The following is a 57,671-nucleotide window of genomic DNA, read 5'->3' on the forward strand; positions in this document are numbered from 1 at the left end:
TTATACATAAAAGCTACTCTTGCTTCAATTTCTATAGTTGCATCAGGATGGTTTTTGCTTATTTTTTTAAAAGCATTTAAGACTTCTTCACCGTCAAATTCTGCCTCTGCGTTATATAAACTAAACCAAAATCGACAATAAGAAGGAAGGGGCTTACTTTGATATAAGCTTAAATCTTCTACTTTTATTATTTCTTTTTCTCCGTTTACATATTCTGATTCTCTATCAAAACTTTCTTTATCTGTTTTGTAAAAATGTAAATTAAAACGGTACTTGTATTTTGTTCTGTAATCTTCCCACAACTTTACTGGAACTCCATTCCTTTTGATGTACTCTTGAGTTTCTTTAGAAACAGATGCATCATAGTAATAATCATAAAACTCTTGCTGTGTATGTTCACGAGGATTTCTATAGAATTCATTAACGCTTACAAAGGTTTCTACAGCCTGATAGTTTACAATTTCAGTCCTTTTATTTTGGCCTGTTAACCAGAGAATAACAGTTCCTCCGGGTGCTAGACCAATTGTTATTTTTTTATAAGTTATATGGGACCATGCCCCATTTAAGTCTTTATTCATATAACCTTCTTTAAACAATTGCTGTATTTTATCCTGAGTGGTTTTATTTATCGCAGTTTCAATTTTCCAAAACTTTTTTTCAGCATAACTTATCCAAGTTAAAGATAACTGTGTTGGCATTTCATTACCTCCAGAGAGTGCATCTCCATCATAACACCATCCATCTTGATTTAAACCTGTATTAATAAACGCAGCCATCATTTTTTTATCATTTCCTAAATAGCCTTTATGTATTTCTATAGGATAATTAAAAGGAGCGGTTACAGTTGCAGCCCAATTAAATTTTTCTTCTGTCTTCATGTTTCCTTTATTTGAATTATTACAGGATAAGAGCATTGTTATCCCTAAAGTAAATAGTTTATGTATTATTTTCATATTTTAAATTATCCGTTTACGACTCTTTTTCGTTGATTCCCTTCAAAATTAGGTTTATTAGGTTGTACTAATGTATTGGTAAAGCCTTCACCATAAATGGCATTCCAGTGCAGGTAATCATGACGTAATTTTTTTAGATCAGTGTTTAGTTTATCCTCTTCTTTTTTTCTTTCTTCTTCTTCTTCTTCTTTAATCGTCACAATTGGATCATCAGAATTGTTTGTATTTGTTCGCAGAGACACAGTTTCATAAATTAAAGGCTGACCATCATGAAAAGCATATTGTTCTAATCGAGCTTTTATTTTTTCTAAAAAAGAAATACTCGAGAATTTCGTATTCTTAAAATCATAAGCATCTGTTATTCCTTTTAAATAGATTGGTACTTCTTTATCTAAACAAAACTTAGCCATCAAGTGCAGTGGAATATAACTGTACTGATTGCTTATCGCTTCTCTGTTAGAGGATAGTACACGCGCAACACCATTTATAATAGTTCGCTGTGCATTATCCCAATGAATGGTTAATTCCTTTTTCTTAAACCAGCCTTCAGAAATAAGTCGTTCTTGTTCTTTTTCTAAATCGGGTCCCCAAGTTAAAGGACTTACCATTATTCTTCCGTTTACTTCACTTCTTCCTTCGACATAACTACCTCCTACATCACAATGTACTCCAGGTAAATAAAGTTCTATACCGCGATCTGTTTTTCCACCTCCTTTTTTTCCGGTAATGCACGAAATATCGACTAGATTAAAATTGGCACGATGTTCATCTGCTGCTACCATGTGTACAGTATATTTGGCTTTGCTTATAGAATTAAGACCTAAATCTTTCACATCATTCCATTGTACTAAACCGTGATGTGGTACTGTATCGTATAATCCGGCAAATCGTATAATTAGCTTATCAAAAGTAATTTTTTCTTCTGTTAGCATATAGCCTAATCTTCCATTAGTGGGAAGTTTTTCGCGGCTGTATTTTTCATTAACGTCATAACCATTGGCATCAGTACAATGAGCTATTCCTTCATTGTCGTATGAGGTTGATGCTATATAAGATTGTCTTGTTATTTCATGTACAAAACAACGGGCAGAGGCAGCACCACGGCTAAAACCAAAAACATCAACGGTAATAGTGCCCAATTCTTTTTGATTTGTTGCTTTTATTTTTTCTGACATCAATTCTATTGCTCTTTTTACCCGGTCTAGTATTCCTGCTTTTCCTTGTCCAAATCCAGTACCTTCTACTATATCGTCTGTTATATAATTTTCAAGAGGTAAAATTCCAGTTTCAGCATTTTTATCATTCTCATCATCCTTACCATCATTTAAGGTATTGGTACCCATTCCCTCTGTATAAATTTTGAATATAGGGTGTAATTTATTTTTATTGCTGTTTAAATAATTTTTATAAATAATAGCAGGATTGCTTAAATCATTTTCATAACTACTTTCGTCTGAGTATTTATAACGACTTTCTTTTACTTTTCCTACTTGTTTCTGACTCGATGCGTTAACTTTTAAATGTTCTTCCGGATCTTCAATGTAGTCTCGCTGTTGTTCATACGAAACTTTTGAGTGTCTTTTATTAATCTGATCATCTTCCCAGCTTTGTCTTGCAATACTGTTATACATATTATTTAATGTCCCATCAATAAAAACCCCAAAAGTAAAATCAATTTTCTTTTGTTCTTCCGGTGCATCTCCTTTTTCGGCTTCGCTCAACATCAAGGGGTTATTTCCTGATAATTCTCCCTGCATCAAAATTCCGTTTTTAGAAACTTTAAGTACAGAATCTAAATCAATTTTCTGATTCTCTATTTTATTATGATATACAATAGGATTAATAGATAATTTGCTTCCGCTATCAAAACTTCCTGCTCCCTGAAACTGCCAGGCTTGCTCTATAAATACAGGAAAAACACACTTTTGTACATTAGAGTTTGATATTTGTTCTTCTCCTTTGTCCGTAATTATGGCGTCTGTAACAGTTCCGGATGGTGGTTTTGTACTTTCATCATATTTATGCACACTTACAGGACGTGTAAACCTGGTTAATGGTTTTGGTTCAAGTTTTTGTACAGGATCACCGTCTGCATCGCTTGGTGTAGGCGTTAAATCTGCATTGGCAAGTTTTGTATCTCTTAATTGTATTTGAATATTTTCTCCATATAAAGCTTGTGTGTATATGTGCAGATATACGGTAGAGTCAAATGCGATTTCTTCGGTTATTAGTTTTCCTGTATAATCACGCCATTCGGCTGCAATAACTTTGGGTGTGCCTGTAGCACGAACAAACATGCCGTGAGGTGGTTTGCCTATTGGAGAATTTTCGTCAGTAAATATTTCGAGCCATGTCAGTCCGCCTCCTTCTAATAATTTAGGGAAGGTTATTTGTTTTTCATTTATAGTCGAAATTCCTAAAGAAAAAGAGTTATTGTGATTTAATTTAGCCGGATCTATACCTTTGTTTACTAACTGCCAAGCCCATTGTATTTTAGCACGCTCTGCAGTAACATTTTTCTCGTAAGCATCTTCGGCTTCGTTGTACTCATCAAATTTTCGCTTATAATCGTTTTTACTGCCCAGGGTCATATTATCATAAACTTCTTTCCTTACCGGAGTAAAAGACTTAGGTTTAGAATACATAGAATCCATATAGTTTTCTATATTGGCGATGGTAACCGTAAATGTTGCTGATTTAGAAAGTGTCAGACAATTTTTTGCGTTATCCCATTTTTGACCTTCAGGCAATGGCAATTTTGGTACAATATGTAAATCTTTACTCATTTGCAGTATTATTAATCATTAAAACAGCATCATCTAACTCGCTAAAATTTACTCCCGGAAGCAACTCATACAGTACTTCAGGCGAACTGCTTTTTGTGTTTTTCTCCGTTAGTTCTGCTTTTTGCCCGTGATCCTTAATTGTTATGCAATCTTTTCCTCCAATTGGGCAAGTGGCTTTACTGTCTTCGAGTAAAGGATTTCCTTTATTAGAGTAGGTTACTTTTTCATAAAAACCACTCCATTCCTGAATAACAATCTGGCATGGCAAAAAACTACTTCCGGAAGGCTGCATTTTGCAATTTCCAAACGTATTTTTTTGCATTGTCTGCCCAATTTCTTTGCTTGTTGCAACAAGTTTTTCTTTGCCTTCGCTGTCATTGGCATAATGCTTAGAATGTGTTTTTACTAATAACACATCGGTTTGTGGTTTTTCACTAAACTGACATTGACAGGTTGCTCCATGCACTACAAAATGTTTTTCGGCCATTGCTATACTTTTTTAAGGAGGGATTTATTTTTTTTTTTTGAAAACTGATTTTACTTTGTCTGCAAAACTCATTTTTTTATGCATAATGGGTTCTTCAGGAATATAGAACTGATTTTTTTCTTTTACAGATCCAAGTATTCTTTCTATTTTAGGATTTAATTCCTGTCGTTTTATTATCATCGCAGCGACATCAATAATATCTTCTTCATCTTTAGTTTGGTAAGATTGAAATATTCTTTTACTTTCTTTAAGTGCAGCGTCGTTCCAGGGTTTAAACGAACTATTTTCCGGGAAATGGTATATTTCTACCTGAATTTTTCGTTGTGTGTTTTCGTTAATTTTAGTTTCAAAAGTTCCTGTTACCGAAAAAATGCTGCGATCTTCTTTATATAATTTGTAATCAACATTCATCTTAGAATCTACTGTTTCAAATGTTTCTTCGCTTAAGTATTTCTTGGGAAAATTATAACCTTGCATTATTTCCTCTAAAGTTCTCTCATCAATGGCAAAACCAGCAGCGTTTATATTTATTTTATCATCATTATCATAATGATCTTTTATGGTGTGAACGGCTCCATATTCAATAAATTGATTTCCAAATACTGGAGATTCCCAAATAGATTTAAATCTTAATTTTGAAGTATATTCAGCATATAAGGGTTTAAAATACAAATGGAAAAACCAGTTTTGACAAATAGATTGCTTTAACAAATCGTCGTTTAATAAAACAGTTTCGATTTTATCAATAATTTTTGCAGTTGCTTCGCCTTTATAATATTTTATGATATTTTGTTTGACAGAAAGCCAGCGTTTTTTTGAAGAATTGCTGGTAAATACTTCTTCAATTTCTCCATTGTTTTTGATTTTTACACGAAGCGGGAAAATAGTTTGAGATGCTTTTTCAGCAATTTGCTCTATTTTTGAATTGGGAGTTTTATTGTTGATGTAAAATTGTTTTCTGTTGATTTCAAAAATGCAATTGCGACCCGAATTATCCGTTAAAAAATTGACTTCAACTTCATAATGAATTTGGTTTTTCAGGATATCATTTTCAAAAATTTCATAGCAAAAACCATACATCCTTTTTTGATTGGATGAACCAAAACTTAAACTAAAATTTTTATCAAAAGCAATCTTTTCCAAATCCATAGTTTTCATTTAAAATTCCATCTTCATTTTACTAATTCTACTTATTTAAGAAAATTACTAAAAAACCAAAAATAAAATTATTCTCAAGTACTCAAATATAGAAAAAATTCTTACAAAAACAAGAGTTATGAAAAACAAATAATAAGTCTAATAATCAGACGGTTGAATAAAAAAATGTAGTTAAACGTAAAAAATCCCGTTATTTTCATAACGGGATTTTTTAGTTTTTAAATTTTTGAAGATAGAATTACGATTCTTTCTCATTATCAATTTCGGCTTCTTCAGATTCCGAAACATAATTTAATTCTTCTTCTATTTTTTTGCGGTCTTTTTTATTCTGTTTTATCAAAATATAAACTAATAGTATAACACCAATAACTACCGCTGCGATTATAAACCAATTGATTGCCATAATTTTAATATTTAAGTTTATATAAGATTTTCAAAAATCTGTTCTCGTGTGCTTTTCTTTTATTTGGATAAAAAGTCACCAAACCACAAACCGGATTGTTTAATGGTTCTTTTCTGTGTTTCAAAATCAACGTGAATTAATCCGAATCTGGCGTTGTAACCTTCTGCCCATTCAAAATTATCAGTCAGACTCCAGACAAAATAGCCGTCAACATTATAACCGTCGTGTCTGGCTTTCAGTATTTGTTCTAAATGATCCTGTATATAATGTGTACGTTTTATATCGAATACTTTTCCGTTTGTAACGGTATCAGGAAAAGCAGCTCCGTTTTCGGTAATTATGATCTTCTTTATTCCTTTATAAGCATTAAACTTTTTAAGAATATGATACAGGGCAGGAGGGTAGACTTCCCAACCCATTTCGGTCGATATTACATTTCGTTTTTCAGCACTAATTAATTCTGCACCAATATAAGGAGTCAATAAAGATGCTTTTACAACTTCTCTCGTATAACATTGTAATCCGATAAAATCGAAATCAAAAGCCAAGTTATTGAGATCATCACCTAAAATATAATTATTCAGTTTTTTAAGAACCGGTAAATCAGCTTGTGGATAACCAAGTCCTAAAATAGGCTCTATAAAAGTTCTGTTTAGCAAAGTATCAACTCTGTTGGCAGCCTGAACATCAGCAGGTTTTTCTGAGAAAGATTCAATATGCGTACACGAAAAAGTAGTACCAATATTGGCATCTGTAACTTTATTTCTTAAAATTTTAGCTCCGGCAACCGTAGCCAACGTTACATGATGTATGGCTTTGATATAATTGGTAATTCCTTTTTTTCCAGGAGCATGAATTCCCAGGAAATAACCGGCTCCAGTAAAAACAGAAGGTTCATTAATCACCATCCAGTTTTTTACGCGATCACCAAAATGTTGCGCACAAACTTCGGTATAATCAGAAAACCAGGAAACAGACTCTCTATTCGTCCATCCGCCTTTTAATTCTAAGGCATGCGGTAAATCCCAATGATAAAGTGTAACCCACGGTTCTATATTACATTCAAGTAAAAAGTTGATTACCTTATTATAATAGTCAATTCCGGCCTGATTTACAGGATGAATTCCTGTTGGCATAATTCTGGACCAACTGATAGAAAATCTAAAATTAGGAATGTTTAATTGACGTATTAATGCAATATCATCTTTATAGGTATTGTAAAAATCGCAGGCATCTATGGCGTGGTGGCCATTTTTTATTTTGCCTTTTTGAGATGTAAAAACATCCCAGATAGAAGCGCCTTTGCCTTCGGCATTATGAGCGCCTTCAATTTGAAAAGCAGCAGTAGAAACTCCCCATAGGAAATCCTCTCCAAATTGCTCTCTATTTAGTAGTGAATGGTCAATTTTATTCATTTAAATGCTGCTTTCCTTTATTTGCCGAGTTTATTAATGAAGGAAAGAAGATTGCATAGCTCTTAGAAAAAGCCATTCTTTAAATGAGGTCAGGAATGTCAGGTTGAAGAATTTCATGGTATTTAGTTTTTATCAAATTAATAAAAAAGATATAAACTAATCGTAATGTAAAGGTTATGAAATAGTTAACGATTTATTTGGCTACAAATGAATATTTTAAATCTACGTTGTGTAAATAAGAAAAGTTTACTGGAGATTATTTATGGTATAATGAATGTATTTTTCAAGTTGATTTTAACATATAAATAAAAAACACACCAAAATAATAGATTAAAACTCGTTAATTAACATATTTGAAAGAAAAAAATTATTTTTTTTTGTTTTTTAACAAGTAAAATTGAATTTTATTTGTTTATTTACCTTCGATTTAAAATTCGGCGCCAAATTTAAATTCATTCTTTACTAAACGCTGTACTATAAGCGAAAATGTTACAGCTAAAGTCGAAAATTCTATCTCGACGTAAAAAAAAGTTAGATCAAATTAATAATAATTAAAAAATGAAAAGAATTTATTTTCTAGCTATGATATGCATAGCATTTGTTTCTTGTAATAATGATGATCAATCTACTGAATCTAATTCACTAGTAAAAGAAGAAGTAAAAGTGCTTGAATTTACATCTGAAGAAAAAATGGAGGAAAAAATAGATGAGATTACTGCGATGAAATCTGGAAACGAGAAAATTGCGATGGATAATTTCAATAAATCGGAAGCCTTAAAAGGATTTAATGTAAATATTAAAAAGACTAATGAATCAGATATTAAAAAACAAAATGAAGCAATCCTTAGTAGTTTAAAGGTTTATCATGGTCTAATACTATCCAGTATTTATGAATTAAGAAGACAATTAAACTTTACTAGTATTCAAAGTATAGCTGATGAAATAAATTCATTATCTGTAATTGATTTTGATAAATCTAAATCCTTAAAAGAAACGTATCAAAATTTGCTTAAAAAAGACCCTATAACTGGATTAGTTACTACTATTTTTGATGGAAGAACTTCAAATGTCTTAAATGTGAATGGTAAAGTTTTAATTAATGGTCAAAAATTAGACTATGCTCAATACTCTTCTATACCGAATGAAACAGGGAGATATATTGGTGATGAAGCTACAATTGGCGGAGAAGCGGTGAATCAAAACGGTTATGCAGCTTTCTACCATGCGGGAAGAGAAATACATAGAAACGATCTTGGAGTTAAATTCTTTAGATATTATACACAGTTAACTACTGTAGCTGTATTACAAGTATCACCTTATGTAGTGGCTACTCCTAGTACTTTCATTGTTGATCCAGTTTCAGCTGCCGGGTTTGCATTAAGTAATACGAATACAATTGGTGATTATGCTTTTACTCAACCCTTTATCTCAGGAAGCGGTGATTCATTTGTTAGGGATAGTGGAGGAAAGAAAAATAATGCATATGTACCTGTTGGCGGTAGACTTAAGGCTACTTTTACTTCTACTATAGGTGGAGTGTATAAAGAAATAAGCTGTGATTTTTCATATACAGAGCAATAATATTAGGTCAAACTACTTCGTAAAAAGTTATTTACGAAGTAGTTTGATTTTTATTCAAATTATACTAACAATTAAAATAATTAAAAAAATATTAATTTTTGGTCTTATTACATATTGAATTATTTTATACACATGAACAAACTAATAATAATACAAGCTTTTTATTATTTAAATATTATCGATGCTAATATTGATGTTGCTTTATCGCAAATTAATACAAATGACAAATTGCCATTAAATACGTTATTGAAAATTCGCCAAATATTTCAAATCAAAAATTCGCCATAACTTTTATTTATAGTTTTTAATATAAAATCCCGAATTATATTATTAAAAACAAATAAGTAATTGTAATATAAAGTCTATAAGGTGGTTAAGTATTATTTTTAATATCAAAAAAATAAAAAATACTAAAAAAAGGCCTCTATTTCAAATTAGTAAATACTGTTGATAATGCAATGTTTCAGGTTAAAATTATCTTAAAATAAAAATTATGTAAGAAAATCGAAAAATTGTAGAACATTCTTCAAGTTGTTTCCTGTTAATTTTGCTTGTATAATTAAATAAAAACAATTTAAACAGAAATCAAACCATGAAAAATTTAAACAAAATATTATTCGTATTAGCATTAGGCTTAGGTATGTTCGCAACTTCTTGTAGTAGTGATGACAATGAAGGAGAAACAATTGTTCCTATTGAAGGAAAATATAACCTTAGTAAACAAGGTATTATTGTAGACGGTAAAGAACAATTGGGTGATGCTCCGGCAAACCAACCAGGTTGTAATGGAGATTACTTAGATTTAAGAATAAGCAACGCTGCAGTTATTGGTGATTATCAAGGAACTAATTGTTCTTTAACAGAAACTACAGGAACTTATGCAAGATCTCATAATGACTTGACTATTTCTATTGGTGGTGTAAGTACAACATCTGATATCATGAATTTAACGAACAAAGAATTAAAATTAAAAGATAAAGCTACTGGTATTATCACTGTTTATACAAGATAATTAGATCAAAAGTAAATCTTTAATTCTTTGTGGATTAAAAGACAAAAACGGAAATAACTTTTAAGTTATTTCCGTTTTTTTTATGGATTTTATTTTTTTAGCCTTATTCAATTGGAAGGTAAATATCAAAAGTGGCACCTTTATCTTTTTCTCCTTTTGCGGTAATAATACCGTTATGGTTTTCTACAATTTTTTTAACAATGGCAAGTCCAATTCCTGTTCCGTTGTATTGTTCTCTTCCGTGCAAACGCTGAAATACTTCGAATATCTTAGTATTATATTGTTGATCAAAACCAATACCGTTGTCTGAAAGACTAATGTGGCAATATTTTTTTTCTGGAGATACTAATTCATTATCTATATTTTCACCTTTCTCTATTACGCTTTTAATTTTTATAACAGGCGAAACATCAGGTTTGGTGAATTTTAGCGAATTACTCACCAAGTTATATATCAATTGCCTGAATTGAAACGGAATAATATCTATTTCGCAGGTTTTAATGCTTTCTACTACCGCATTTTTTTGTTCGATTTCTTCTTTCAGATCTTCTTTTACTTCATCAATAATTTCAGAAAGATCTATTTTTTCAAATACTCTTTCGGCAGTACTGGTTCTGGAATAAGAAAGTAAATCATTGATTAAGGTTTGCATTCTTTGCGCCGCATTTTGCATTCTTTGAAATTTATCTTTTCCAATTTCAGATAAATTTTCAGATTCTCTTTCTATAATCTGTGTGGCAAAAGTCTGGATTTTCCGTAAAGGTTCCTGTAAATCATGGCTCGAAATATAAGCAAACGACTGAAGTTCCTTATTCATTTTTTCCAGATCAATGTTGTTTTGTTCTAATTCTTTTGTTCGCTCGGCAACTTGTTTTTCGAGTTCATGCGTAAAAGATTTTTCAGTTTGAATATCTGTAAAAGCACCAACCCATTTTATGATTTTATTGTCTTTGTCATAAACTGGCTCTCCAATAACTGAATGCCATCTGTAGAAACCATTTTTACTTCTAATACGAACATCGGTTTTGTACATTTTTCCGGTGACTAAACTATTACTCCATACTTTTATGTTTTCGTCATAATCATCAGGATGAATAATAGCTCTCCATTCTGCTTCACCAATTGGATGAACACCTGTAAAATCGAACCATTTTCCGGAGGCAAATAAAGCATTTCCTTTTTCATCAGTTTCCCAAATTAGTTGAGGAATACTTTCTGTCAGGGAACGGAATTTTTTCTCGCTTTCTTCTATTTTTTTTCTGGCTTCAACTTTTTCAGTAACATCAATAATTGTCATTTTTATTCCTGAAATAGTATTATCTGTCTCACGCATAGGAGCGTATTCAAAATCGATATAAAACTTATCCTGACCATTCTTGGTATTTATATAGAAAAATGATTCAGATTCAGAATGTACTTCTCCGGTTGCATAAACCTGATTTAGAAGTTTTGCATATTTTTGTTTGTTGAGTTCGGGAAATACCTCAAATAATTTTTTGCCCTGAACATTACTTTCTTCTTTTTGCCATATATTTTTCAAAAGTGCCACATTAGCCATTTCAATTTCCATATCAACGCCTCTTAGTATGGCTTTTGGTACCGGAGATTGCATAACAAGGTCTCTGAATCTTTTTTCGCTTTCTTCTAATATGTGCTGATGATTTTTTTCGGTTGTAATATCTCGAACGGTTCCTAATAATCTTTCAGGTTCGTTTTCGGGATTGTAAAAAACTTTTCCTTTTGCTTCGACCCAATGAATAGAAAGATCATCGCGAATTATTCTGGCTTCATAATGAATATATCCATCAATAATGGCATCTTTAAACGCTTTTTCGCGAATATGCAAATCATCAGGATGAACATGAGTAAGTAATTCCTGGTGCGTTAAATATCTGTCGTCTGTATATCCGGTAACAATTTCGAAATACCTTCTTGAATATTGTAAATCTTTTGTTTTTAGGGTTAATTCCCACGTACCAAGTCCGCTGGCTTCAACAATAATATTAAGTCTTTCCTCGTTTAATTCGATTTTTTTTCTGGCTTCTACTTTTTCAGTTACTTCGGTCACCGTAACAAGGATTCCTGAAATTTCTCCATTTTCCTCCTTTAGAGGATGGTAAAGAAAATCAAAATAGAATATTTCCAGCTTTCCACTTCTATTTAACGGAATTGGAACTTCATATCCATGATAAGGAATTCCTGTTTTTAAAACGTTGTCTAAAAGGGCACTAACCGATTCTTTGACCTCAGGTAAGGAATCAAATAAAGGTCTGTTGATAAAAGTACTTTCTTCTCTGCCTACTAATTTAAGATAAGCTTCATTAGCCATTTCTGCAACATGTTGTGGGCCACGCAAAATGGTAATTCCAACAGGCGCTTGTTTTACAGTATTACGAAAACGCTTATCAGCTTCTTCTATTTTTTTCTTTGCCAGATTTAAATCCGTTATATCTACTCCGGTATTCATTACTCCATAGATACTACCATTTACATCGTATAAAGGCGTTAAACTATAATTAAAATAATAAGTACCTAATTTTCCGTTTACGGTTAAATCTAATGGTGTATTTCGGGTATGAAAAGATTTTCCGGTTTCCAGAACAGTATTTATTTGCTCAAAAACCAATTGATTATCAAGTTCTGGTACAACATCTTTGAAAGATTTTCCTATTACATCATGACCTTTTCCCCAAACATTAATAATAGAATCATTGGCAAGTTCTACGATCATTTCTTTGCCAACATATACAGCAATAGGAAAAGGTGCATTTTCTACCAAAGCACGAACTTTATGTTCACTTTCTTCTATTTTAGAACGAGAAATTACTTGTTCAGTAACTTCAATTGCTATTGCGACAATGCCGGAAATACTACCGTCAGTTTCTCTAAGCGCTTCATAAACAAAATTAATATAAGTTTCTTCTACCTGTCCGTTTCTAATAAATCTGACAGGTTCTTCGTTACCAATAAATTTTTCACCGGTATTGTAAACATTATCAAGTAATGTCTCCAGATATTGATTTCTTGTTTCGGGAAGTGCATCAAAAATAGGTCTGTTATTTACATTTTCACCAGTCGTGCCCCACAATTGAAGCATTTGCTCATTGGCAATTTCTACAATATGATTTTCACCTCTAAAAACACACATGGCGATAGGCGCCTGCATAATATTGTTTAAAAATCGGGCATTGCTTTCTTTTAAGGCTTGAGCAGTTTTTTTGTTTTCGGTAGTTTCAATTACCGTAACCAAAATTCCGCCAACATCTCCGTTTTCTATTTTTATAGGACTGTATGAAAAATCAAAAAAACATTCTTCTACAAATCCATTTCGGTGTAATGGTACCATAAAATCAGGAAAACTAACCGCTTTTCCTTTCATAACGTCTGCAAACATAGGACCTATTGTGTCCCAAATTTCAGAAAATGTTTCTCTGGAACTAATTCCCAGAGCTTGCGGATGTTTGCTCAACCCAAGAATTGGGCGAAAGCCATCATTATAAATTTGAGTAAAATCATTACCCCAGGCAATATACATTCCAAATGGGTTATTCAGTATCATAGATACGATCGTACAAAGACTTTGTGGCCAGTTATCAGGATTGCCTAAAGATGTTTTGCTCCAATCTTTAGCGCGAATAAACTCGCCCATTTCTCCACCGTCAGCTAGAAAATAATGTTCATTATTTGTACTGCCCATTCAAATATATTTTTAGGGTTGAAGGATAAAATGTTCTTTGGCAGGTTGTTTAAAATTATTTCCTGCAGTTACTGCAAGGGCATTTTCAATCACCTTTTTTAATTTAGAAAAATCACCCGGTTTTCTGATATAATATATTGCACCTTTTTCATACATCTGATCAACAATAGTCATATCAAGAGAAGTAGAAAAAATGATAACAGGAAGATCTCTTAAATCAGCTGCTTGTTTAATTTCAGTCAAACACTCAACACCATTTTTTCGAGGCATATTCAAATCCAGAAAAAGAATATCAGGAAGATTATCAGATACATTATTTCTTAGAAAATCCATAAGTTCTACGCCATCATTAACCGTTGCAAGAGAGACAGGAAGTAGTAAATCATCAAGGGCTTCCCTAAAAAAAGCGCAATCATCTTCATCATCATCTGCAAGTAAAAGGTTGTATTTGTGGGTATTCATCTTATTGTAATAAATTTTAAAGAAAAAAATGAGCTATTTTAAATTTTAACTCAATTGTAAAGGACTTTTCGTACTGCTAATATAAAACTAATTTTATTAGTATTATTCAAGTGTATTTTAATAAGCCGGAATCTTCTGTTTCTTTACGGTTTTACGTATTAATTTGTATGAAAAATTATGCTAATAAACCTTCTTGTTTATTCTCTAAAGCTATTATTTATTCATTGCAATATAATCAGACGGCGACATAGTGAAATGCTTTTGAAAGTTTCTGCCAAAGCTAGTTTGCGATTTATAACCCACCATTTCGGCAATTTCATACATTTTATAGTTTTCATTCAAAAGCAATTCCGCAGCTCTTTTTAAGCGCACAAGATTGATTAATTCGTTCGGACTTAAATTCGAAATATCCTTAATTTTTCGGTATAAAGTAGATCGGCTCATATTCATGATTTCAGCCAGCGATTCTACACTTAAATCCTGGTCTGTAATATTTTTCAGGATTTCTTCATCGAGTTTTTTCAGGAATTTTTCGTCCGTTTTATTGTGCGCAATGCTTTTAATATGCGAAAGAGGAGAACTCGCATAATAATTCATAATCTGTTTTCGGTTTTCGATCAGATTATTCGCTGCAACCTTTAAGTAATCCATCGAAAATGGTTTTGCAATATATGCATCAGCACCAACTTCAAGACCGTCAATTTGAGATTTAAGCGAATTTTTTGCCGTTAATAAAATCACGGGAATATGACTTGTTTCGAGATTCGTTTTAATTCTTTTGCACAAAGTAATACCATCCATAACCGGCATCTGAACATCACTTATAATCAATTGAATATTTTCGTTATGAATAATTTTTAATGCATTTTCTCCATTATCAGCCTTCAGAACTGTATACGATGAACCTAATTCTGTTACAATAAAATTTAAAAGATCTTCATTGTCTTCAACCACCAAAACCTGCGTTTTTTCATGTTTAATTTCAATTTCAACCTTCTCTGTTTCTTTTGAGTTTTCTTCCTTTTCAGAATCAGTATAAAACATAAATTCTTCTTCCTGATGCAAAGGCACAACAAGTTCGAAAATGTTTAATTGAGAATCCGCAATCAACTGCAAACTTCCGTTATGCAATTGTGCCAGTGAATTTGCCAGCGAAAGCCCAATTCCTGTTCCGGATGTTGTATCCATATTATCAACCCTGAAAAAAGGCTCAAAAATTTTATCTTTCAATTGAAACGGAATCAGTTCGCCATCGTTTTTGACTATTAATGTCAATTTTTTTTCATCTCTGAAAAGCGTTATCGAAACCTTGTTTTTAGAATATTTTATGGCATTGCTAATTAAATTACTCAGGATTTTTTTGAAAGCCTCTTTATCAACAAAAGCAAAAATTTCTTTTTCGCCTAATTCCAGTTCAAATTCAATTCCTCTTTCTTCAATCAATTGACTGAATCTCAAGTATAAATTTCGAACCATCGAGGAAATATTAGCTTCAACAAAAGTCAGTTTTAGTCCGCCGATTTCTGATTTTCTAAAATCTAATAATTCATTCACCAATTTTAATAATCGGGAAGTATTTTTTTTCATTATAGAAAGATTCTGCGGCACTTCTGCAGATTGATGTTCCATCACCAAAAGTTTCTCCAAAGGTCCTTTTATAAGCGTTAGAGGTGTTCTTATTTCGTGTGCGACATTGGTAAAAAAGTCAATTTTAGCCTGATAAATTTCCTTTTCTTTTTCATCATTCAGATGTTTTATTTTTCGGTTATTTTTAACCTGTGTCAGGTTTTGCGAATAACGTATGATGTAATAAAACGAACCGCAAATCAATAAAAAATAGAAAAAATAAGCATAAGAACTTGCCCAGAATGGAGGTAATATGACAATTTTTAATTCAACCTCTTTACTCCAGACACCAAAACTATTTAACGATTTCACCTTAAAAACATAATCGCCAGGAGCCAGTTCTGTAAAAAAAACTTTGTTGTTGCGACCCAGATAAACCCAATCGTTATTTACAGTTTCGAGTTTATACCAATATTCTGTAAGTTCCGGCGCCGTATAATTTAAAGATGCAAACTCCAGATTAAACGACGATTGGTTGTTGTCGAGTTCCAGTTCATCAATATGCGAAATAGACTGTTTTATAGGCGAATCATTTTCGCTGGCACCAATATCTTTATTATTAATTTGAAGATTGGTAATAAAAATAGAAGGCGTGTATTTATTCTTAGTAAAATTCTTTGGATTAAAACTGATCATTCCGTTGAGGTTTCCAAAATACATATCGCCATTTGCATCCTTAAAAGCTGAGCTGTAATTAAACTGATCGCTCAATAAACCATTTGCAGTCGTATAAATTTTGATGTTTTTATGATCTGAACCAAATTTCACCAAACCTTTAGAAGTCGTAAGCCATAAATTTTTGGCATCATCTTCTAAAATAGAATAAAATACATTACTCGGAAATCCGTTTTTGGTCGTGAATTTTTTAAAAGTTCTTGTTTTCTTATCAAACAAATTCAAACCGTTTTCAGTAGCAAACCATAAATTTTTGCTGCTGTCTTCAAAAATAGTATTGATCGAATTGTTGCTAATGCCATTTGGATTTTTGTAGTCATAAATAAAAACCTCTTTTTTTCTGGTTTTTGGGTTATAAAAAAACAATCCGTCCCTATAACTTCCAGCCCAGTAATTTCCGTCAATATCTTCCTTAAAGTTTGTGTAATGAGCCGTTTCCGGAAATATTTTCAGGATGTCAAAATTATCTTTTTGTTCATTATAACTATAAATTCCAGAAGTTGTAATAACCAGAAGCTCTTTCTTTTTTGTTTCATAAAAAGAAAAAATAAAATTACTGTGTAAACCTGTCGAAGGATCATTAGCACTATAATGTCTGATAACCGCGCCCGATTTTCGATCTAAAACATCCAGACCATGCTCAAAAGTTCCCACCCAAATTTTGTCTTTTCGAGGCAATAAAGCATGAATATTGTAATATGAAACGCCGCTTTTGCTTCCGTTGGGCAAATACGAAGTAAATTTTCCCGTTTTCGGATTAAATCGATTCAAACCTGCATCTTCAGTTCCAATCCAGAAATCACCCGAAACATCTTTATGTATTTCCCTTACAGCGCTTCCGCTAATCGAATTCTGATTGTTTTGCGGAAAATATTTCTTGAATTGCGTGTATTGTTTCTGATGATAATTGATGCCGCCAAAATAAGTTCCAATCCAGATCCCGTTTTCCTTATCAATAGTAATAGAATAAGCCGCATTATCTGAAATCGCATACGGATCGTTGTAATTTTTTTTAAGATTGATGGTGTTTTTCGTTTTCAGATTATAAACATAAACGCCGGATTCACTTGCAATCCAAAGTTCTTCATTTCCTTTTTTCTTAAACTGTCGGACAAAAACCGGTTCTTTAATATTGAATTTTAACTCAGATGTAGTTTTGTCTTTTCGATTATAAAGCAAAACACCATGATCCTGAGTTCCTATCAAAATATTGTTTTGATCTAAAGCATAAATAATAGTAATTCTAAAATTTGTTTTATCAGAAGGCGGATTCAAAACAATATTTTCAAACGAAAGGCTTTCTTCAGAATAGTGGTAGATTTTATTTAAGGATGAAGCCCAGATTTCACCTTTAGAATCTCTGGTAATCGAAGTTGCAATAAAGTATTTGTTCGGATTAAATGTTTTGGTTTCTTTTTTTGCAGGCGTGTATTTATATAAAATGTTTCCTGAAATAAACCAGATATTTCCATTTTTATCATGATTAATATCGTTTATCCTGTCATTTATAGCTTCGTTTAAAACAACAAACTGATCTGTTTTTTTATTATACAGATATAAACCCTTATCAGTTCCTACCCAAATAGTTCCCTGATAGGCGTGCAGCGACTGAATATAATTACTTCCCAGACTGTGTACAGGATCGTTTTGGCTTCTGTAGGTTTTAAAACGATAGCCGTCGAATCTGTTTAAACCATCCTTAGTTCCAAACCACATAAAACCATCTTCATCCTGAATTGAAGTAATAACCGTGTTGTTAGAAAGACCTTCTTCAACCTGAAAATGTTTAAAATAATATTCCTGAGCGTGAATAAAATTTATTGAAAAAACTATAAAAAATATAAAAAGAAAGAATTTACGCATTGTTCTGAATTTTTGTATAAAAAAGATGTTCTTCAAATCGTCTCAATCTTATTCCAAATGTTGCAAGAAATTTATTTTTATTCCAAAATGATACAATTTGAATCATTTGAGATAGATTTTGACACAAATCAATCATTTTATTTTGAATAAAAATCATCTACTTTGGATTTTCAAATAAATCATATTGATAATTTTTAGCACTAAAAAATACACTATCAATAAAATAAAGTTTGAAAAAATAAATCATGTTTAATTTACTAGACAAAATGACCTCATTATTATTAATGAGCAATATAGATTTTTTTTCGTTCATAGAGAATGATTAAAATTTATAATGCAATTTTAAAAAACCAACCAAAAAAAATGAAACTATCTAAAATGAAAAATCAATGAAAACAAAGCTCACACAGATTTTAAAGCAGAGATATTACCTCTTGTTTTTCTTTAGTTTATTATTACAACAAACGTATGCCCAACAACAAATTACCATAACGGGAAAAGTAGCTTCTGCAACAGGAGAACCAATACCGTTTGCAAATGTTGTGATCAAAAACACAAAAAGTGGCGCCGTTACTGATTTCGACGGAAGATATAAAATTGTGGCGGCTTCAAACCAGACTTTGGTTTTTAGCTCACAAGGATATAAAACAGCAGAAATCGAAATTAACAACAAAACTACAATCGATGTTTCTTTAACAGAAGATGCAACAAAACTCGATGAAATTGTTGTTGTAGGTTACGGTTCTCAACAGAAAAAAGACCTTACAGGAGCAGTTTCTCTGGTAAAAGCCGGTGAAATTCAAAAACGTCAGGTGACTACAGTCGCAGACGGATTGCAGGGATTGGTTACCGGAGTAAAAGTTCGTGGCGGAGGAAGACCGGGACAAGAAGCTAATATCGAAATTCGTGGATTAAAAAATCTTCAAAGTGCAAATCCGTTATATGTAATTGATGGTTTAATTACAACGGCAAACAGAGATTTTAACCCAAATGATATCGAAAGTATCCAGGTTTTAAAAGATGCATCGGCGGCAGCAATTTACGGTTCGCGAGCGGCAAATGGTGTAATCATTATCACGACCAAAAAAGGTAAAAAAGGACCGTTACAAGTTGAAGTTTCAGCAAAAACGAGTTTTACAACCATGCCAAGATATGATTTAATGGGAACCGAAGAATTCGCAAAATTCAATAATCAGGCGTATGATAATGCTGGGTTTGCGAGACAAAACTTAAATATGGCTGTAAATACAGACTGGCAGGATGCAACTTTTCAAACCGGAATGATGCAGGATTATAATGCCAGTTTTTCCGGTGGAAATGAAAACTCGACTTTTTTTATGTCTGGAAATTATTTTGGAAATGAAGGTACCGTTATTGGAACTGATTTTGACAGAATTTCATTTCGTGTAAATTCAAGCGGTTCAAAAGGAATTTTCAGTATTGGAGAAAACTTAGCAGTAAGTAATTCTAAAACAGATGAAATGTCTGGAAACCCAATTATTGATGTGTACAGAATGACACCAACAATTCCGCTTTACGATCCTTCTAACCCAGGCGGTTATGGTTATGGAAAACAAGGTGTTGCCGATACTTTTGGTACAAACCCTTTGGCAATTGCTGATTTTGCAAATACTATAAATCAAAACTTCAGAATTAGAGGAAATATCTGGTCAGAATTAAAATTTGTTCCATGGTTGAAATACCGTTTCAATTTTGGATACGAAACTAGTTTTGATTCTTATAAATTCATGAGAAAAAAAGGAAGCTGGACATTAAACCAACCGCAAGATCCATCTCAGACAGATCAGAATAAAGGAAGATCTGAAGCGATGTTATTTGAAAATACGCTGACTTTCAAAAAAGAATTTGGCAAACATGATTTAACTATTTTATTAGGTCAGACATTCCAAAAAGATACTTATGATCAAATTTACGGAACGAAGAGAAATCTTCCAATGAATTCAGGAACAGGCCAATATTATGAAGTTTTAAATCAGGGAGATTCACCAGTAGTTGGCGGTTTCATAAACGAAGCAGCTTTAACATCCTATTTAGGAAGGTTAGAATACAATTATGATAATCGTTATTTATTTAATGCTGTTATCAGACGTGATGGTTCTTCTAAATTCAGCGATGGCAATAAATGGGGTAATTTCCCGTCACTTTCTGCCGGATGGAGAATAAGCAACGAATCATTTTTTAAATCAGAATTTATTAAAGATTTAAAATTAAGAGCGAGTTATGGAGAATTAGGTTCTGGAAATATCAAAGAATATGAATCGAAAAGCTTCATTAATAACTTTGGACAGATTGTATTAGGTAATGATCAAAATTTATATCCTTCTGCAGCTCAGGTAAAATTATCAAACTCACAATTGCGTTGGGAAAAATTAAAACAAACCAATATAGGATTAGATTTAGGAGTTTTAAATAATGATTTGCGTTTAACAGCCGATTATTTTATTGCCCGCACAGAAGATGTATTGTTTGGTTTCCCAATTTTACTGACTACAGGTAATGATGGAGGAAATCCAATTTCTAACGCTGCAACTGTCGAAAATAAAGGTTTTGAATTAGAATTGGCTTACAGCAAAAAAATCGATGAATTCTCGTTTAATGCTTCTGTAAACTTCACAAAAGTAAATAACAAACTGGTTTCTTTAGGTAACGGTCAAAATGAAAATATTGTTGGAAACACAATGACCCGCAGCGGACAACCGGTAGGAATGTGGTACGTTCTGCAAACAGATGGATTATTTCAATCTCAGGATGAAATTCAAAACTACAAAAACGCAGCAGGAAAAGTTATTATGCCAAATGCCGTTCCCGGAGATATTCGTTTTAAAGATGTTAACGGTGACGGACAAATTACTAACGAAGACAAAGCTGTTGTAGGAAGTCCATGGCCGGAATTTGAAATGGGATTAAACGCCGGAGCAGAATACAAAGGTTTTGATTTTTCTATGAACTGGATTGCTTCACACGGGGCTACTGTTTACAATGGATTTAGAAGTGTTGTTGATCGTTTTGATGACAACAGTAATTACAGAACTGGTATTCAGCCCTGGACACCGGAAAATCCAAATACTGATTTTCCTAGAATTACAAAAGGTTCAACCTTAAACTCAAGAGGAGACAGTGATCGTTTCTTGGAAAGCGGAGATTTTATCAGACTAAAATACATAGGATTTGGATATAATTTGCCAGAAAGTGTTTTAGCAAAATCAGGAATCACCAGAGCAAGATTAACATTGTCTGCACAAAATGTTATTACAATTACTAAATATAAAGGTTTAGATCCTGAGTTCAGTAATACTGGCGATAATAAAATTTTTGAAAGAGGTGTAGATAATGGTGCATTCCCAAATCTTAAGACTTATTCTTTTGGTGTAGAGTTTAGCTTTTAATTAAAAAAACAACGTAATGAAAAAAATAATAATAATAGCAGCAGCTTTTCTGGGTCTTGTTTTTACAGCTTGTGAAAACGAATTAGACCTGAACAGTCCAAATGATATAACAGTAGATCAGTATTGGAAAACTGAAAGTGATGCACAAGCCGGCGTAAACTCAATTTATGCCATGTTTTATAAAGATGGATTGTGGGCAAGATGGATTTATTTTCGCTTAGACCTGACTTCTGATGAAGGTTATAGTGTAAGTCCGTGGACAGAATTAGCAGATTGGACAAGATTTAATTACATCAATTATAATTTTTGGGAAGGAAATGCCGTAACCTGGAGAGATACCTACAAAGCTATTTTTAGATGCAATCAGGTATTGGCAAATGTGCCAAATATTCCTTTTGAAAATGAAGAAACCAAAAAAAGAATTCTGGCAGAAGCAAAATTTTTAAGAGCCTTAAATTACTATTATGCAGCAGTACTTTGGGAAGATATTCCAATTGTTTTGACGCCTTCACAACCAAATGACCTTCCGCAACAAAAAAAGCTAACCGAAGTTTGGGCTCAAATTGAAACCGATTTAAATGAAGCTTTCGTCGATTTGCCTGCAACGTGGTCCGGAGATCAAACCGGAAGACCGGATAAAGGTGCTGCAAAAGCATTTTTAGCGAAATTATACATGCAGCAACATAAATGGACCGATGCAAAAGGAGCTTTAGAATATTTAATTACAGGTCCGGGAGCAAAGTATAGCTTGGTTTCAAATTACAGAGACAATTTTACAGATGTAAATGAAAACAACAGCGAATCTGTTTTTGAAATCCAGTTTGGAGATCAAAGAAAAGGCGGAACTGATGAAGCGCAAAATGCTGCAGTTTCAAGCAACCGTTCTCAATTTTTTGCACCAAGAGGAATTGGATGGTCTGATGGACAAGCACGTTTTTGGTTAATAAATGCTTTCAAACAAGAAAAGAATAAAGACGGTAATCTGGATATTCGTTTAAGATGGACTTTATATTACCCTCAATTACTGGCTGATTTTGGAGACAAAACATACGGTAGAAACTGGGAATGGAATAATGACGAAGCATGGTTTAGAAAAGGAAGCCGTGATTATTACCGAGACAACGAAGATTATTACAACCAGGTAAATTACAGATTGGTTCGTTACGGAGATATTTTATTGCGTTATGCTGAAGTTTTAAACGAATTAGGAAATACTGCAGATGCTTACCAATATGTAGATTTAGTGAGAGCACGTGTCAACATGAATACACTGGCAGTTGCGCATCCTGAAATTGGAAATGATCATGATAAATTCTTAGAGCGTTTAAAAATAGAAAGAGTTTTAGAATTAGCCGGAGAAAGTGTTCGCTGGGAAGATTTAAAACGTTGGGGAGATTTAGATTCTCAGGCTTCGGTTGATAAAATTGCGCTTCGTGATCCGGATTTTAAAAACTTCACAGTAGGTAAAAATCACAGAATGCCAATTCCACAAAGTGATGTAGATAATAATCCAAATTTAGAGCAAAACTCTGGATATTAAAACTGAATTTTTGAGGGAATCAGATTTACAAGTCTGATTCCCTTATCATAAGAACGATTGTTCATAACAAGAAAATTTATAATGAGAAAAGTAAAATTGTATCTAACATTGATGTTAGCAGGACTTGTATTGCTTAGCTGTAACAACAAAAAAAGCAATGTCGAAGAAAATAAAAACGAAACAAACGTAGTAGAAAAAAGAGAAATCTGGACAAAAGATCAGGCCAATAAATGGTATGCAGAACAGCCTTGGTTAGTAGGCTCAAATTATTATCCCAGCACAGCTATAAATCAATTAGAGATGTGGCAGGATGATACATTTGATCCAAAAAGAATCGATCAGGAATTAGGCTGGGCAGAAAATTTAGGCATGAATGTAATGCGCGTTTACCTGCACGATTTATTACATCAGCAAGATGCAGAAGGATTTTACAAACGCATGGACAAATTTTTAGAAATTGCAGACAAACATCATATCAAAACACTTTTCGTTTTATTTGATTCATGTTGGGATCCGTTTCCTGCTTTAGGAAAACAACGAGCTCCAAAACCACATACACATAATTCTGGCTGGATGCAGAGTCCGGGACAAAAAGTATTACAGGATTCTACACAATATCCTCGCTTAGAGAAATATGTAAAAGAAACCGTGGCACATTTTAAAGATGACAAACGTATTTTAGGCTGGGATGTTTGGAATGAACCGGATAACATGACAGGTCCATCTTACGAAAAAGTTGAAATTAAAAACAAAGTCGATTTGATTTTACCTCTCTTAAAAAATGTTTTTGTTTGGGCAAGAGAAAGCAATCCATCGCAGCCATTAACTTCTGGAGTTTGGGCCGGAGACTGGAGCGATGAAGCCAAAATGAAACCAATGCACAAAATGCAAATTGAACAATCCGATATTGTTTCATTCCATAATTACAATACACCACAGGATTTCGAAAAAGTAATCAAACAATTGCAGCGTTACGGAAAACCTTTATTGTGTACCGAATATATGGCAAGACCAAACAGAAGCACATTCGAAGGCTTTTTACCGATCGCCAGAAAATACAATGTTGGCATGATCAACTGGGGTTTTGTGGATGGAAAAACGCAAACCAAATACGCCTGGGACAGTTGGACAAAAAAATACGATGCAGAACCAAAACTATGGTTTCACGAAGTTCTTAGAAATGACGGAACACCATACATCAAAGCCGAAACAGATTTAATCAAAAAGATGACTTCTGAGGCAAATAAGAAATAGATTGTTAGATTTTTTTTTGCCACAGATTGCACAGATTCAAATGATTAAGATCTGTGGCGAAAAAATTAAACACATAGAAACATAGATTTATTGTTTCCTTTTTGAGATTATAAAAAAAGCAAGCTTTCACACATAGCTATGTGCATTTTAATTAGTGAAACGCCTTTTATAGACAAAGAAAAACTATGTTCCTATGTGTTTAAAAAATCATTTTAATCTGTGAAATCCCGATAGCTATCGGGAGTGGCAAAACCATTTTAATTTTTAGCAGTATGAAAACACACACAATAAAACAGCTCTTTTTTCTAGCAATAATTTTGGTTGGATTTTCTGCGAAAGCACAACAGCCAGATCCGCCGGGACAAGTTAAGGGAACTGAAAAACCTAAAAACCAAGCCTATCTTTTTGCGCACATGACGCACAACGATTACGGCAGATTATATTATTCTGTAAGTCTTGACGGTTTGCATTGGGAAAACCTGAATAACGGAAAACGAGTTTTTGAAGAATATAAAGGACATCCCGATATCTGCAAAGGTCCTGACGGAAAATATTACATCGCAGGAAATACAGGCGACGATGCAAAAAGCATTAATATCTGGGTTTCTGATGATTTAATTACCTGGAAAAAACACTCCGATTATACGCCGGATTTAAAAAGCACACCAGATTATTCAAATGCTTTACAGCGAATTGGAGCTCCAAAATTATATTACGACAAAGACTCTGAAAAGTTTATCATGACGTGGCACACACCACATCTTGAAGGAACAAAAGAAGATGGAGAACGTTATTGGGCAAGTCAGCGAACCTTATATGTTTTGTCTAAAGATTTAAAAACTTTTGAAGGAACACCAAAACGTTTATTCGATTGGGATATGGGAACCATTGATGTTTTCATCCGTAAAGTTGGCGATTCTTATTATGCCGTAATTAAAGACGAAACGTACCCGACTTTGTATTGGACAACCGGAAAAACCATCCGAATTGCCAAGTCAAAATCTCTTTTAGGACCATATTCTTTGCCTCAGCAATCGATTAGTCCAAATTTTAGAGAAGCGCCAATGCTGATTCCTTCTCCAGATGATAAAATATGGTATATGTATTATGAACAATATCCGGGCGTTTCATACGGATTATCAATTGCTGATAATTTAAACGGACCGTGGTTTCAGGCTTCAGGATATACTTTTTTCTCCGATTGGGATAAATATAGTTTTCCTGAAAAAGTACGCCACGGCTGCATGATTACAATCTCTAAAAATGAATACGACAGTTTAGTGAAGAAATTTGGCATCACTAAGAAATTATGAGTTATAAGTTATGAGTTATAAGTTATGAATTATGAGATTGGAATTAGGCTTTGTTAGTGTTTTTTGAGTTAATACGAACAGAGATTATTTTATCGGAAATAAGTAATAATCACACTTAACCCAACTCATAATTCATAATTAATAATTCACAATTAAAAAAAAGGTTAGTTAAAGTTAGTGTTTGAAATTGCCAGGCTGTGTGGTATGGCCTGGTGATTTATTTAATGTTTGAAAATCACAAAAATTGACAATGAAAAATAAAATAATAATTCTCGTTTTACTTTTTACGGGTTTGATAACCAATGCACAATGGAAACCTCAAGGCGATAAAATCAAGACAAAATGGGCAGCGCAGGTTGATCCGAACAAAACATTACCAGAATATCCCCGTCCGATTATGGAGCGCGGTCAATGGAAAAATCTGAATGGTTTATGGAATTACGCCATTCAGGAATTTGGCAAAACAGCGCCTTCAAAATATGACGGGCAAATTCTGGTTCCGTTTGCCGCTGAATCGAGTTTATCCGGAGTGATGAAAGAAGTTGGATCAAAAGATGAACTTTGGTACGAAACCCATTTTTCAATTGAATCAGGTTGGAACGGAAAAAATATCCTGTTGCATTTTGGAGCTGTAGACTGGAAAACAGAAGTTTTTATAAACGACATAAAAGTTGGTTCGCATACTGGCGGCTATACACCATTTTCATTTGATATTACCCCATTTATTCAAAAAGGAAAAACTCAAAAACTCATTGTAAAAGTTTGGGATCCTTCAAACGACGGCCCTCAGCCAAGAGGAAAACAAGTTAAAAACCCCGAAGGAATTTGGTACACGCCCGTTACCGGAATCTGGCAAACGGTTTGGATTGAACCTGTAAATGCTAAAAATATTACCGAGTTAAAAACAACTCCAAATATCGATCAAAATACAATCAGTATTAAAGCTGATGTGAAAGGAGCAGAAACTGGAGATTTAATAGAAATTACTGTTTTTGAAGGAGGAAAAGAAATTGCAAAAGAAAAAGCCGTTGTAGGCGAAAACAATGATATTACTTTAAATTCTCCAAAATTATGGTCGCCGGAAAGTCCGTTTTTGTATCAGACTAAAATTCGTTTAATCAGCAAAAATAAAGTAGTTGATGAAGTGAAAAGTTATTTTGCGATGCGAAAAATTTCATCAAAAAGAGATGAAAACGGAATCATGAGAATGCAGTTAAACAACAAAGATTATTTTCAATACGGCCCGTTAGATCAAGGCTGGTGGCCAGACGGATTATATACGGCACCAACAGATGAAGCTTTAAAATATGATATTATTAAAACCAAAGAATTAGGTTTTAATATGATTCGTAAACACGTAAAAGTAGAACCGGAACGCTGGTACACACATTGCGATCAATTAGGAATTTTGGTTTGGCAGGATATGCCAAGCGGTGATGAACAACCGATTTGGCAAGATAAAAAGTATTTTGAAGGAACAGAATTACAGCGTACTCCAAAATCACAAGAAATCTATAAAAAGGAATGGAAGGAAATAATGGATCATTTGTATTCCTATCCAAGTATTGTAGTTTGGGTTCCTTTTAATGAAGCCTGGGGACAATTCAAAACGGTAGAAATTACAGAATGGACTAAAAATCATGATCCAAGTCGTTTAATAAATTCTTCAAGCGGAGGAAATCATTTTCAAACGGGCGATATTTTAGATTTACACAAATATCCAGCTCCGGAATTGTATTTGTATGATGCCCGAAGAGTTACTGTTTTAGGTGAATACGGCGGAATTGGTCTTCCGTTAGAAGGACATTTATGGAGAACAAATGACAATTGGGGTTACGTAAAATTTAAAAATGAAGCTGAGGTAACTGCAGAATATATCAAGTATGCTCAAATCCTTAAAAACTTAGTAAAAACAGGATTTTCGGCAGCAGTTTATACACAAACAACCGATGTTGAAGGCGAAGTAAACGGTTTCATGACCTACGACAGAAAAGTAGATAAAATGGATTTCAAAGCCATAAATAAAATTAATACAGAAGTTATAAATGCTTTGAATAAATAAATTTAAACACATAGAAACATAGAATTTTTTGTTTTGAAAAAAGGAAGTAAAAGAAACTAGTTTCTACACAGAGTTACCACAATCTTGTCATTCCGAGGAACGAGGAATCTTCACGAGTAACTCTACAAAGATTGACGATTTTCTGTGCGGAGCTACTTACGAAGATTCCTCGTTCCTCGGAATGACAAGATTGAGTAAGCTATGTTTGTTTAAACAAGTGAAACGCCTTTTTACAGACAAAGCAAAACTATGTCGCTATGTGTTTAAAAAACCACGCCCAACAATAAAAAAACCAAAATGAAAAAATACCTAATTCTTTTTCTGCTCACAACAATGAGTTTTGCTCAGCAAAAAACATTCACAAATCCCATTCTGCCATCGGGCGCAGACCCGTATAGTACGTATTACAAAGGCTATTATTATTACACCAACACACTTGGAAATAAACTGGTTTTGTGGAAAACAAAAGATCTGTCAAACATCAAAAATGCTGAAAGCAAAGTGATTTGGACACCGCCAAAAAACACCAATTATTCGGCAGAAATCTGGGCACCCGAATTTCATATTATCAACGGAAAATGGTATTGTTATTTTGCCGCAGACAATGGCGATAACAACAATCACAGAATGTATGTTTTAGAAAATAAGTCGTCAGATCCGTTTAAAGGGAATTTCGAATTTAAAGGGAAAATTGCTGCGAAAACTGATAAATGGGCAATTGACGGAAATATTTTCGAACATAAAAAACAGCTTTATATGATTTGGGCTGGATGGGAAGGCGATACCAACGGACAACAGAATATCTACATCGCTAAAATGAAAAATCCGCTTGAAATTGACGGTGACCGTGTAATGATTTCATCTCCAACAAATGATTGGGAAACGCACGGAGCATTGCATGATGATGTAAATCCGGCACAGGTAAATGTGAATGAAGGTCCGCAGTTTTTAGAAAGAAATGGTAAAATTTTCATCGTTTTTTCTGCAAGCGGATGCTGGACAGATTTCTATTCTTTGGGATTATTAACTTTTAATGGCGGAGATAATTTGTTAGATGCATCGGCCTGGAAAAAATCTTCGGAACCTATCTTCAAACAATCAGATAAAAATAAAGTTTATGCGCCGGGACATAATTCATTCTTTAAATCTCCCGATGGAAAAGAAGACTGGATTTTGTATCATGCCAATTCAAATCCGGGTGAAGGATGCGGGAATAAAAGATCGCCAAGAATGCAGAAAATTGATTGGGATGTCAACGGATTTCCGGTTTTAGGCGAACCGGTAAGTGAAGAAACCAAATTGGCAATTCCTTCAAAATAACACAAACATTTTAAAATTCACAAAATGAAAAATATTCAAATCGCTGCAGTTGTATTACTGGCAGTATTTCAATTCAGCTGCAAAGACAATAAAAAGGAAAATACAACTTCAACAGAAACTGCTGCAATAAAAACAGATTCAGTAAAAACTGTTTTAGAAACCAAAAATTTTGATACCATAATCGACGGTAAAAAAGTTAATTTGTATTGGATCGAAAACAAAGGAATCAAAGCTGCTTTTACCAATTATGGCGGAAGATTAATTGGACTTTGGGTTAATGATAAAAGCGGAAAATCAACCGATGTTGTTGTTGGAATGAATAGCGCAAAAGGATTTAAAACTTCTACAGAACCTTATTTTGGAGCAACAATCGGAAGAGTTGGAAACCGAATTGCAAAAGGAAAATTTACATTGGAAGGAAAGCAATACCAGGTTCCATTAAATAATGGGAAAAATGCTTTGCACGGCGGTATAAAAGGTTTTCAGGATGTAGTTTGGAATGCTGAAAAAGTAAACGAAAATACTTTGGTTTTTACGTATGTTTCGCCAGATGGAGAACAAGGTTTTCCTGGGAATTTAACCGTAAAAGTAACGTATACAATTACAGATGATAATTCTGTAAAAATGGAATATGATGCAACAACTGATAAAACTACTTTGGTAAACTTAACCAATCATGCTTTTTTTAATTTAAATGGAGAAGGAAGCGGCACAATCTTAAATCATGAATTGCAGATTTACGCAAATGAATTTACTCCCGTTGATGAAGGTTTGATTCCGAGTGGAGAATTAAAACCAGTAAAAAATACCGTTTTTGATTTTACTTCAAAACATACAATCGGAGAAAGAATCGAAACCAAAGATGAACAGTTAAAATTCGGAAAAGGTTACGATCACAATTACGTTTTAAACGGAACGAAGAAAAATGGACTGAATCATGCGGCAACAATTTCCGGAGATAAATCAGGAATCACTTTAGATATTTTTACGGAAGAACCAGGATTACAGTTTTACAGCGGAAATTTCATGCAGTCAAAAAACACGTTTAAATCAGGTTCAAAAGATGATTTCAGAACGGCTTTTGCATTAGAAACACAACATTTTCCAGACGCACCAAATCAACCAAAATTTGCTCCGATTGTTTTAAAACCGGGACAAAAATATCATACGGTTTCTTATTATCAGTTTTCTGTAAAAAAGTAGTTTAACCGCAAAGAGCGCTAAGAATTACGCAAAGATCGCTAAGAAAAATGAGGAATAGCTTGGCGCCCTTCGACTTCGCTCAGGGTGACATAAAATGAGAAAAAAACTTTGTGTCCTTTGCGTAATTCTTAGCGCTCTTTGCGGTTAAAAAAACTTAGCGTTAAAACCTAAAACCAATAAAACATGAAAAAAATACTATCCATAATAACATCATTTTGTGTTTTCGCAGCCTGCTCGCAGGAAAAAGACACAAATCAACCAAAAGAAGTAAAATCAAGTTCAATTTTACTGGCGGATCCTACCATTTTTTATAACAACGGCACTTATTATTTATACGGAACCACAAGTGGAGATATTCCAAATGGAGAAGGATTTCAGGTTTATACTTCATCAGATTTGAAAGACTGGAAAGGTCCGGTTGGAGCACAGAATGGCTTGGCTTTAAAAAAAGGAGATGCGTTTGGCGATAAAGGATTTTGGGCACCACAGATTCTTTCGTATCAAAATAAATTTTATATGATTTATACGGCGAATGAAAACATTGCGGTTGCTACAAGTGATAGTCCGCTTGGGCCATTTAAAAGCGAATCAAAAGAACCAATTATCAAAACCGGAAATCAAATCGATCCGTTTATTTTTATTGACGAAGACGGAAAAAAATATCTGTATCATGTTCGCTTAACAAGCGGAAACAGAATTTTCGTCGCAGAAATAAACGACGATTTTAAAAGTATAAAAGCAGAAACTTTAACGGAATGTATTTCAGGAACTCTACCTTGGGAAAATACACAAAACGTAAGCTGGCCGGTTACAGAAGGCCCGACAGTTTTAAAACACGACGGATTGTATTACATGATTTATTCGGCAAATGATTTCAGAAATATTGATTATGCTGTAGGTTACGCGACAAGTAAAAGTCCGCTTGGACCTTGGGAAAAAGCTACAGACAGTCCAATAATCAGCAGAAAAAATACCAAACAAAACGGAATTGGTCACGGCGATGTATTTTGGGATAAAAACAATAAAATGCATTATGTCTTGCACACTCATTATAGTGAAAGTGCCGTTTCGCCAAGAAAAGCCGGAATTATTGCCATTGAATTTAAAGATGGAAAAATAGTGGCTGATCCTGCAAGTTTTCAATTTCTAAAAAATTAGTAATTAAAAAGCCTTCAGATTTCTGAAGGCTTTTTTAGTTTTTACGTTTCCTGCAAGGTTTCCAAAACCTTGTAGGTATTCTAAGTAAAATAATAAATTATCCTAGCGTAAAATTTAAACCTACAAGGTTTTGAAAACCTTGCAGGAGTTGAAATCTAATTTTAAGAATCTTTTTTATTTGAAAATATAAAAACTGAAAACAGGTTTGAAATTAAAGCCGCAACCAGCCAGGAACGCATCCAAAAAAATAAAAAAATCGATTTGTTAGAGCAATTTATGCTGGCTAATGTTAAGGTTATGAAAAACGTTGTTGTCAGATTTTGAAGTATTTGAATTAATAATTTTCTATTATAAAATCGGACAATGTTCATCTTAATTCAAATTGATAAGTTGAGGTCCAAATTCTTCGTAGAAAATATTTTCCTGATTTACCTTTAAATTAATCAACGTTTCATATTGTGTTTTAATAAACATTTCAGGTCCGCAGATATAATATCTGGCTTCTTCTAATAAAATAGAATCTTTGCATTTATGAAGATCAACGCGACCGTGAATAAGTTCGTTCGAAACATTATGATGAGGTTCTAAAGTATCATAAAAAGTAAACGTTTCTAAATGATTTGCTTCTTCTTTTAAAGCCGAAATCTGATTTTTGAAAGCGTGAACAGATTCGTTTCTGCAGCCGTGAATCCAGATTGTTTTTTTATTTTGAATGGAGTTTAAATTCGTTTCCAGCATGCTTAACATCGGCGTAAGCCCAACGCCGCCGCTTATTAATACTAACGGATTTTCTGAATCTTTTTCTAAATGAAATAATCCTGCCGGAGAAGAAATTGAAATAATATCGCCTTCAGATTTTGAATGCATCGTATTCGAAACCCATCCGTTTGGATTTGGCGCAATTCCGCTTTCTTTTTTTACCGAAATCCTGTAATATTCAGGATTAAAAGTGCTTGACAAACTGTATTGTCTTGGTTGTAAAAGATTCAATTCAGGCACAAAAACCTGAACACTGATAAACTGCCCGGAATGGAAATCAGTAATCTCTTTTCCGTCTTCCGGATAAAGATAAAACGATTTAATTTCGGTCGATTCTTCAACGATTTTTTTAATAACGAATTTTCTCCAGCCATTCCAACTTCCGGGTTTTGCTGCATTTTCTTGGTATAAATCTTTTTCAAGATCGATCATAATTTGTGCCAACTGATAAAAAGCAATTGTCCACGCTTCGAGAAGTTCAGGAGTTGCGGCCTCGCCAACAACTTCTCCAATAGAAGCGATTAATTGTGTTCCTACGATTTTATATTGCTCCGGCTGAATATTAAGGCTTCGGTGTTTGGTTCCAATTCCTTTCAATACACCAATTAAAACTGACGGATCTTCTATATTTTCGGCATAAGCCAAAACAGCATTTGCAAGGGCAGATTTTTGTCTTCCGTTTGCCTGATTTCCCATATTAAACATATTTCGCAATTCAGGATGATGTTTAAACATTCTGGCATAAAAATAATTCGTCAGGTCTTCGCCGCTCGCTCGTAAAATTGGAATTGTTGCTTTGATAAGCTCTTTTTGTTGTGGATTCATTTTGTGATAATTATAATTTGATTAGGATTAAATATTTGAAATTCTGAGGGAATAAAGTAGCTCAGATTTTATATTCACAAATTTAATTCGGAGGCAAAGCTTCGTTTTATGACTCAAATCATAAGAAGTGAAAAATGTTGGATTTTATTTAAAATGAACTTTATGATAATTCGATTTTTTAGAACAAAAATTAACTTAAGGTAATTTTGAATATTTTATTTTAAATGAATTTTGCATCATAAAATTTAAAGAAAACAATTTATGATACAAGAATTAAAAGTAGGAGATAAGATTCCAAATTTTTCCCTGCAAGATCAAAACGGACAGCTTTTTAATAGCGCTACAGATGTAATTGGTACAACGAGTGTAATTTATTTTTATCCAAAAGATGAAAGTGGCGTTTGCACGAAAGAAGCTTGTGCGTTTCGCGATAGTTTTCAGGATTTTACCGATGCTGGTATACAAGTTTTAGGAATTAATGCAGCGGGAATTGAAAGCCATAAAAAGTTTGCCGAAAAAAACAGATTGCCTTTTAAATTATTAAGCGATCCGGGAAATAAAGTCATTAAACAATTTGGTGTAAAAAATGCTTTGTTTTTAACTGGAAGAGAAACGTTTATCGTGAATGAATCCGGTGTTGTAATACACAAATTCAGAGACTTTTTTAAAGGTGCTGCACATGCGAAGGAAGTACTTGAGTTTTTAAAACCCGTAAAGTAATTCCAGCGATTAAATAAAATTATCACCAACAAGTTAATTTCATAATTTTAAGCCCGATATAATTTATATCGGGCTTACTTTGTTATTATGGATGATAAAAAGATATTAGTAGATTTTCTGCATCAATTTTCGGGACTTTCAGAGGCTGATTTTCAAAAAGGAAATCCGTATTGGTATACGAGAACTTTTAAGAAAGGTGAGTTTTTTAATATGCAAAGTTTCGTATGTTCTGATCTTGGTTTTATAAAAAGCGGTCTTTTCAGAATTTATTATTTTGATGAGGAAGCAATGGAAGATCGAAATATGTTTTTCTTTGCCGAAGGTCAGTTTATTGTCTCTTTTGCGAGTTTTATTTACCAGCATCCGTGCATGTATTATATTGAAGCGCTTGAAGATGCCGAGGTTTATGCAATAAAATATAAAGATCTTAAGGAACTTTATGCCGTAAATAATGGCTGGGCAAACATGGGAAGAATTTTGGCTGAATTATTTTTTATTTACGCGCAATTAAGAATGGAGGCTTTGCTTTTTAATAATGTAGAACAACGTTATATAAAATTGCAAAAAGATCAGCCACAAATTCTACAGCGAGTTGCGCTTTTTCATATTGCTTCGTATTTGGGCATTACAAGTCAGTCTTTAAGCAGGATTAGAAAAAGGCTTGGATAAGAAATTTTCTAATTTAAGAATTGAGCCAGTTTTTGAAGTTGTTAATTTCTTTTTTACTTAGAATAATAGGTTCTGTGTCCGGAACAGCAATATTTAAAAGCAATTCGATTTTTTGACTTGAATGTTTTACAATTTCCTGAATATGGTGTCGGTTGATAATGTATTTTCTATTTATTTTAAAGAAAATTTTAGGATCAAGACTATTTATCAAATCCTTAAGATTGCTATTATACAAATAACTATTTCCCGAATTTGTGTGAATGAAAAGATGTTTTCCTGTGGCAAAAAAATAAGGAATAACGGTATCGTTGATCGAGATTAATTTGTCTCTGTGGTTTACCAAAAAGTGATGCTGAATATTACTTTGGTTTTCAATTTCAACCAAAGATTCTACAATTGGGTTTGGATTAAAAGTTTGTTTTATGTTTTTGTATTTTGATATCGCTTCTAATAGTTCTTCTTCTTCATAAGGTTTTAGAAGATAATCGATCGTAAAGTGTTTAAAAACTTTTACGGCATAAGAATCGTAAGCGGTAATAAAAATAACGGGACATGAAATAGTAACTTCTTCAAAAATGTCTAAACTTTTTCCGTCTCCCAAATGAATATCCATAAAGGCAAGATCAACGGTATTTGCTTTAAAAAAAGCAACGGCGTCTTTTACAGATTTTAGTATCGTTATATCTGTTAAAGTAATAATATTTTGTTGTTCCAGAATTGATTTCAGATAATTTGAAGCCAGATGTTCATCTTCAATGATGGCAATTTTCATTTCCTTTTTTTTGCAAAGGTAAAAAAAAGCTCCGTTAAAAACGGAGCTTAATTGAATCTACAAGTTTGGGTTATTTAAACGTGCATCTTTAGGATATGGTATCGTATAACGCGGATCATTTTCGATCAGTTTATATTCATTTCCTTCTCCATCATAATGCAGGATTTCTTTTTGATTATTTCTTCTTAAATCAAACCAACGGTGTCCTTCTGCAGCAAATTCACGGTGTCTTTCTTCACCAATAAAATCAAGAAGTTGCGCTTGGTCCATTGCACCAACTGCTGTAGCAAGTGCATTGTAACCTGCAACTTTATATCTGTTTTTGATAAAAGTTAATACAGTTGTTTTTGCCGTTGTCAAATCATTTAATTGTGCTGAAGCTTCTGCTTTAGTCAAATATAATTCAGAAGTTCTGAAAGAACATTTTTGAGCATCTTCTCCACCTTTTAAAATAGAAATATCGCCTCCAAATTTTTGAAAATACAAAGCATAACGCAAATCGTTTGTTTTATCATAGGCATCAGTCAATTCAGATGAAGCGTAAGAAATATTTTTTAAACCAACAACGAAGACATCTTCAAGAGCCAAAATTGATTCTACACCATCGTAACGGTTCGCTAAAACAGGTGTAGCATTTAAATCTGTTAAAGCGCTTTTAATAGCTAATGCTTTATCTGCAGATTCGATAGCTTTTGCCCATTCTTTTTGGTATAAGAAAACACGAGTTTCTAGTGCATAAATTGCAGCTTTAGAGAAACGATAGTTTAAACCTTTTGGCTGCGTGTCTTTGTTAAGCAATTTTTTAGCTTCTTCTTTATCAGCAAGAATTTGCTCGTAAATTCTGGCTGTGCTTTCAGGAACATACGCTTGCTCTAAATCTATTTTTAAAGCTAAAGGAACTCCTTTGTCTGTACCTGCAGTTGCAGCATTGTAAGGTTTTGCAAACAGGTTCAATAAATCAAAATAAGCATAAGCTCTCAAGGCATAAGCTTCTCCAATTAATTGATCTTTATCGGCAGATGCCTCAAGTTTACTATTTGCATCATTGATAATTACATTAGTAAAGAAAATAGTATTGTAAAGAGTTGCATACTGAAATTGTGTTGTAATACGGTCTGGAGTTGCATCATTCCAGTGATAAACATCTCTGAAAAAAGGATAATCAGGACCAAAACTATACGGATCCAGTAATAATTCATCTCCTCTTAGTGAAGCAAGGTTTTTATGTGTAGGGTAAGTTTCGTAACCTCTTGTAAGTACGGCTCTGAAATCTGTTAATGTTTCCGGAATTACTTTACCAATTGGCTGTACGTCCAGATAATCATCACAGCTTACCGTAGTAATAGCTGTGACGAAAAAGAATGCATATTTTAATATATTTTTCATTTTAAATCAGTTTAAAAAGTTAAGTTACATCCTAAAGATATTGATCTCGGGATTGGTTGTGCATAGATATTTCCGAATGTTTCAGGGTCAAAGTAACCTTTGTAATCAGAACTTACAACAAATAAGTTTCTTCCTTCTACACTAAATCTAATATCCTGCATGAAAACACTGTTAGTCGCTTTTTTAGGTAATGAATATCCTAAACGCACACTGCTTAATCTCATGTAACTCATTTCTTTTACCCATGTATCAAGTAAGGCAGTAGTATTGAATGGTCCTGAATCAGCATACCAGTTGTAAGCCATCCATCTATCGTCTCCTGTTCCTGAGTCTCTACCCACAATACCCGGTAAGTTTGAATTGGTATTTGTAGCTGAATGGGCATTTAAAATTTGAGTAGAATAGTTTTGTCCAGGATCTACTCTTGTTCCATTATAAGGAGGCGTCTCAACAACAGTTTGTTTGATGTTAAACGTAGCAGCAATGGTTAGGTCAAAGTTGCTAACTTTAAAAGTGTTGATTAAACCTCCTGTAAATTTAGGGTCACGATCTCCTACGTAGGTAAATAGGTCTCTCGTTTCCTGAGCTGTTAAGCTCGATTGTGATAATTCTCCTGGGAAAAGAAGAGGGTATGAGTCAACAAGGGCAAAAAGGGTATTTGTACTAACTGTTTCTCCTTTTTTATTAATATATAAAGGATAACCATTTGCGTCGATTCCTGCTGTTTTCAGGGCAAATACAGCATTAACCGGGAATCCTTCTCTTGAAGGCAAATAAGTATTGTCTCTTACCTGAATACGGTCTACGTTACTCTTATTATGAGAGAAATTAATGTTTGTAGTCCATGAAAAATTAGGACGTTCGATGTTTTTTGTTGTTAATGCAATTTCATAACCTTTATTAGACACTTGTGCCCAGTTTAGGTTAGAGAATTCAAAACCATTTTCAACAGGAAGTGATTGTAAACCAATTAAATCACTACTTTTTCTTCCGTAAATATCAGTTACTACGCTTACACGGTTGTTAAACAAACCAAGATCAAAACCAAAGTTGGTATTGGTTGTTTTTTCCCATCTTAATTTATCGTTTGGCGGAGATATGATATTAATAGTCTGCTCAGTTTGTCCAGGTAAAAGAGTTGTATTGCCGTATGTTCCAACTACATAAGGAGAAGTGTTTTTGTCGATATTTCCTTGTAAACCATAAGAAGCACGTAATCTTAAAGCAGAAATAGTTTGGTTTTCTTTTAAGAAGTTTTCTTCAGATACTAACCATGAACCAGAAAGAGCCCATAATGGTAAATATTTGTATTTAGGATCTACACCAAATAAATCTGATCCGTCGTAACGCACACTACCAAAAGCAGTATATTTTCTGTTGTAAGTATAAGATGCTGTTGCAAAGAATGAAGCAAATGCATTTTCATTCTCTGTTTTTTGATACGATCTGTATGTAGCTGCTACAGCATCATTTGCGTTAGGGAAAATGATTTGCTGAGTAGTTAATGTTTGAGGGTTATATCCAAAACCTTTAGTTGCGATAGAAGTATTGTAATTTCTTCTTAATTCGCTACCTGCCATTACCTCAACCTCATGTTTTTGGTTGAAAACAGCACTGTAGTTTAACATTGTTTTCCAGTTGTATTGAAAAAAGTCAGTATTTGAATTTTGGATAATTCCACCTTCAGGAAGGAAATATTTAGGAACTCCACCACTGAATCTTTTTGTAGTTTCTCTTACTTTTCTAGTGTAGTAAGTATCTTTATCCGCAAATTTTTCAGAAGCACTATTGTCAAACTGAAGACCTACCTGTGTAGTTGCTTTGAAGTTTTTAGTAATGTTATAATCAATATCAAGTATGGCTTTTATAGCTCTGTTTTTTAATTCGTAAGATGTATTTTCTCTTTCTTCAAGGAAGTTAAAAGGAACATATACAGAATTGTTGCTATATCCGCTAATATCTTTATCGTAGTTATAACTTCCATCTGCATTTCTAGGCGTTAAATATGGGTTTACAGTTCTTGAATAATTTGCAGGATTTGTAAAACCATCTGTATCTGTTATATAAGATTTAGTGGTACTTTGAGAACCAAAAAGACTCACACCAACACGTAATTTATCAGATACTTCAAAATTGTTTTTTAAAGTAAGGTTGTATCTGTTGTATCCGGTTCCAATTGTAGTTCCGTCTTCATCATAAGCACCAAGAGAGAAATAGTAATCAGATTTTTCTCCACCACCAGATAAACTCAAACCATATTGTGTGTTTATAGCATTTTTATACAATAAGTTACCCCAATTTGTATCGTTGTTTCTTAATGCATTGATAGAATTTTGAGAATTTGGACTTAAAGCCGAAAATCCTCCGCCTCTGTAAGCTCCTAGTTCACCAGCACCATTTATAATACGAGAAACTTGTCCGTTTGAACTTCTGTAAGTTAAATTTGGATCTGAAGCCATAGCCAATTCTAAATCTACTTTTTGAGATGAATTCATCAAGTTTAATTTAGAAAAGTCAGGTCTTTGCGTAAGGAAAGTATTTGTAGTAAAGTTTACTCTCATATTTCCTTTTTTACCTTTTTTAGTAGTAACAACGATAACTCCGTTTGCAGCTCTTGCTCCGTAAATAGCAGTTGCAGAAGCATCTTTTAATATCGTGATATCTTTAATATCTTCAGGGTTTAATCCAGCGATAGAAAAGTTAGTCAACTGATCGATATTATCTTTATCATAGTTTTGAGGCACATCATTTCCTTCTAAAGGTAAACCATCTAAAACCCATAACGGATCTTGTGGACCTGAAAGCGAAGCTGTACCACGAATTCTCACTTTTGCGATAGTACCAGGAGCCCCCGTAGTCTGAGTAACGGCAACACCCGTAACCTGTCCAATCAATAATTGGTCGATACTCGCAACACCCGCTTGTTGGATGTCGATCATATTCGCTTTACTAACAGCAGAAGTAAGTTTTCTTGTTTCGATTTTTTGGTAACCCGTAACAACAACCTCTTTCAACTCTGCAGTTTCAGATTTTAAAGTAACATTATAAGTTTTTTGATTTGTAATTTCAAGTGAGGTAGACTCATATCCAATATAAGTTACCCTTAAAAACTTTACGTTACCGTTTATTTGAAGAGAAAATGTACCGTCAAAATCAGTAACAGTACCAAGGCTTGAACTTTGAATTACACCTTTTTGCTGTGTGCTGTTTGAAATAGAAGCATTTTCTACAAAGACAGATACACCATACAAAGGCATGCCATCTTTAGAATCTGTTACTTTTCCTTTAATCGTTCTGGTTTCCTGGGCATACCCTGACAGGGTAAGGAGAAAACTCAGCATGTAAAATAGATTTTTCATTCTGGAATTTGGGTTTGGTTAAAAATTTATAATGTGTTGTTTAATGCTCTTTCAATGCGTTGAATCAAATCGAAATAATGGTTTTTAGTTTCTTGATTTCCAATCGCTCTTTTTGATTTTAATAACTGCAAAACCTGATTCAGTTCTCCTTTTTTATCAGATGTAACTTCTGATACTCTTTTCATAGAAGATTGATTGATATTGCGCGCCATTTTTGATTCTTCTAAATAATCACACAAGTGTGGCATACTTAGGGTCTCTTTAATTTCAATTGCTTTTTTAGGTTCTGTCTTTTCAAAAAGTTTGTTTGTTGATACAATTAGAACATCAACATAATTTTTCTGAGTTAAACGTTCTAAAATCGTAAGCGATTTATTCTGAATGGTCGAAGCAAAAATACTTTGACGTAATGTTTTAAATAATTGCGTTACCGTAAACACATTTTCTTTCGTTTCATTACGTTGAAACAATTCGTTTTCAGTAATTCGAAGTAAACGATCGTCGCTCAGCATGCTGTAAAGAAGTCCGTATTGTAATTCTCTTGCCAATGTGTAAGGCGTGTATTCGTATGGTCCTAACGGAGTATCTTTTAAAGGATTTGTTTTGTCTAAAATCGGATTGAAAAACAACCATTCAGGAAGCGTAATACTGTTTTTTAATAAATAAGTAACAGCTCTTTTTTGTATCGCAGCTGGAACTGCAACATAACTCGCTTTATTATCACCATGAACCGTAGGATTTAAATAAATTCCGCCAAGATTGCTTAATACGTGGTAGTTGTACAAATTCCACTGACCAATTGCGCCAATATAGAGGTTACCTGTTTCGAAGTAAGATTCGTCTTTATCATACGTCCAGTCCAGAATATTGCTTACCACTCTTTTCAGGTTTTTAAGTCCGTATTCTCCGGCTTTTATGGCATCATTTCCTAAATCTTCAGATTGTGAGCGCGGATCAATTGTAGCATCTGCGCTTTGTTGTTCTCCGTAAAAATAAACAGGATCATTTTGATGTTTCGTAATTAAAGCGTTTAAGGCAGTATGTTCTTCATTTTCATTTGCATACCATCTGTAACCCCATTCGATAGCGTATTTATCATATTCACCAATTTTAGGAGTAATCGCTTCTACATGATCTTCTGGCTGCGCAATATAATTATATCGTGCATAATCCATAATAGAAGGAGCAGTTCCTCCCATTTTTGCCGTAAAAGCTGGAGATCGAAGAGATTCAACATCATAAGCAAACGAAGCGCCCATGTTGTGTTTTAAACCAAAAGTGTGTCCAACCTCATGAGACGAAACAAAACGAATTGCTTCTCCCATATGTTCATCACTAAATTTGTTTCCTCTCGCTTTCGGATCAATTGCACCGGTTTGTATAACCATCCAGCTATGAAGTGACGTCATCACATTATGCCACCAGATAATGTCTGATTCAATAATTTCGCCACTTCTTGGATCAACAACCGCTGGTCCCATCGCATTTGACTTTTGCGACGCGACATACGTAATAACAGAATAACGAACATCGTCGATGTCAAAATCTGTGTCTTCATCTGTAGGTTCTTTTGCGATAACGGCATTTTTAAAGCCCGCTTTTTCAAACGCAACTTGCCAATCACGAACCCCTTCGATGATATAGGAGCGCCATTGTTTAGGTGTCGATGGATCGATGTAATAAACAATGGGTTTCTTAGGCTCTACTAATTCGCCATTTTTATATTTTTCAAGGTCTTCCTTTTTAGGTTCTAATCTCCAGCGTGTTATCAATTCTTTCTCACGTATTGCCTGCTGATCATCGCTAAAATACAAGTGTTTTTCAGAGAAATAACCAACACGTTTGTCTGCAAAACGAGGCTGCATCGGAGTTTTATTTAATAATATGATATTACTCGTAACGCCCAGAGTAACCGAAATGGCAATACCGTCTTCGAAAACCGAAGTGGTAAGCTGAGATTTAACAACTATATTTTTTGGAAACGTTTTCACACTTTCTATATACGAAAGCTCCGATTTTACAGATCCGCTAAGACCAATATTACTTAAAACATCATTGAAACTTTTTTGTTTTCCGTCAAAAACTTTATTTACTTTGATTACAATTGAAGTCGAATCGTTGTTTTTTGTTTCGATATCGAAAACCTCTATAATTGATTCCGAAAAATTGGCATTTACAGAAGCCGTTATAGCATCTCCAGTAGGTGAAGAAACATTAGGCACAGATGATTTTACCCAAACCTTTTTTGCGACAAGATCTTTATGAAAAGTAATAATCTTGTTTTCGTAGTTCATTCCTCTGTTAAGCCCTTGCTCGTTAATCGTCGTAGGAACGCTTGAAATTTTATTAACCACCAAAAATTCTCTTTGAAATAAAGAATCATTGATTTCTAAATATAAATCTGTTTTAACCTGAATGGTATTGAATAAACCTTTTTTGAAAGTTCCCTTTTTAACAAGGTCATTGTAATTTTTTCCTTTTGAAGATTTAAGAGAATCAGCAACTTTTTCTGTAGTATCTGTTTTGTCTTTTTTATTCTTTTTTTGAGAAACCATAGTACCCGTACTTAATAGTACTGCTACCAAAACAATGTTTTTTAGGTTTATCAGAAATGCCTTTTCCCTCATATTGAAGTTAAGTTTAAGTTAATTTTCGGTCGAAATTATTCGATAAATTATGTTAAAAAAAACAAAAAGGAGTGAGTGGCTATTTTTCGGGAGTGAATGTTTTCTTTTTAGCCGATTAAAGGTAAAATGCAAGTAAATTTCCCGTCTTTTTTGTAAGCCTGAAAATCGTTTTTACCATAATATTTGTAGATACTTTCTAAATATTTGTGACCAAACTTAGATTCTCCGCCAAAACTTGGCTTTTCGTTTAAGTTATTGGTAATGATGACCTCATCCTCTTTAATGTCGATTGTTATGACTAAAGGATTTTCATCAGAAGCAATATTGTGTTTTATTGCGTTTTCTATGGCAATTTGAAAGGCGAGATAAGGCACCTTTTTTGCCAAAACATTTTCGTCATCAATAATATTAATAGTAAAAAGAAATTCTTCTTTAAACCTCGTTTGTTGCAGAAAAATGTATTTCTCTATAAAAAGCAATTCTTCCTGCAGCGTAACAATGTTTTGTAACGGCGGATTAATTAGGTATCTGTAAATCTTAGAAAGGTTCAGCGTAAACTTTCGTGCTACGGCCGTATCACCATCAATAAGCATGTAAAGCGAGTTGAGCGAATTAAACAAAAAGTGAGGATTTATTTGTTCTTTCAGTTGTTGTAACTGAATCAAAGCTTTTTCCTTATTTATTTTTTCATTTTCTAAAAGCAGCTTATTTTTTTCCTTAGAAAGTATTGCTTTTTCTCTGTAAGCCTTTTTATTAAAAAGCGTAAATAAATAAAAGAAGATAATTAAAATAGAAGTCGTAATAAGATAAATTAACGAAGCATATTTTTTAACCGAACTTACATCTTCGCTTCCAATTTCTTTTGGCGAGTTGGCAGAAACATACCAATTTGTATTTTTTACATTCAGTCGTTTTGTGTATCTCACAATATCTAATTTCAGATATTCTGAAAGCGCAATTTTTCGGCCAAAAAATTCGTCATTGATAAAAGTAGTATCTGCCGAAGTCAGGTTCGTAAGTTTAAAAATATTCTTTTTTAGAAGTTTTATTTCCGGATGATATAAAATTGTTCCTTTTTCATCAAAAACAAATGCATAATTCGGAATATCACGACCAACAGTCGAAAAATATGATTGCAATGATTTCAGGTCAACATCAAAACCATATCGAACTATTGTTCCGTTTGAAGCAATTGACTTAAAGTAAATACGCCAGAAAAAATTGTCATGATCCTGAATTATCGAGTTCGATTGATTTTTCGAACCATTTTTAAGAATAAAATCCTTTATCGTTGTTTCTAAATTGATAGAGCTTTTAGAAGTCGTAAATTCAATTTTGTTATCATTAATCTGGAACCAGTTATTTTTAACCAAACTATCATTCGCATGAATTGTGCTTAAAACTTTTAAATGATCTGATAAATTTCCTGGATTACTGATTTGAATAACACGGTCTATTTCACTTTGAATTTGTAAAAAACGTGAAAATTCCTGTTGAACAATTTCCTGTCTTTTAATAAAACTTCGCTTTGTACTTTCAATATTTGATTTTTCAGTAATTTGAGTAATCAGGTTACTTAATATATAAAGAGAAAATAAAGTAAGGCTAATGAATACAATTCCCAGAATAAAGAATTTGCGGCCTGAATAGATATTTTTTAAGGAAAAATTCAAAAGATGTTTTTAAGTATAAAATAGTGGTATTTGGCGATTGAAATTTAAAAATTTCGTCGGCAAAGATAGTATTTTCTTTGAAACAGCTTTAATTTTAAACTACGGATATTGTTGATAATCAGATTGAAAGAATTTACTTCTTTTTTATTTAAATCAAATTTTAGATTTTAAACGGCTTAATGTTTCCTGAGAAATATTAATATAAGAAGCCACGATTTTATTCGGAAGCCGTTTTACGATCGTTGGGTTTACCTTGAGTAACTGATTGTATCTTTCGAGAGCATCCATCGTTGTAAATGACATTAACCGATTGGTATTATTAACATAAGCCTTTTCTAAATAGACACAATAGAATGCCCGCCATTGCGGAATAATCTTCATTAAATAATTAAAATCATCGTGGCTAATAGCTAAAACTTCAGACTTTTCGATAACCTGAATATATTCCTGAGAAGGCGAATTTGTGATGAAACTAACCAGCGCCGTTGCCAGTTGATTTTCGAAAGCAATATATCTCGTAACATCTTTTCCTTCTTCATTTATAAAAAAAATTCTCAGGCAGCCTTTGCCAACAAAAAAACTTTGCTGGCTGGTTTCTCCCTGAGATAATAAAAAATCATTTTTCTTATATTTTAATGGTTTGAAATAAGAAAGGATAGTATTTAGATCTTCATTCGTAACATCAACATTTTTTTTAATATAAGCAGCAAGTTGTTCGTAAATCATAATTTAAATGTAGTCTCTCACAAATTTACGGTAATAGGTAATATCTTGTATAGATAAAACCATTAAATCGTGTCGTTCTGCAAAGCGAATAATTTGATCCAATTTGGCCATACTACCGTCAGCATTCATCAATTCGCATAAAACAGCTTGTGGTTTTAAACCGGCTAATTTCATTAAATCGACACTACCTTCCGTATGTCCGTTTCTTTCAAAAACACCATTGCTTTTGGCACGTAACGGAAAAATATGTCCCGGTTTTGCCAAATCCGTAGCTTTTGCATTATCGTTAATTGCCGTTTTAATAGTTGTAATTCTATCTGCTGCCGATACGCCTGTTGTAACCCCTTTTTTAGCTTCAATCGAAATTGTAAACGGAGTCTGAAAACTGCTTGTATTTTCTTTAACCATATACGGAAGATCTAATTCATCAGCCTTTTCATTTGTCAGGCAAAGACAAACAATTCCGCTGCATTCCCTAATCATAAGCGCCATGTCCTGAACATTCATGTGTTGTGCAGAAAAAATTAAATCACCTTCATTTTCTCTGTTTTCATCATCGGTAAGCATAATTCCTTTTCCCTTTTGCAAATGTTTTAAAGCATTTTCGACGCGTTCTTCACTGGTAATGCCAAATTTTTCTAACGGATGTAATAAAGTATCTATCATTTTAATTCGAATATTTTGAAATTGGATTTTGAAATTCTTAAGAGAGCAAATCTAAAGTTGTTTTAAATGGAAAAGTTTGATATAAGTCAATAAAACGAATGATCTTAAATATTGAAAAAAAATAATTAATAAAAGAATGTTCATTCATTTATTATTTTATCTTTGCTAAAAATTAGGCATTAGAATATGAGAATAAGAGATGTTGATAAAGAGAATTTGGTAATTGAAAATGCAATCGATCAAATTGTTCGAGATGGTTTCCAGGGTTTCAGTATGAACAAGCTTGCAAAAGCCTGCTCTATTTCTGTTGGAACTTTGTATATCTATTATAAAGACAAAGACGATTTGATTCAAAAAATAGGAGGAGCGATTGCTTTAGAATTTTTTGCCAGTACAATAAAAGATTTCTCGACAGAAATGTCATTCGAAGAAGGATTATGGAAACAATGGGAAAACAGGGCTGACTTTACCATGAAATATCCAAAAAGAGTTGCCTTTTTCGAAATCATCAAGCATTCGCCACATGCTGATACAATCTTGGATTCTATCAAAGAATTTTCAGATTTCAGGGCTATTATGAAACAGTTTATTGAAAACGGACTGGAGAATAAAGAGCTAATTCCGATGACATTTGAAGTTTTTTGGGCCATTGCCTATGGACCATTATACACATTATTAAACTTTCACAGAGAAGGCAAGAGCATGGGAGGAAAACCATTCGAGCTCGACAAAGAACTGATGAAAGAAGCCTTTCGGGCTACCATTAAGGCTCTAAAACCATGAAAAATTATGGAAACAGATTTACAAAAAATACATGTTTTTAAAACAGACATTGCAAAAATAGATTCCAACTGTCCGATGCAGCAAACACTCAATAATCATTCAGATATTCAGGAATGGAGTGTTGATTGCGAAGATGTTGATCGCGTACTGCGTGTCGTTTCAGAAAAACTTAATCCAAATGCAATTATCAGTATCGTTACTGAGTTTGGCCACGAGTGCCAGGAATTGCTTTAACCCCAAATACACAAAATTAAAATGGAAAAAAACAAAATAGAAACCATCCCTTTTACCCTAAATCAAAAAATTATTATTGCCATATTGGCGCTTTTACAATTCACCGTTATATTAGATTTCATGGTTATTTCTCCACTTGGAGATATATTAATGAAAACGCTGGATATGACCACATCAAACTTTGGTTTTGCCGTTTCTGCGTATGCCTTTAGCGCAGGAATTTCAGGACTTTTGGCAGCAGGTTTTGCTGATAAATTCGACAGAAAAAAACTGTTGATTTTCTTTTACACCGGATTTATAATTGGTACACTTTTTTGTGCTGTTTCTTCCAGTTATCACATGTTGCTTATGGCAAGAATCGTTACCGGACTTTTTGGTGGCGTTATTGGTTCTGTTTCTTTAGCCATCGTAACCGATTTATTTGTGATTCATCAAAGAGGACGTGTTATGGGTTTCATACAAATGGCATTTGCAACAAGCCAGATTTTAGGAATTCCGTTAGGATTATATTTCGCTAATAACTGGGGTTGGCATTCAGCCTTTATCATGATCGCCGTTTTAGGAGGATTAATTCTTATTGCCATCATTACACAAATGCAGCCAATAACCAAACATTTAGAATTACAATCAGACAAAAGTCCGTTTCTACATCTTTGGCACACCTTAAGTAATAAACATTATCAGGTAGGTTTTACAGCAATTGCATTTCTTTCGGTAGGAGGATTTATGTTACAGCCTTTTGGAAGTGCTTTTTTGATCAATAATATTCACATTAGTCAATTAGAATTACCAATGGTATTTTTCTTCACCGGAGTTTCAGTACTTTTTATAATGCCTTTGGTTGGAAAATTAAGTGACAAAGTCAGCAAATTTAGATTGTTCGTTGCGGGATCAGTAATTTCGATAATTATGATTTTAATTTACACCAATCTTAATCCAATTCCACTTTGGGAAGTAGTAGCAATAAATATGATTCTATTTATGGGAATTATGAGTCGTATGATTCCTGCAACAACGCTAAATACTGCTATTCCTGAAATGAAAGATCGTGGCGCTTATATGTCAATAACTTCATCATTGCAGCAAATTGCTGGTGGAATTGCAGCCGTTTGCGCCGGATTTATCGTGCATCAGGAAACAAAAACGTCTCCATTAGAAAATTATGATATCCTTGGATATGTAATTGCAGCTGTTACATTTTCTACAGTTTTATTAATGTGGAGAGTAAATAAACTAGCCAAATCAAAAGATAAAACGATAGAAGTACCTGTTATTCTTGAATAAAATTAAAATAATTTTCAATATAAAAGCCTTGTAAAATGTATGTTTTACGGGGCTTTTTTTATGGATTTTAAGTACGTTTTCTATTTTATAAATAAAATCTTATTGTTTTGTTTTTCAGTCTTTTAGGAGCTATTTAGGTTTGCAGGCAGCACTAAATTTGTACTCATAAATTAAGGGTTTAGAATTATTAAAAACTTCATACTAATAATTCAGCCTTCACTGTAAAATTTAAAAATACCACTTATGAAAATTTTCAATCTAATATTATTTTTTGCATGCAGTTTTTTTGGGAATCCAAATAAAAATACCGAATTAACTGAGCTTGAAATGGAAAGGTTTAACGGTCAGGTTGCAGAGGTTAAAGCAATGATAAAAAGTAATCCCGGATACAATACTAAAATTGCTTTTTTTGTTGATATGAGAATTAAATCCGGTAAAAACCGATTCTTTGTTTATGATTTAGTCAATGATAAAATTTTAGATCAGGGACTTGTTGCCAATGGTTCCGGTTCTGAAACAAATGTTAGGGGAGAATTGAAATTTAGCAATGAACCTAATACAAATACGACTTCATTAGGCCGATATGCAATTGGTAAACCTTATAGCGGAATGTTTGGAAAATCATACAAATTATTTGGGTTGGATGAAACCAATAGTAATGCTTTTAAACGTGCTATAGTTTTGCATTCATATTCTGCCGTTCCGGATGAAGAACAAGATTATTATATTGCAAATAGTCACGGTTGCCCGATGGTAAATGATGCTTTTTTTAAGAAACTACAAAAGATAATTGATAACTCTAAATCAAAAATAATCTTACATATTTATTACTAAACATTTTAGTAATGAAAAAATAAATTCTTCGGTAAATACTTGTAATTACTAAGGATAATACTTTTTTTTGAGTTTAAAAAAATGATTCGTTCAAAAAAAAAGTTACAAAATCGTTTTAGTAAATGTTTTTCCATATATTTGTGACATCATTAACATGATTACTAAAAATTTCTTAACTCAATGAAAAAGATTACAATTAAGGATATTGCTACACAAGCACAAGTATCGATATCTACTGTTTCTTTTGTTATTAACGGTAAGGGAGAAAAAATGGGAATTAGTGCTAATGTAATTAAAAAAGTGCAGGAAGTAGCTGAAAAACTCAACTATAGACCAAGCATGATTGCGACCAGTTTAAGAACTGGAAAAACAAGATCAATTGGGCTTATTGTTGAAGATATTTCCAACCAGTTCTTTTCTGATCTGGCGAGAGTAATTGAAGATGAAGCCAAAAATATTGATTACAGAGTTTTTTATTGCAGTACAGGCGATGATGATGAACGTTCAGAAGAATTAATACACAGTCTTTTACAAGCAAATGTGGACGGTTTTATTATTACGCCGACTCAAAATCTGGAATCGAGTATTGATTTACTTTTAAAATTGAAAAAACCCGTTGTATTAATCGACAGGTATTTTCCGGGGCAAAAAGTAAGCCATGTCGTAATGGATAACTACGAAGGTTCACATTCTGCAACTAAATTCCTGATTAATAAAGGCTGTAAAAATATTGCTCTTGTTAACAATACATCCGAAATGGTTCAGATGAAATTGCGGGAAGAAGGCTATCGTGATGCTTTAAAAGAAGAAGGAATTTATAATGAAAACCTTGTGCTTCATATGGAATATCATTCTAGTGAAGAAGCCAGAATTGCATCAATCGTAAATTTCTTTAAGAAAAATGCTCAAATTGATGCTGTTTTATTCCTGACGAATTATATGGGACTTACAGGTCTACAGGCGTTTAAAGATATGGGAATTGAAATTCCGGGAAATATTTCCGTAATTAGTTTTGATGACCATGATAGTTTTAAGTTGCATACGCCAACAATTAGCGTTGTTGCACAGCCAATAGAAGATATTGCCATAAAATCGATACAATTATTGATGCGCCAGATGACGGATATGGAATCGTTTGAAGTAGAAAAAAGCCTTAAAAAAGGAAAATTGATTATCAGAGAATCTGTTTGATTCCAAAAATATATAAAGACAAAAAAGCAAAGTAATTTGTTTTTTTTTACACCTTTTACTAAATCGTTTTAGTACTCATTATTTGGTCAAAATTAGAGAAAAGAATTATTTTTTTTTAGTCATTTTACTAAATCGATTTCATAAAAATAAGAAGATATAAGTTACCCGTAATCCCATAGTATTCAAGAGGTGGAGACCTTAGAATGCCATATTAAAATTGAGTTCAAATTTTTATTAATTATTTAAAAACAAGTAGATTAAACAAAACAAAATCAAAACAAATAAACCAAAAAAAATGCTTATGAAACGATTATTAGCAGTGTTAGGAATGGTGTTGTTTACCAGCTTAGGAGCTGTAGCACAAAACCGATTAATAACAGGCGTAGTGGCAGATGCAGATAACAAGGGAATTGTTGCTGCATCCATAGAGGTTCAAGGAAAACCATTTAGCGCAGTTACAGACGCCGAAGGTCGATTTAAAATGAATGTTCCGGAAGGTAAAGTTACGTTGAATGTATCTTCTATAGGTTTTATATCAAAATCAATAGTTCTTCAGGAAACTGAAACAAGAGTTTCAGTTGTATTAGTAGAAAATGCACAAGAATTAAAAGATGTTGTAGTAACTTCATTTGGAGTTAAAAAACAAAGAAAAAGTTTAGGTTACGCAGTTGGAGAACTGAAAGGAGATGACTTAACAAAAAACAAGGAAATTAACTTAGGAAATGCACTTCAGGGTAAAATTGCCGGAGTTAACGTTTCAGCACCGGTTACAGGACCATCTGGTTCAAGCCGTGTTGTAATTCGTGGAGCAACTTCTGCTTCAGGACTTAACCAGCCTTTGTATGTTGTAGACGGAATTCCGATCGATAACAGTCAGCAAGGAAATGCAGGAATGTATGGAGGAGCTGATAAAGGAGATGGTATGTCATCTTTCAATCCAGACGATATTGCTTCTATGTCAGTATTAAAAGGTAGTGCCGCTTCTGCACTTTACGGGTACAGAGGATCAAACGGTGTTATCTTGATTACGACTAAAAAAGGAAAAAGCGGAACAGGAATTGGAGTAGATTTTAGTACAAACTCTACATTTAATACTCCTGCAACTCTTTTACGCTGGCAAGATCAATACGGAGCGGGAGCGCCTGTAAATGGTGTTGCAACAAGATTTGCAAGCGCACAGGAACTTGGAGATTCATATTATTTTGCATGGGGTGATAAATACGACGGAACTCCATCTATTGGTATCGACGGAATTACGAGACCATACCAGGCGTACGGGCAAGACAACGTTAAAAATTTCTACAGAACCGGATATTCTTTCAGTAATACTTTGGCAATTTCTGGTGGAAATGAAACGACTAATTTCAGATTATCTTTCGGAAATACGAAAGACGAATCAATTCTTCCGGGCACAAGCTTCAAAAGAAATAACGTGACTTTGAGTTTAAATTCAGCGCCAAACAAAAAAGTAAGCATAGAGACAAATGCACAGTATATTTCTGAGAAAAGTAATAACAGACCGTATTTGAATGACTCTCCAAGAAACCCATCTTTCCCAATTACTTTTATGACTCCGGGAACAGACATTAGATGGATCAACAATGCTTATGATCAAAATGGAGGAGAAGCAGATTATTTTCAATCAAATGTATATCAGACAAATCCATATTTTGCAACACAGGAAGATCTTAATCACGACCTTAGAAAACGTTTTATAGGTTCTGCAAAAGTAAATTATAACATTACTGATAAAATTTACGCAAAAGCTGTTGTTGGTATTGATGATATTAATTACGAATTTACAGAGATTGAACCAACAGGAATTAACTATTCTCCAGGTGGAGCTTATGAAAATACAGTTCAAAACCGTTCAGAGTTTAATGCTTCAGGTTATTTAGGATACAAAGGCGATATCGTTAAAAATCTTTCGTTAGATGCTTTTGTTGGAGCAAACCGTCAGGATAACAGAATGAGTGGAATTAAAATGAGAGGAAGCAACTTTATTGTTCCATTCAAATATTTCTATGCCAATACACAACCGGAAAAAACAGAAAAACAGTTTTCACAAAGTGAAGTAAACTCATTGTTTTATTCTGCAGATTTAGGTTACAAAGATTTCTTATATGTAAGTTTAACAGGTCGTGAAGATTGGTTTTCAACTTTAGATCCTGCAAACAACAGTACTTTTTATCCATCTGTAAGTACCAGTTTCATTTATTCTGAAGTAATCAAATTACCGGAATGGATGTCTTATGGTAAAATTAGAGCAGGTTGGGGTAACGTTGGTGGAGCTTTGCCGGACGCTTATGCTTTATCACTAACGTATACGGCGCCAGACGGACAAACAAATTCACAAGGACAGCCAATTTTAGGTATTAATGGAGAAACAGTTCCAAACAAATTCTTAAAACCTTATAATGTAAGTACGATCGAATTTGGTTTTGAAAATACATTTTTCAATAACAGATTAAGTACAGATTTAACTTTTTACCAAAAAAGAACTACAAACGATATTGCTGATGCTGATATTTCTCAGGCTTCTGGTTACAGAACTACAAAAATTAATGTGGGAGAAATCGTGAATAAAGGAGTTGAATTTGCAGTAAATGTAAAAGCAGTAAAAACACCAAATTTTGCATGGAGCGTTGGTTATAATTTTGCATACAATAATAGTGAAGTAGTTAGTCTTTCTGATAAAATTGATACCAAATCATTAGAAGGAAACAGAGATGCAAGAGCTTCTGTAGTATTAGAAAAAGGACAGCCTTTTGGAGTTATCAAAGCTTACGATTATTTAAGAGATGCAAACGGAAATATTGTACTTGATCCAAGTGGAAAATTCTTAAGAGGAAACTTAATTATTGCCGGACAAGGTGTTGCACCAACTTCTATGGGACTTTCAAATGATTTCTCATACAAAAATTTCACACTTTCTGTTTTCGTAGATGCTAAATTTGGAGGAGAAATCTATTCTGCAACAAACCAATTAGGAATGCGTTACGGATTATCTGAAGCTTCACTTCCAGGTCGTGAAGGAGGAGTTGCTGTTTCAGGAACTGATACTAACGGAAATCCTGTAAACACAACAGTTTCTGCATACGATTACTGGAGAAGTTATAGTGATGTAACATCAAATTTTGTTTATGATGCTGATTTTGTAAAACTAAGAGCAATCTCTTTTAGCTACAATTTCCCAAAATCGTATATCGAAAAAACACCTTTCCAATCGATCAGTTTAGCATTCTCTGCCCATAACTTATGGACAATTTATGACAAAGTGCCAAACATCGACCCAGAATCAAACTATTCTAATAGTAACGCTCAGGGAATGGAAAGAGCCTCAATGCCTTTGACAAGAAATTATGGTTTAACACTTAATGTCAAATTCTAATAATAAAAAAAGATGAAAAATAGATATATTAAAATATTTTGTATCGCAATTGTTAGTGCAATGACATTAGCATCATGCGATAAAGGATTCGAAGAAATGAATACGAATCCAAATGCCTTAACAGATCCGGCAGTAAAATCGATGTTTACACTTGCGGAGATTTATGTAGACGGTCAGGATTTTTCGAATACAAGAGGAAATAATATTTATGCTGCACAAATTGTACAGCAATTTTCTTCACCAGGAGGAGCGGGTTCAAAATACACTTATTCTTCTGAGTATTCAGGAGCTCTTTTTGGAGAAACGTATGGTAAAGGTTTGAATCAGATTTTTCAATTGATGTCTGTTTTACCAAATACAGATGAAAATTCAAATGCAATTCAGGCTTTAAGAATCATGAAGGTTTTGATGTTTCAAAAATTGACAGATACTTACGGAGAAGTTCCTTATTTCGAAGCCGGAAAAGGATACAACGGAAATATTTTTGCCCCAAAATATGACACTCAGGAAGCGATCTACAATGACCTTTTAAAAGAATTAGACGAAGCAGGAACAGCATTAGATGCTAATAAAGGTTTTGTTGGTGCAGCAGATTTATATTACCAAAGCGACGTTGCAAGATGGAAAAAATTAGCCAACTCATTAATGCTTAGAGTAGCAATGCGTTTGTCTAAAGTAAATCCTGCAAAAGCTAAAGAATATGTAGAAAAAGCAGTTTCAAAAGGTGTTTTTGCTTCCAATACTGACAGTCTTGTTTTACAACATGATTCAGGTCCTGCAGGAGTTAAAACAAACCCAATCACTTCATCTTGGGTTAGAAATGATTTGAACGGAGGAGAATCTAATATAAAATTCAGTAAAACATTTATCGATTTATTGAAAAACACAAACGATCCACGTTTAAGAATCTATGCAAAATTAGAAGCAACAGGAGATAACAATCCGGCAAACCAACAAGGTCTTGCAAATGATGCTAAAGATTTTCCGGGTGGAGACAAAAAAGTTTTCTCAGATCCAAATACGTCTACAGTTTTACGTTTAGACGCACCTACATTAATCATGTCTTATGCCGAAGTACAATATTTATTGGCCGAAGCATCAGTTAGAGGATGGAATGTTGGCGGATCAGCTCAGGGATATTATGAAAACGGTGTAAAAGCTGCAATGGAAGTATTGACTATTTTTGGAGATAAAGTACCGGCAGTTACAGGTACAGAATATACAACTTATATCACGACTTATCCTTTTAAAACAGCAGGAACAGAAGCACAAAAAATCGAACAGATTATAACTCAAAAATGGATTTTATTGTTGTTCAACGGTTTTGAAGCATTCTCAGAATACAGAAGAACAGGATATCCGGTTTTAGTTCCGGTTAACGATCCTACGGGAGAAACTAACGGAACAATTCCAAGAAGATTAATCTACGATCAGTCAGAGCTTTTGACAAATGCAGATAATTATCAGCAAGCAATAAGCCGTCAGGGATTAGACAGAATGACAACTAGAATCTGGTGGGATAAATAGTTTTAATAATTTGATTAGTTAGTTTAAGTAAGTCGGGTGGCTAGTACGTCGGCCGCCCGGCTTATTTTTAATTTCTATTTTATTTTATTTAAATTTAATGAATTGCTTCAGAACCAAATTCAATAGATTTAGTGCCCTTTTTTTCGCAAAATACAAAGTTGATTTTGCTGAAAAAGATGGAATTATTTTCGACAGAATTCAAAGTGCGATGAACACATTTCTTTCAATTTAATATGAGAAAAAAATAGAAAATTTTATCTGTAATAATAAAAATCTGCATTTGCAGTAACAATAAAAATGAAACTCAAAAAAAGCTATTATTGGTTTATAAGTCTTTGTCTGGCAAATCTTTCGTTTGTAGTCAATGCCCAGAACATGGCTTTAAAAGAAGGCTGGCAATATCGTGAAGTAAAAACAGACAAATGGTTTGCTGCCACAATTCCCGGGGAAATACATACCGATTTATTAAATAATAAAACAATACCGGACCCATTTTATCGTGACAACGAAAAAAAACTACAATGGATCGAAAAAAAAGACTGGGAATATAAAACCTCTTTTCAGATAAATGCATCAACATTAAAAAAGAAAAATACAGAACTCGTTTTTGATGGTTTAGATACTTATGCAACGGTTTATCTGAATAATCAATTGGTTTTAAAAGCCGATAACATGTTTCGTCAATGGCGGGTAGATGTAAAAAAGATCATTAAATCAGGAAATAATGATTTAGTAATCGTTTTTAAATCAGCACAAAATGTAGTCGATTCATTGGCGAAAAAAGATTTGCCATTTGTAATTCCCGATAATCCGCGTGCCTATGTTCGTAAAGCGCAATATCATTTTGGATGGGATTGGGGACCAAAATTCACGACTTGCGGCATCTGGAAAACACCAAGATTAGAATCGTATGACGAGAAAACTCCGGAGAAACCATATGTACTGGATCGAAAAATAGAATTGGTACAACAGCCGGACAGTTTAGGAAAATCGTTTTATTTTAAAATTGATGGAAAGCCCGTTTATATGAAAGGCGCCAATTATATTCCGTCAGATGCTTTTCTTTCGAGAGTAACCAAAAAAGAATACGAAAAAGTAATTGGAATGGCGAAAGATGCCAATATGAATATGCTTCGCGTTTGGGGAGGCGGAATTTATGAAGATGATTATTTTTATGATTTATGCGATAAAAACGGAATCTATGTCTGGCAGGATTTTATGTTTGCCGGAACAATGGTGCCGGGAGACGATGCTTTTTTTGACAATGTAAAAAAAGAAGTTCAATATCAGGTAAAACGTCTTCGTCATCATAAAAGTATTGTTTTGTGGTGCGGTAATAATGAAATAGATGAAGCCTTTAAAGATTGGGGATGGCAAAAAATGATGAAAATGCCCAAACAAGATTCCATTCGTTTATGGAAAGATTATGTTCGTTTGTTTCAGGACAGTATTCCAAAATGGGTAAAAGAAGTAGATGATAAACGACCTTATATAAGTTCATCGCCATTATTTCATTGGTCAAGAAAAGCCAGTATTACCGAAGGTGACAGCCATTATTGGGGAACCTGGTGGGGATTAGAAGATGTAGAAGCCGTACAGAAAAAAACAGGACGTTTTGTAAGTGAGTATGGAATGCAGGCAATGCCGACTTATTCATCTATCGAAAAATTTACATTGCCCGAAGACCGATATTTGTATTCAGATATTTTAGAAGCGCATCAAAAAGCCGGAAAAGGTTTCATGAAATTAGATTCCTATTTAAATCGCTATTTCATCAAATCAGAGAAAATAAAAAATATGAACGTTGAGGATTATACGTACCTCACACAATGTTTGCAATATTATTCTTTGAAAAATATTATTGGTATTCACCGTTCAAAAGAACCCTATAATATGGGAACAGTAGTTTGGCAGCTCAATGATTGCTGGCCTGTAGCAAGCTGGAGCGTAACCGATTATTACGATCGACAACCCAAAGCAGCGTGGTACGCCATGAAAGAAGCCTACAGAGATGATAAAACTCCGGAAATAGATCTTACGAGGCCAATAAATTTAACATTAGAAGATCCAAAAATTACTTGGGAAGTAAAAGGAAATAAAGTAGCTTTAAAAGCTTCAAAGTTTGCCAAATATGTAAATGTTTCCATAAAAGGATATACCGGAAAATGGAGCGACAATTACTTCGATTTGAAACCCGGAGAAGAAAAAATAATTACGTTTGAAGGTAAAATAGAAAAACCGGTTTTTAAAGTTTACTCGTTATACGATGTTTTGAAAAGGTACTAAGATACTAATAAGGTACTAAGGTGCTAAGAGGCAAAGGTTCAAAGGTTTTTTTTAGAGGTGCATATCTCGTGCGTTTGTTTTGAGAACCTTGCGTAAATCCTTGCTTACGAATTTTGCGGTTAATTTATTGTGTTCAAAGATTTTCCGTAGAGGCGCACAGCAGTGCGTCTAACATTAGAGATTAAAAATATCCGTGTTCTATCACATATAATAAAACAAATAAAATGATTACAAAATACAAGCACATTGTTTTTTCAATAATTATGCTAATTAATTTACCTGCGATTTCACAGGAGAAAAAAGCAAAACAAACTTCTACAGATTACACACAATACGTAAATCCGTTTATAGGATCTGCCGGTCATGGTCACGTATTTGTGGGAGCCAATGTTCCTTTTGGAGCCGTTCAGTTAGGACCAATAAATATTTTTGAAGGCTGGGATTGGTGCAGCGGATATAATTATGCAAGTAACACTATTTTAGGATTTACGCATACGCATTTAAGCGGAACCGGAATTGGAGATTTAAATGATATTCTTTTACTTCCTGTTTCAGGAAAAGTACCTCTTTTTAAAGGAACAAAA

39 protein-coding genes (1 of these 39 running past the window's edge) are annotated in these 57,671 nt (G+C 33.4%); 22 read left to right on the forward strand and 17 right to left on the reverse strand.

Annotation, left to right across the window (positions count from 1 at the left end; genetic code table 11):
* The 6 genes from GKZ86_RS22270 to GKZ86_RS22295 form a co-directional block, all read right to left on the reverse strand.
* The coding region (locus tag GKZ86_RS22270; RefSeq protein WP_230328256.1) for a DUF2931 family protein at positions 1-878 on the reverse strand (878 nt) is incomplete at its 3' end.
* An 83-nt stretch (positions 879-961) separates the two neighbouring features.
* On the reverse strand, positions 962-3,739 hold the full coding sequence (locus GKZ86_RS22275; RefSeq protein ID WP_154785246.1) for a DUF2235 domain-containing protein: 2,778 nt from the start codon (positions 3,737-3,739) through the stop codon (positions 962-964).
* Positions 3,732-4,226, reverse strand: coding sequence for a DUF4280 domain-containing protein (locus tag GKZ86_RS22280; protein WP_154785247.1), 495 nt, complete (start codon positions 4,224-4,226; stop codon positions 3,732-3,734). The genes GKZ86_RS22275 and GKZ86_RS22280 overlap by 8 nt, the downstream gene beginning before the upstream one ends.
* A 24-nt stretch (positions 4,227-4,250) precedes the next feature.
* Positions 4,251-5,375: a hypothetical protein gene (locus GKZ86_RS22285; RefSeq protein WP_154785248.1), complete on the reverse strand. Its 1,125-nt coding sequence runs from the start codon at positions 5,373-5,375 to the stop codon at positions 4,251-4,253.
* A gap of 247 nt (positions 5,376-5,622) precedes the next feature.
* Positions 5,623-5,787, reverse strand: coding sequence for a hypothetical protein (locus GKZ86_RS22290; protein ID WP_154785249.1), 165 nt, complete (start codon positions 5,785-5,787; stop codon positions 5,623-5,625).
* Between the two features lie 59 nt (positions 5,788-5,846).
* Positions 5,847-7,202, reverse strand: a complete 1,356-nt coding sequence (locus tag GKZ86_RS22295) for a GH1 family beta-glucosidase (RefSeq protein WP_154785250.1) — start codon at positions 7,200-7,202, stop codon at positions 5,847-5,849.
* A gap of 558 nt (positions 7,203-7,760) precedes the next feature.
* Between GKZ86_RS22295 and GKZ86_RS22300 the strand changes: the two genes are divergently transcribed.
* From GKZ86_RS22300 to GKZ86_RS22310, 3 genes are all read left to right on the forward strand, one after another.
* On the forward strand, positions 7,761-8,783 hold the full coding sequence (locus GKZ86_RS22300; protein ID WP_154785251.1) for a hypothetical protein: 1,023 nt from the start codon (positions 7,761-7,763) through the stop codon (positions 8,781-8,783).
* 132 nt (positions 8,784-8,915) lie between these two features.
* Positions 8,916-9,071 (forward strand): hypothetical protein, encoded by a 156-nt coding sequence (locus GKZ86_RS22305; RefSeq protein WP_154785252.1) that lies wholly within the window; start codon positions 8,916-8,918, stop codon positions 9,069-9,071.
* A 304-nt stretch (positions 9,072-9,375) separates the two neighbouring features.
* Complete coding sequence (locus GKZ86_RS22310) at positions 9,376-9,795, forward strand: lipocalin family protein (protein WP_154785253.1); 420 nt, start codon at positions 9,376-9,378, stop codon at positions 9,793-9,795.
* Positions 9,796-9,898: 103 nt separating this feature from the next.
* On the opposite strand, the gene GKZ86_RS22315 is transcribed toward GKZ86_RS22310, so the two are convergent.
* The 3 genes from GKZ86_RS22315 to GKZ86_RS22325 all read right to left on the reverse strand — a co-directional run bounded on the left by GKZ86_RS22315 (position 9,899) and on the right by GKZ86_RS22325 (position 18,118).
* On the reverse strand, positions 9,899-13,492 hold the full coding sequence (locus GKZ86_RS22315) for a PAS domain S-box protein (RefSeq protein WP_154785254.1): 3,594 nt from the start codon (positions 13,490-13,492) through the stop codon (positions 9,899-9,901).
* 12 nt (positions 13,493-13,504) lie between these two features.
* On the reverse strand, positions 13,505-13,954 hold the full coding sequence (locus GKZ86_RS22320) for a response regulator (protein WP_154785255.1): 450 nt from the start codon (positions 13,952-13,954) through the stop codon (positions 13,505-13,507).
* A 213-nt stretch (positions 13,955-14,167) separates the two neighbouring features.
* Complete coding sequence (locus tag GKZ86_RS22325; RefSeq protein ID WP_154785256.1) at positions 14,168-18,118, reverse strand: two-component regulator propeller domain-containing protein; 3,951 nt, start codon at positions 18,116-18,118, stop codon at positions 14,168-14,170.
* Positions 18,119-18,507: 389 nt separating this feature from the next.
* On the opposite strand from GKZ86_RS22325, the gene GKZ86_RS22330 reads away from it, so the two are divergent.
* The 8 genes from GKZ86_RS22330 to GKZ86_RS22365 all read left to right on the forward strand — a co-directional run bounded on the left by GKZ86_RS22330 (position 18,508) and on the right by GKZ86_RS22365 (position 31,375).
* Entirely contained in the window at positions 18,508-21,525 is a 3,018-nt protein-coding gene (locus tag GKZ86_RS22330; protein WP_154785257.1) for a TonB-dependent receptor, read from the forward strand.
* Between the two features lie 16 nt (positions 21,526-21,541).
* On the forward strand, positions 21,542-23,065 hold the full coding sequence (locus GKZ86_RS22335) for a RagB/SusD family nutrient uptake outer membrane protein (protein ID WP_154785258.1): 1,524 nt from the start codon (positions 21,542-21,544) through the stop codon (positions 23,063-23,065).
* An 81-nt stretch (positions 23,066-23,146) separates the two neighbouring features.
* The gene (locus GKZ86_RS22340; RefSeq protein ID WP_154785259.1) at positions 23,147-24,319 is read left to right on the forward strand and encodes a cellulase family glycosylhydrolase; all 1,173 of its coding nucleotides are present in this window, start codon (positions 23,147-23,149) and stop codon (positions 24,317-24,319) included.
* 272 nt (positions 24,320-24,591) lie between these two features.
* On the forward strand, positions 24,592-25,632 hold the full coding sequence (locus GKZ86_RS22345; RefSeq protein WP_154785260.1) for a glycoside hydrolase family 43 protein: 1,041 nt from the start codon (positions 24,592-24,594) through the stop codon (positions 25,630-25,632).
* Between the two features lie 250 nt (positions 25,633-25,882).
* Entirely contained in the window at positions 25,883-27,694 is a 1,812-nt protein-coding gene (locus GKZ86_RS22350; RefSeq protein ID WP_154785261.1) for a glycoside hydrolase family 2 protein, read from the forward strand.
* Positions 27,695-27,991: 297 nt separating this feature from the next.
* Entirely contained in the window at positions 27,992-29,014 is a 1,023-nt protein-coding gene (locus GKZ86_RS22355; protein WP_154785262.1) for a family 43 glycosylhydrolase, read from the forward strand.
* Positions 29,015-29,038: 24 nt separating this feature from the next.
* The gene (locus GKZ86_RS22360) at positions 29,039-30,217 is read left to right on the forward strand and encodes an aldose epimerase family protein (RefSeq protein ID WP_154785263.1); all 1,179 of its coding nucleotides are present in this window, start codon (positions 29,039-29,041) and stop codon (positions 30,215-30,217) included.
* 183 nt (positions 30,218-30,400) lie between these two features.
* A complete protein-coding gene (locus GKZ86_RS22365) occupies positions 30,401-31,375 on the forward strand; it encodes a glycoside hydrolase family 43 protein (protein WP_154785264.1) in 975 nt (324 codons plus the stop codon).
* A 372-nt stretch (positions 31,376-31,747) separates the two neighbouring features.
* Here the strand turns inward: GKZ86_RS22365 and hmpA are convergent, their stop codons facing one another.
* Positions 31,748-32,959 carry an NO-inducible flavohemoprotein gene (gene hmpA, locus GKZ86_RS22370; RefSeq protein WP_154785265.1) on the reverse strand — a complete coding sequence of 404 codons (1,212 nt, stop codon included), beginning with the start codon at positions 32,957-32,959 and terminating at the stop codon, positions 31,748-31,750.
* Between the two features lie 261 nt (positions 32,960-33,220).
* On the opposite strand from hmpA, the gene GKZ86_RS22375 reads away from it, so the two are divergent.
* Positions 33,221-33,679, forward strand: coding sequence for a peroxiredoxin (locus tag GKZ86_RS22375; RefSeq protein WP_154785266.1), 459 nt, complete (start codon positions 33,221-33,223; stop codon positions 33,677-33,679).
* 87 nt (positions 33,680-33,766) lie between these two features.
* Complete coding sequence (locus GKZ86_RS22380) at positions 33,767-34,348, forward strand: Crp/Fnr family transcriptional regulator (protein ID WP_154785267.1); 582 nt, start codon at positions 33,767-33,769, stop codon at positions 34,346-34,348.
* A gap of 13 nt (positions 34,349-34,361) precedes the next feature.
* On the opposite strand, the gene GKZ86_RS22385 is transcribed toward GKZ86_RS22380, so the two are convergent.
* The 7 genes from GKZ86_RS22385 to ribB all read right to left on the reverse strand — a co-directional run bounded on the left by GKZ86_RS22385 (position 34,362) and on the right by ribB (position 45,557).
* Positions 34,362-35,120, reverse strand: coding sequence for a LytTR family DNA-binding domain-containing protein (locus tag GKZ86_RS22385; RefSeq protein WP_154785268.1), 759 nt, complete (start codon positions 35,118-35,120; stop codon positions 34,362-34,364).
* A 57-nt stretch (positions 35,121-35,177) separates the two neighbouring features.
* A complete protein-coding gene (locus GKZ86_RS22390; RefSeq protein ID WP_154785269.1) occupies positions 35,178-36,506 on the reverse strand; it encodes a RagB/SusD family nutrient uptake outer membrane protein in 1,329 nt (442 codons plus the stop codon).
* 11 nt (positions 36,507-36,517) lie between these two features.
* Positions 36,518-39,865, reverse strand: coding sequence for a SusC/RagA family TonB-linked outer membrane protein (locus GKZ86_RS22395; protein WP_154785270.1), 3,348 nt, complete (start codon positions 39,863-39,865; stop codon positions 36,518-36,520).
* Positions 39,866-39,891: 26 nt separating this feature from the next.
* A complete protein-coding gene (locus GKZ86_RS22400; protein ID WP_154785271.1) occupies positions 39,892-42,492 on the reverse strand; it encodes a zinc-dependent metalloprotease in 2,601 nt (866 codons plus the stop codon).
* 107 nt (positions 42,493-42,599) lie between these two features.
* Entirely contained in the window at positions 42,600-44,165 is a 1,566-nt protein-coding gene (locus tag GKZ86_RS22405; RefSeq protein WP_154785272.1) for a histidine kinase, read from the reverse strand.
* Between the two features lie 153 nt (positions 44,166-44,318).
* Positions 44,319-44,891: a Crp/Fnr family transcriptional regulator gene (locus GKZ86_RS22410; protein WP_154785273.1), complete on the reverse strand. Its 573-nt coding sequence runs from the start codon at positions 44,889-44,891 to the stop codon at positions 44,319-44,321.
* 3 nt (positions 44,892-44,894) lie between these two features.
* Positions 44,895-45,557, reverse strand: coding sequence for a 3,4-dihydroxy-2-butanone-4-phosphate synthase (gene ribB / locus GKZ86_RS22415; protein ID WP_154785274.1), 663 nt, complete (start codon positions 45,555-45,557; stop codon positions 44,895-44,897).
* 186 nt (positions 45,558-45,743) lie between these two features.
* On the opposite strand from ribB, the gene GKZ86_RS22420 reads away from it, so the two are divergent.
* From GKZ86_RS22420 to GKZ86_RS22460, 9 genes are all read left to right on the forward strand, one after another.
* A complete protein-coding gene (locus GKZ86_RS22420) occupies positions 45,744-46,340 on the forward strand; it encodes a TetR/AcrR family transcriptional regulator (RefSeq protein WP_154785275.1) in 597 nt (198 codons plus the stop codon).
* Between the two features lie 6 nt (positions 46,341-46,346).
* Positions 46,347-46,574, forward strand: a complete 228-nt coding sequence (locus GKZ86_RS22425) for a hypothetical protein (RefSeq protein WP_154785276.1) — start codon at positions 46,347-46,349, stop codon at positions 46,572-46,574.
* Positions 46,575-46,595: 21 nt separating this feature from the next.
* The gene (locus tag GKZ86_RS22430; protein ID WP_154785277.1) at positions 46,596-47,858 is read left to right on the forward strand and encodes an MFS transporter; all 1,263 of its coding nucleotides are present in this window, start codon (positions 46,596-46,598) and stop codon (positions 47,856-47,858) included.
* A 243-nt stretch (positions 47,859-48,101) separates the two neighbouring features.
* Positions 48,102-48,692: a murein L,D-transpeptidase catalytic domain-containing protein gene (locus GKZ86_RS22435; RefSeq protein WP_154785278.1), complete on the forward strand. Its 591-nt coding sequence runs from the start codon at positions 48,102-48,104 to the stop codon at positions 48,690-48,692.
* A gap of 180 nt (positions 48,693-48,872) precedes the next feature.
* Positions 48,873-49,883: a LacI family DNA-binding transcriptional regulator gene (locus GKZ86_RS22440; protein WP_154785279.1), complete on the forward strand. Its 1,011-nt coding sequence runs from the start codon at positions 48,873-48,875 to the stop codon at positions 49,881-49,883.
* Between the two features lie 301 nt (positions 49,884-50,184).
* Complete coding sequence (locus GKZ86_RS22445) at positions 50,185-53,274, forward strand: SusC/RagA family TonB-linked outer membrane protein (protein ID WP_228526597.1); 3,090 nt, start codon at positions 50,185-50,187, stop codon at positions 53,272-53,274.
* A 12-nt stretch (positions 53,275-53,286) separates the two neighbouring features.
* A complete protein-coding gene (locus GKZ86_RS22450; RefSeq protein WP_154785281.1) occupies positions 53,287-54,801 on the forward strand; it encodes a SusD/RagB family nutrient-binding outer membrane lipoprotein in 1,515 nt (504 codons plus the stop codon).
* Between the two features lie 297 nt (positions 54,802-55,098).
* On the forward strand, positions 55,099-57,087 hold the full coding sequence (locus GKZ86_RS22455; RefSeq protein ID WP_228526596.1) for a glycoside hydrolase family 2 protein: 1,989 nt from the start codon (positions 55,099-55,101) through the stop codon (positions 57,085-57,087).
* Positions 57,088-57,311: 224 nt separating this feature from the next.
* A protein-coding gene (locus GKZ86_RS22460) for a GH92 family glycosyl hydrolase (protein ID WP_154785282.1) crosses the window boundary here: on the forward strand, positions 57,312-57,671 show its beginning. 1,905 nt of this gene lie beyond the right edge of the window; 360 of the gene's 2,265 nt are visible here — the first part of the coding sequence; the start codon lies at positions 57,312-57,314; its stop codon lies beyond the right edge, outside the window.

The sequence above is a fragment of the Flavobacterium sp. LC2016-13 genome, from assembly GCF_009707955.1.
Classification (GTDB): Bacteria; Bacteroidota; Bacteroidia; order Flavobacteriales; family Flavobacteriaceae; genus Flavobacterium.

What these genes read in the sequence shown, in the direction of transcription:
- GKZ86_RS22305 (WP_154785252.1), top strand. Translation starts at nt 8,916, where the DNA reads ATGAACAAACTAATAATAATACAAGCTTTTTATTATTTAAATATTATC.
- GKZ86_RS22330 (WP_154785257.1), top strand. Translation starts at nt 18,508, where the DNA reads ATGAAAACAAAGCTCACACAGATTTTAAAGCAGAGATATTACCTCTTG.
- GKZ86_RS22440 (WP_154785279.1), top strand. Translation starts at nt 48,873, where the DNA reads ATGAAAAAGATTACAATTAAGGATATTGCTACACAAGCACAAGTATCG.
- GKZ86_RS22275 (WP_154785246.1), bottom strand. Translation starts at nt 3,739, where the DNA reads ATGAGTAAAGATTTACATATTGTACCAAAATTGCCATTGCCTGAAGGT.
- GKZ86_RS22345 (WP_154785260.1), top strand. Translation starts at nt 24,592, where the DNA reads ATGAAAACACACACAATAAAACAGCTCTTTTTTCTAGCAATAATTTTG.
- GKZ86_RS22360 (WP_154785263.1), top strand. Translation starts at nt 29,039, where the DNA reads ATGAAAAATATTCAAATCGCTGCAGTTGTATTACTGGCAGTATTTCAA.
- GKZ86_RS22290 (WP_154785249.1), bottom strand. Translation starts at nt 5,787, where the DNA reads ATGGCAATCAATTGGTTTATAATCGCAGCGGTAGTTATTGGTGTTATA.
- GKZ86_RS22280 (WP_154785247.1), bottom strand. Translation starts at nt 4,226, where the DNA reads ATGGCCGAAAAACATTTTGTAGTGCATGGAGCAACCTGTCAATGTCAG.
- GKZ86_RS22430 (WP_154785277.1), top strand. Translation starts at nt 46,596, where the DNA reads ATGGAAAAAAACAAAATAGAAACCATCCCTTTTACCCTAAATCAAAAA.
- GKZ86_RS22395 (WP_154785270.1), bottom strand. Translation starts at nt 39,865, where the DNA reads ATGAAAAATCTATTTTACATGCTGAGTTTTCTCCTTACCCTGTCAGGG.
- GKZ86_RS22355 (WP_154785262.1), top strand. Translation starts at nt 27,992, where the DNA reads ATGAAAAAATACCTAATTCTTTTTCTGCTCACAACAATGAGTTTTGCT.
- hmpA (WP_154785265.1), bottom strand. Translation starts at nt 32,959, where the DNA reads ATGAATCCACAACAAAAAGAGCTTATCAAAGCAACAATTCCAATTTTA.
- GKZ86_RS22310 (WP_154785253.1), top strand. Translation starts at nt 9,376, where the DNA reads ATGAAAAATTTAAACAAAATATTATTCGTATTAGCATTAGGCTTAGGT.
- GKZ86_RS22445 (WP_228526597.1), top strand. Translation starts at nt 50,185, where the DNA reads ATGAAACGATTATTAGCAGTGTTAGGAATGGTGTTGTTTACCAGCTTA.
- GKZ86_RS22410 (WP_154785273.1), bottom strand. Translation starts at nt 44,891, where the DNA reads ATGATTTACGAACAACTTGCTGCTTATATTAAAAAAAATGTTGATGTT.
- GKZ86_RS22390 (WP_154785269.1), bottom strand. Translation starts at nt 36,506, where the DNA reads ATGAAAAATATATTAAAATATGCATTCTTTTTCGTCACAGCTATTACT.
- GKZ86_RS22340 (WP_154785259.1), top strand. Translation starts at nt 23,147, where the DNA reads ATGAGAAAAGTAAAATTGTATCTAACATTGATGTTAGCAGGACTTGTA.
- GKZ86_RS22455 (WP_228526596.1), top strand. Translation starts at nt 55,099, where the DNA reads ATGAAACTCAAAAAAAGCTATTATTGGTTTATAAGTCTTTGTCTGGCA.
- ribB (WP_154785274.1), bottom strand. Translation starts at nt 45,557, where the DNA reads ATGATAGATACTTTATTACATCCGTTAGAAAAATTTGGCATTACCAGT.
- GKZ86_RS22385 (WP_154785268.1), bottom strand. Translation starts at nt 35,120, where the DNA reads ATGAAAATTGCCATCATTGAAGATGAACATCTGGCTTCAAATTATCTG.
- GKZ86_RS22375 (WP_154785266.1), top strand. Translation starts at nt 33,221, where the DNA reads ATGATACAAGAATTAAAAGTAGGAGATAAGATTCCAAATTTTTCCCTG.
- GKZ86_RS22350 (WP_154785261.1), top strand. Translation starts at nt 25,883, where the DNA reads ATGAAAAATAAAATAATAATTCTCGTTTTACTTTTTACGGGTTTGATA.
- GKZ86_RS22435 (WP_154785278.1), top strand. Translation starts at nt 48,102, where the DNA reads ATGAAAATTTTCAATCTAATATTATTTTTTGCATGCAGTTTTTTTGGG.
- GKZ86_RS22365 (WP_154785264.1), top strand. Translation starts at nt 30,401, where the DNA reads ATGAAAAAAATACTATCCATAATAACATCATTTTGTGTTTTCGCAGCC.
- GKZ86_RS22400 (WP_154785271.1), bottom strand. Translation starts at nt 42,492, where the DNA reads ATGAGGGAAAAGGCATTTCTGATAAACCTAAAAAACATTGTTTTGGTA.
- GKZ86_RS22285 (WP_154785248.1), bottom strand. Translation starts at nt 5,375, where the DNA reads ATGGATTTGGAAAAGATTGCTTTTGATAAAAATTTTAGTTTAAGTTTT.
- GKZ86_RS22320 (WP_154785255.1), bottom strand. Translation starts at nt 13,954, where the DNA reads ATGAATACCCACAAATACAACCTTTTACTTGCAGATGATGATGAAGAT.
- GKZ86_RS22420 (WP_154785275.1), top strand. Translation starts at nt 45,744, where the DNA reads ATGAGAATAAGAGATGTTGATAAAGAGAATTTGGTAATTGAAAATGCA.
- GKZ86_RS22300 (WP_154785251.1), top strand. Translation starts at nt 7,761, where the DNA reads ATGAAAAGAATTTATTTTCTAGCTATGATATGCATAGCATTTGTTTCT.
- GKZ86_RS22295 (WP_154785250.1), bottom strand. Translation starts at nt 7,202, where the DNA reads ATGAATAAAATTGACCATTCACTACTAAATAGAGAGCAATTTGGAGAG.
- GKZ86_RS22425 (WP_154785276.1), top strand. Translation starts at nt 46,347, where the DNA reads ATGGAAACAGATTTACAAAAAATACATGTTTTTAAAACAGACATTGCA.
- GKZ86_RS22325 (WP_154785256.1), bottom strand. Translation starts at nt 18,118, where the DNA reads ATGCGTAAATTCTTTCTTTTTATATTTTTTATAGTTTTTTCAATAAAT.
- GKZ86_RS22450 (WP_154785281.1), top strand. Translation starts at nt 53,287, where the DNA reads ATGAAAAATAGATATATTAAAATATTTTGTATCGCAATTGTTAGTGCA.
- GKZ86_RS22380 (WP_154785267.1), top strand. Translation starts at nt 33,767, where the DNA reads ATGGATGATAAAAAGATATTAGTAGATTTTCTGCATCAATTTTCGGGA.
- GKZ86_RS22315 (WP_154785254.1), bottom strand. Translation starts at nt 13,492, where the DNA reads ATGGGCAGTACAAATAATGAACATTATTTTCTAGCTGACGGTGGAGAA.
- GKZ86_RS22335 (WP_154785258.1), top strand. Translation starts at nt 21,542, where the DNA reads ATGAAAAAAATAATAATAATAGCAGCAGCTTTTCTGGGTCTTGTTTTT.